39 protein-coding genes are annotated in these 41,584 nt (G+C 33.1%); 18 read left to right on the plus strand and 21 right to left on the minus strand.

The genetic code is table 11. From position 1 onward, the window contains the following. Nucleotides 1–298 precede the first annotated feature (298 nt). On the minus strand, nt 299–976 hold the full coding sequence (locus BUE95_RS13220) for a Crp/Fnr family transcriptional regulator (RefSeq protein WP_073585298.1): 678 nt from the start codon (nt 974–976) through the stop codon (nt 299–301). Between the two features lie 110 nt (nt 977–1,086). Here BUE95_RS13220 and BUE95_RS13225 point away from each other — a divergent pair, with 110 nt between their 5' ends. The 8 genes from BUE95_RS13225 (at nt 1,087) to BUE95_RS13260 (ending at nt 9,837) form a co-directional block, all read left to right on the plus strand. Next, on the plus strand, nt 1,087–3,462 hold the full coding sequence (locus BUE95_RS13225; protein ID WP_073585300.1) for a heavy metal translocating P-type ATPase: 2,376 nt from the start codon (nt 1,087–1,089) through the stop codon (nt 3,460–3,462). A gap of 90 nt (nt 3,463–3,552) precedes the next feature. Next, a complete protein-coding gene (gene ccoS, locus BUE95_RS13230; protein ID WP_073585302.1) occupies nt 3,553–3,750 on the plus strand; it encodes a cbb3-type cytochrome oxidase assembly protein CcoS in 198 nt (65 codons plus the stop codon). A 3-nt stretch (nt 3,751–3,753) separates the two neighbouring features. Then, nucleotides 3,754–5,925, plus strand: coding sequence for a cytochrome-c oxidase, cbb3-type subunit I (ccoN, locus tag BUE95_RS13235; protein ID WP_073585304.1), 2,172 nt, complete (start codon nt 3,754–3,756; stop codon nt 5,923–5,925). Nucleotides 5,926–5,930: 5 nt separating this feature from the next. Beyond that, nucleotides 5,931–6,101, plus strand: a complete 171-nt coding sequence (locus BUE95_RS13240; protein ID WP_073585306.1) for a cytochrome C oxidase subunit IV — start codon at nt 5,931–5,933, stop codon at nt 6,099–6,101. Between the two features lie 105 nt (nt 6,102–6,206). Next, a complete protein-coding gene (locus tag BUE95_RS13245; protein WP_073585308.1) occupies nt 6,207–7,148 on the plus strand; it encodes a cbb3-type cytochrome c oxidase N-terminal domain-containing protein in 942 nt (313 codons plus the stop codon). Between the two features lie 65 nt (nt 7,149–7,213). Then, on the plus strand, nt 7,214–8,632 hold the full coding sequence (gene ccoG / locus BUE95_RS13250; protein ID WP_073585310.1) for a cytochrome c oxidase accessory protein CcoG: 1,419 nt from the start codon (nt 7,214–7,216) through the stop codon (nt 8,630–8,632). A gap of 21 nt (nt 8,633–8,653) precedes the next feature. Further along, on the plus strand, nt 8,654–9,103 hold the full coding sequence (locus BUE95_RS13255; RefSeq protein WP_073585312.1) for a FixH family protein: 450 nt from the start codon (nt 8,654–8,656) through the stop codon (nt 9,101–9,103). A 32-nt stretch (nt 9,104–9,135) separates the two neighbouring features. Further along, on the plus strand, nt 9,136–9,837 hold the full coding sequence (locus BUE95_RS13260) for a sulfite exporter TauE/SafE family protein (RefSeq protein WP_073585314.1): 702 nt from the start codon (nt 9,136–9,138) through the stop codon (nt 9,835–9,837). A gap of 73 nt (nt 9,838–9,910) precedes the next feature. Here BUE95_RS13260 and BUE95_RS13265 read toward each other — a convergent pair whose 3' ends face one another. After that, nucleotides 9,911–10,261: a DUF2200 domain-containing protein gene (locus tag BUE95_RS13265; RefSeq protein ID WP_073585316.1), complete on the minus strand. Its 351-nt coding sequence runs from the start codon at nt 10,259–10,261 to the stop codon at nt 9,911–9,913. Further along, complete coding sequence (locus BUE95_RS13270; RefSeq protein ID WP_073585318.1) at nt 10,262–10,909, minus strand: endonuclease III domain-containing protein; 648 nt, start codon at nt 10,907–10,909, stop codon at nt 10,262–10,264. A gap of 120 nt (nt 10,910–11,029) precedes the next feature. On the opposite strand from BUE95_RS13270, the gene bcp reads away from it, so the two are divergent. Further along, the gene (gene bcp / locus BUE95_RS13275; RefSeq protein ID WP_073585320.1) at nt 11,030–11,482 is read left to right on the plus strand and encodes a thioredoxin-dependent thiol peroxidase; all 453 of its coding nucleotides are present in this window, start codon (nt 11,030–11,032) and stop codon (nt 11,480–11,482) included. Nucleotides 11,483–11,553: 71 nt separating this feature from the next. Here bcp and uraH read toward each other — a convergent pair whose 3' ends face one another. From uraH to BUE95_RS13295, 4 genes are all read right to left on the minus strand, one after another. Next, nucleotides 11,554–11,961 (minus strand): hydroxyisourate hydrolase, encoded by a 408-nt coding sequence (uraH, locus tag BUE95_RS13280; protein ID WP_073585322.1) that lies wholly within the window; start codon nt 11,959–11,961, stop codon nt 11,554–11,556. Nucleotides 11,962–11,978: 17 nt separating this feature from the next. Further along, nucleotides 11,979–12,497: a heme-binding protein gene (locus BUE95_RS13285; RefSeq protein WP_143165316.1), complete on the minus strand. Its 519-nt coding sequence runs from the start codon at nt 12,495–12,497 to the stop codon at nt 11,979–11,981. Between the two features lie 63 nt (nt 12,498–12,560). Next, complete coding sequence (locus BUE95_RS13290; RefSeq protein WP_073585326.1) at nt 12,561–13,130, minus strand: Crp/Fnr family transcriptional regulator; 570 nt, start codon at nt 13,128–13,130, stop codon at nt 12,561–12,563. Nucleotides 13,131–13,135: 5 nt separating this feature from the next. Next, complete coding sequence (locus BUE95_RS13295) at nt 13,136–13,924, minus strand: PhzF family phenazine biosynthesis protein (protein ID WP_073585328.1); 789 nt, start codon at nt 13,922–13,924, stop codon at nt 13,136–13,138. A gap of 97 nt (nt 13,925–14,021) precedes the next feature. Here BUE95_RS13295 and BUE95_RS13300 point away from each other — a divergent pair, with 97 nt between their 5' ends. Next, nucleotides 14,022–14,894, plus strand: coding sequence for a hypothetical protein (locus BUE95_RS13300; RefSeq protein WP_073585330.1), 873 nt, complete (start codon nt 14,022–14,024; stop codon nt 14,892–14,894). Here BUE95_RS13300 and BUE95_RS13305 read toward each other — a convergent pair. Further along, entirely contained in the window at nt 14,877–15,770 is an 894-nt protein-coding gene (locus tag BUE95_RS13305; protein ID WP_073585332.1) for a phosphatase PAP2 family protein, read from the minus strand. The genes BUE95_RS13300 and BUE95_RS13305 overlap by 18 nt on opposite strands. A gap of 10 nt (nt 15,771–15,780) precedes the next feature. Further along, the gene (locus tag BUE95_RS13310) at nt 15,781–19,512 is read right to left on the minus strand and encodes a metallophosphoesterase (protein WP_073585334.1); all 3,732 of its coding nucleotides are present in this window, start codon (nt 19,510–19,512) and stop codon (nt 15,781–15,783) included. A gap of 26 nt (nt 19,513–19,538) precedes the next feature. Here BUE95_RS13310 and BUE95_RS13315 point away from each other — a divergent pair, with 26 nt between their 5' ends. Beyond that, nucleotides 19,539–20,711, plus strand: a complete 1,173-nt coding sequence (locus BUE95_RS13315) for a Pycsar system effector family protein (RefSeq protein ID WP_073585336.1) — start codon at nt 19,539–19,541, stop codon at nt 20,709–20,711. Here BUE95_RS13315 and BUE95_RS13320 read toward each other — a convergent pair. From BUE95_RS13320 to BUE95_RS13345, 6 genes are all read right to left on the minus strand, one after another. Further along, the gene (locus BUE95_RS13320; RefSeq protein WP_073585338.1) at nt 20,708–23,071 is read right to left on the minus strand and encodes a GAF domain-containing protein; all 2,364 of its coding nucleotides are present in this window, start codon (nt 23,069–23,071) and stop codon (nt 20,708–20,710) included. The genes BUE95_RS13315 and BUE95_RS13320 overlap by 4 nt on opposite strands. 69 nt (nt 23,072–23,140) lie before the next feature. Continuing rightward, nucleotides 23,141–23,551, minus strand: coding sequence for a hypothetical protein (locus tag BUE95_RS13325; RefSeq protein WP_073585339.1), 411 nt, complete (start codon nt 23,549–23,551; stop codon nt 23,141–23,143). Nucleotides 23,552–23,648: 97 nt separating this feature from the next. Next, nucleotides 23,649–24,494, minus strand: a complete 846-nt coding sequence (locus BUE95_RS13330; RefSeq protein WP_073585342.1) for a helix-turn-helix domain-containing protein — start codon at nt 24,492–24,494, stop codon at nt 23,649–23,651. Between the two features lie 118 nt (nt 24,495–24,612). Next, nucleotides 24,613–25,041, minus strand: coding sequence for a hypothetical protein (locus tag BUE95_RS13335; RefSeq protein ID WP_073585344.1), 429 nt, complete (start codon nt 25,039–25,041; stop codon nt 24,613–24,615). Nucleotides 25,042–25,382: 341 nt separating this feature from the next. After that, nucleotides 25,383–26,336: a transketolase family protein gene (locus tag BUE95_RS13340; protein WP_073585346.1), complete on the minus strand. Its 954-nt coding sequence runs from the start codon at nt 26,334–26,336 to the stop codon at nt 25,383–25,385. Between the two features lie 58 nt (nt 26,337–26,394). Further along, nucleotides 26,395–27,243: a transketolase gene (locus tag BUE95_RS13345; RefSeq protein WP_200778628.1), complete on the minus strand. Its 849-nt coding sequence runs from the start codon at nt 27,241–27,243 to the stop codon at nt 26,395–26,397. Between the two features lie 511 nt (nt 27,244–27,754). Between BUE95_RS13345 and tgt the strand changes: the two genes are divergently transcribed. The 6 genes from tgt to BUE95_RS13380 all read left to right on the plus strand — a co-directional run bounded on the left by tgt (nt 27,755) and on the right by BUE95_RS13380 (nt 34,994). Further along, nucleotides 27,755–28,885: a tRNA guanosine(34) transglycosylase Tgt gene (gene tgt, locus BUE95_RS13355; RefSeq protein ID WP_073585350.1), complete on the plus strand. Its 1,131-nt coding sequence runs from the start codon at nt 27,755–27,757 to the stop codon at nt 28,883–28,885. Between the two features lie 147 nt (nt 28,886–29,032). Then, nucleotides 29,033–30,121, plus strand: coding sequence for an LptF/LptG family permease (locus BUE95_RS13360; protein ID WP_073585352.1), 1,089 nt, complete (start codon nt 29,033–29,035; stop codon nt 30,119–30,121). Beyond that, nucleotides 30,108–30,995 carry a DMT family transporter gene (locus BUE95_RS13365; RefSeq protein ID WP_073585354.1) on the plus strand — a complete coding sequence of 296 codons (888 nt, stop codon included), beginning with the start codon at nt 30,108–30,110 and terminating at the stop codon, nt 30,993–30,995. Before BUE95_RS13360 ends, BUE95_RS13365 begins: the two co-directional genes overlap by 14 nt. Nucleotides 30,996–31,066: 71 nt before the next feature. Further along, nucleotides 31,067–32,020 (plus strand): acetyl-CoA carboxylase carboxyltransferase subunit alpha, encoded by a 954-nt coding sequence (locus tag BUE95_RS13370; protein ID WP_073585356.1) that lies wholly within the window; start codon nt 31,067–31,069, stop codon nt 32,018–32,020. A gap of 143 nt (nt 32,021–32,163) precedes the next feature. Further along, nucleotides 32,164–33,714, plus strand: coding sequence for a replicative DNA helicase (gene dnaB / locus BUE95_RS13375; protein ID WP_073585358.1), 1,551 nt, complete (start codon nt 32,164–32,166; stop codon nt 33,712–33,714). 11 nt (nt 33,715–33,725) lie between these two features. Continuing rightward, nucleotides 33,726–34,994 carry an asparagine synthetase B gene (locus BUE95_RS13380; protein ID WP_073585360.1) on the plus strand — a complete coding sequence of 423 codons (1,269 nt, stop codon included), beginning with the start codon at nt 33,726–33,728 and terminating at the stop codon, nt 34,992–34,994. A gap of 5 nt (nt 34,995–34,999) precedes the next feature. Here BUE95_RS13380 and BUE95_RS13385 read toward each other — a convergent pair whose 3' ends face one another. Beyond that, entirely contained in the window at nt 35,000–35,458 is a 459-nt protein-coding gene (locus BUE95_RS13385; protein ID WP_073585362.1) for a DUF1569 domain-containing protein, read from the minus strand. A gap of 3 nt (nt 35,459–35,461) precedes the next feature. Then, nucleotides 35,462–36,367, minus strand: a complete 906-nt coding sequence (rlmF, locus tag BUE95_RS13390; protein ID WP_073585364.1) for a 23S rRNA (adenine(1618)-N(6))-methyltransferase RlmF — start codon at nt 36,365–36,367, stop codon at nt 35,462–35,464. Nucleotides 36,368–36,563: 196 nt separating this feature from the next. Between rlmF and BUE95_RS13395 the strand changes: the two genes are divergently transcribed. Continuing rightward, nucleotides 36,564–37,595: a toll/interleukin-1 receptor domain-containing protein gene (locus BUE95_RS13395; protein ID WP_073585366.1), complete on the plus strand. Its 1,032-nt coding sequence runs from the start codon at nt 36,564–36,566 to the stop codon at nt 37,593–37,595. A gap of 121 nt (nt 37,596–37,716) precedes the next feature. Here BUE95_RS13395 and rplT read toward each other — a convergent pair whose 3' ends face one another. From rplT to thrS, 4 genes are all read right to left on the minus strand, one after another. Next, nucleotides 37,717–38,061, minus strand: coding sequence for a 50S ribosomal protein L20 (gene rplT / locus BUE95_RS13400; protein WP_073585368.1), 345 nt, complete (start codon nt 38,059–38,061; stop codon nt 37,717–37,719). A gap of 110 nt (nt 38,062–38,171) precedes the next feature. Next, nucleotides 38,172–38,369, minus strand: a complete 198-nt coding sequence (gene rpmI, locus BUE95_RS13405; RefSeq protein WP_073585370.1) for a 50S ribosomal protein L35 — start codon at nt 38,367–38,369, stop codon at nt 38,172–38,174. Between the two features lie 64 nt (nt 38,370–38,433). Beyond that, nucleotides 38,434–38,985, minus strand: a complete 552-nt coding sequence (gene infC, locus BUE95_RS13410) for a translation initiation factor IF-3 (protein WP_073585372.1) — start codon at nt 38,983–38,985, stop codon at nt 38,434–38,436. 28 nt (nt 38,986–39,013) lie between these two features. Then, complete coding sequence (gene thrS, locus BUE95_RS13415; protein ID WP_073585374.1) at nt 39,014–40,954, minus strand: threonine--tRNA ligase; 1,941 nt, start codon at nt 40,952–40,954, stop codon at nt 39,014–39,016. Between the last annotated feature and the right edge of the window lie 630 nt (nt 40,955–41,584).

The following is a 41,584-nucleotide window of genomic DNA, read 5'->3' on the forward strand; positions in this document are numbered from 1 at the left end:
TTGTCAAACGTTCGAAAGTAAACTTTCTACGATTTTTATCGAAAGACTTGAAGCGAAATTTCTTTTCCCTTTTAAATCCCACAATAAAATATCCCAAAAATTCATTACGTTAAGTAGACGTGGTATAAGTGTTACGCTCCAATTACACTCCAACTTGTTTATATGTATGACTTCGTGATACATATCTCTCTACTTTTGGGTGGATATGTATGATAATCATCATACTTTATTATTTTTGTAAATATAAAAAAATCCTACAATTTCATCCAACAAAAAATCCGCTTTTCAGCGGATTCTCTTATGTTAATCGTTTTAATTTATTCTTGTCTAAAAGTTTGATTTTTTTACCAATTAATTCAATATAAGTAGATTTGTTTAATTCCGATAACAATCGAATACAGCTTTCGGTTGCGGTGCCTATCATTCCCGCTAACTCTTCTCTTGATAATTGAATGCGTAAGGTGCCGTCATCATTTTTACCAAAAGTATCTTCTAAATAAATTAAAGTTTCGGCTAAACGTTGGCGAACGGTTTTCTGCGCCATGTTCACCATATGGTCGTCTGCTCCTTTTAAGTCTTCGCAAATGGTTTTCATCACATTCATCGAAAACTGATTGTTTTGCGTAAAGAATTGCATGACTTCGCTACGAGGAATAAAACACACTTCCATATCTTCTAATGCAACCGCACTTAAATTCGCAGGTTCGTCACTAATCATCGAACGTTGTCCTAATAACTCGCCCGGTTTTACCAATTTTACAATTTGATCTTTTCCGTTATCACTTAGTTTTGACAATTTACAAACGCCATCTTTAATACAGTAAATACCATTGGTTACTTCTCCTTCTTCAAAGATAGGCTCCCCTTTTTTAATAGTGTACGAAGTTTTACATTCGGCCATGCGAAGTAATTCATCTTTATTTAAGGCTTTTAAAGAACTAAATTGCCTCACGATACACTGCTCACATTTGCTCATATTTAAGAATTGTTTGATGTCTTTACAAAATTACAAAAATGTATGACAAATATCATATTTTGATTTATATTTATAAAAGAACTTTGTCACAGGTAAAATGAGCAAATTATATGGACACAGAAAATTGTTTCCATTGTGGTAATGAAATTATAAAAAAAGACGAGATTGTATTTGACGAAAAGAAGTTTTGTTGCAATGGTTGCAAAACCGTGTACGAAATTTTTAGTCAAAACGACCTAACGTGTTATTATGATTTTCAGGCAGCACCCGGCGCCACTCCACAAGACATTCAGGGCAAATATGACTTTTTAGACAATGAAGAAATTGGTACTAAATTATTGGAATTCCAAGAGCGTTCAACACATATTGTTTCACTCTACATTCCTCATATACACTGTAGTTCGTGTATTTGGATTCTGGAAAATCTACAAAAGCTTCAACCAGGAATAAACGCTTCGCAAGTTAATTTTGGAGAAAAGAAAGTCCGTATTACGTTCAATCCCGAACAAACTTCTTTAAAAGATATCGTCTATTTATTGAGTTCGATAGGTTACGAACCTTATATTTCATTAGAAAATTTTGATGAAGGCAAGAAAAAAATCGACCGAACTTTAATCTATAAAATAGGAGTAGCGTTTTTCTGTTTTGGAAACATCATGCTGCTTTCGTTTCCCGAATATTTTGAAGTAGAAGAATATTGGATTGACCAATACCGCGGATTTTTCCGTTGGTTGATTTTCGGATTGTCGCTTCCTACATTTATTTATTCGGCTTCTGGATATTACGTTTCTGCTTGGAAAAGTATGAAATCAGGCTTGTTGAATATTGATATTCCAATTGCTTTAGGAATTGTGGTGATGTTTATAAGAAGTACGGTCGATATTATATTCGATTTCGGGCAAGGTTTCTTCGATAGTATGGCAGGATTAATTTTCTTTATGTTATTAGGAAAGTTATTTCAACAAAAAACCTACGATTTCCTTTCGTTTGAACGTGATTATAAATCGTATTTCCCAATTGCGATTACGAAGGTTTTACCAAACGGAGAAGAAGAATCGGTTCAAGTATATGATATTCAAAAAGGAGACCGATTATTGATTCGAAATCAAGAGTTAATTCCGGTAGATGGGATTTTAATTTCTGAAAAAGCGTCTATTGATTATAGTTTTGTAACGGGTGAAGCGGTTCCGATTGAAAAAAAATCAGGCGATAAAGTCTTTGCGGGTGGAAAACAAATGGGGAAAGTGATTGAAATGGAAGTTTTGTTTTCGGTTTCCCAAAGTTACTTAACCCAATTATGGAGTAACGATGTCTTCCAAAAACGCGTAGCGCAACAACACAAAAACATTACAGATAGAATCAGTCGCTATTTTACGCCAGCTTTATTAATCTTGGCTATAGTATCCTTTATCTATTGGATTTTCATTGATGTGCAAACCGCTTTCAATGTTTTCACTGCGATTTTGATTGTAGCTTGTCCGTGTGCTTTGGCATTAACGGCTCCGTTTACATTAGGAAATGTGTTGCGCATATTAGGTAATCGAAAATTGTATTTGAAGAATGCTTTAGTTATAGAACAATTGGCTAAAGTCGACACCATTGTTTTCGATAAAACAGGAACGATAACAACTAATAAAAAAACAGCCATCACCTACGAAGGAACGGAATTAAACGCTTCCGAATTAAGATTATTGAAAAACGTTTTACGAGGTTCGAATCATCCCTTAAGTAGAAGATTATATGATTTCATTCCGAATCAAGAAAAAGTAGAAACCACAAGTTTTGAGGAAATCATTGGAAAGGGAATTTTCGCTGAAATTGAGGGGAATACCGTAAAATTAGGTTCGTCTCAATTTCTAAAAACCATGACTGAAAACACGCATAAGAAAACCAAAGTGCATGTGGAAATCAATGGAGTTTATAAAGGAAGTTACGTTTTCAATAATCAATACAGAAAAGGATTAGAGCAATTGTTTGATGATTTATCGAAGCATTACAATTTGGTTGTTTTATCAGGTGATAATGATGGCGAACGTAGTATATTAGAAAAAATGTTGCCAGCAAAAACCACTTTAGTTTTCAATCAAAAACCCGAGCAAAAACTACAATACATTGAACAATTGCAAAAAGAAGGCAAAAATGTCATGATGGTTGGCGATGGATTAAACGATGCTGGCGCCTTAGCGCAAAGTAATTTGGGACTATCGATTTCAGAAAATGTAAATGTGTTCTCTCCCGCGTGTGACGGGATTTTAGATGCAACACAATTTGACAAAATAGGTTTTTACATGCGTTACTCTAAGAATGCAATGAAGACGATTTACATGAGTTTTGGACTTTCGTTATTGTATAATGTTGTTGGACTAAGTTATGCTGTTACTGGAAAGCTAGATCCTATTGTGGCGGCTATTATTATGCCACTCAGTACGATAACGATTGTTAGTTTTGTAACAATTCTTACAAATTTGTATGCAAGCAAAAAATAATTTTATTAAATTTAAGAAAATTTTAATACATGATAAAAGTCATGTTTTATAAAAATGAGTAAGAGTAACTTTGTTTACACAATTTAAGGTATGAGTGTCATTTATTTATTAATCACAATTAGCATAGTTGTAGCTATTGTCTTTTTAGTTGCTTTTATTAAAGCAGTTAAAAGCGGACAATACGATGACGATTATACACCATCTGTACGCATGTTATTTGATGATGAGTTAGTGAAAAAAGAAAATCCAAACAAATTAATACAAACAGAAAAACAAAAATCAATCTAATTTATGGAGAAGCAACAATTTTATTACGACAACAAAATTGTAAGGAATTTCATCTACGCTAGTATCGTTTTCGGGGTAGTGGGGATGTTAGTAGGGCTTATTTTAGCTTTCCTATTTTTGTTTCCAAACTTAACGAGCGGCATTTCGTTTTTAAGTTTTGGACGCTTACGACCTTTACACACCAATGCGGTTATTTTTGCCTTCGTTGGAAACGCAATCTTTGCGGGTATTTATTACTCGATGCAGCGTTTATTAAAAGCAAGAATGTATAGCGACCTTTTGAGTAAAATTCATTTTTGGGGTTGGCAGTTAATTATTGTGGCTGCAGCAATCTCTTTACCATTAGGTTATACCACTTCCAAAGAGTATGCTGAATTAGAATGGCCAATCGATATTGCCATTGCTCTTATTTGGGTTGTTTTTGGTATCAACATGATTGGAACTATTATTAAAAGAAGAGAACGTCATATATATGTAGCCATTTGGTTTTACATCGCAACTTTTGTGACGGTTGCCGTACTTCATATTTTCAACAGTTTTGAATTGCCAGTTTCGGCAATGAAATCCTATTCGGTTTATGCTGGGGTTCAAGATGCTTTAGTACAATGGTGGTATGGTCATAATGCAGTAGCGTTTTTCTTGACCACACCTTTCCTAGGAATGATGTATTATTTTGTTCCTAAAGTAGCGAATCGTCCTGTATATTCGTACAGATTATCAATCATTCACTTTTGGTCGTTGATCTTTATTTATATTTGGGCTGGACCTCACCACTTATTATATACCGCACTACCTGATTGGGCTCAAAATTTAGGAGTTGTATTTTCTGTAATGTTACTTGCGCCATCTTGGGGAGGTATGATTAATGGATTGTTAACACTAAGAGGAGTATGGGATAAAGTTCGTACTGATGCCGTATTGAAATTTTTTGTAGTTGCACTTACAGGTTATGGTATGGCTACTTTTGAAGGGCCAATGTTATCATTGAAAAATGTAAATGCTATTGCGCACTATACGGATTGGATTATTGCGCACGTTCACGTTGGAGCTTTGGCATGGAATGGTTTCTTATCCTTTGGTATGATTTATTGGTTAGTTCCAAGAATGACAAAAACAAAATTATTCTCTGAGAAATTAGCGAATTTCCATTTCTGGATCGGAACTTTAGGGATCATTTTATATGCATTACCAATGTATGTTGCTGGTTTTCTACAAGCTTCTATGTGGAAACAATTTAAACCAGATGGTGGCGCTTTACAATATGGAAACTTCCTTGAAACGGTAACGGAGTTAATGCCTATGTATTGGATGCGTGCTATTGGAGGAACTTTATATCTTACAGGAGTTATCGTATTGGTATATAACATCATTAGAACGGTTAGACAAGGTGCTCCAGTAGAAAACGAATTAGCAGAAGCACCAGCTTTAGCAGTGATTTCTCCAAATCGTTTAAAAGGAGAAAAATTACACTCTTGGTTAGAGAGAAAACCAGTACAATTTATGATTTTAACTACAATTGCGATTTTAATTGGAGGTTTAATCCAAATTTTACCAACGATTTTAGTGAAATCAAATATCCCTGTAATTTCTTCTGTGAAACCTTATACACCACTTGAATTAGAAGGTAGGGATTTATACATCCGTGAAGGTTGTGTGGGATGTCACTCTCAAATGATTCGTCCGTTCCGTTCTGAAGTTGAACGCTATGGCGACTATTCTAAAGCAGGAGAATTCGTTTACGATCATCCCTTCTTATGGGGTTCAAAACGTACAGGTCCCGATTTAGCTAGAGAAGGTGTAAAAGGAAAACCTTTCAACGGTGGTAGAGATGATGTATGGCATTTCAATCATATGTATGATCCTCAAGGACTTAATGAGAAATCAATTATGCCTAGATACCAATGGTTAATTAAGGACGAATTGGACAAATCGGCTACGCAAGATAAAATGCGAGTAATGGTAAAATTAGGAGTTCCTTACACGGAAGCAGAAATCAATAATGCACTTAAGCATATGGATGAGCAAGCGAGTAAGATTGAAGCCAATTTATTAGCAAACCCAGATATTAAGAAATCTTTTGGAGGGAATACAACCACTCCTTTAAAAGATAGAGAGATAGTAGCATTGATTGCTTACTTGCAAAGATTAGGTACGGATACTCAAGTTAAAAAATAAGAATTATGCTAAAGTTTATTAAACATAATTTGGAAACTATCGCGGGAGTAGATATTTATCCAATCATATCATTGCTTATTTTCTTTACAGCGTTTGTTTTGTTCACGGTTTGGGCATTTACCTATAGCAAAGAAAAGATCAAAGAAATTAGTGAAATTCCATTGAACGACGAATAGTTATAAAATTAGAATAAAAGAGCGACTAAAACAACCATGATGTTTTGTGATTTTTGGGTAGTTTCATGGTTGTTTAGGTTCTCATAACATAAAAAATTTCAATTCATGAAAAAATTAATTCCATCATACGTAAGAGTTCCATTACTGTTTGCAATAGTATTTGCAGCTTTGGAATATTTTATCGATTCAGGAGATAAGCCGGCCTTTATAAAGTTTCCGATGGTAGCTTTGTTTTTAGGGGTATTCCTGTTTTTGTTAATTGCTATCGAGATTGTAATCGATGCTGTTGATAAAGTAACCTACCATTTATTAACCGATGAACAAAAAGAACAATTAGCAAATGCACAATCGGTTTCTTTTACTGAAAGCAAATGGTACCAAAATTTGGTTAGCAAACTTACACAATCAAAAGAGATTGATAAAGAAGAAGATATCATGTTGCATCATGATTACGATGGTATCAAAGAGTTAGACAATGTATTGCCACCATGGTGGGTGTATTTGTTTTACGGTACAATTGTTTTTGCTTTAGTATATTTGGTTCGTTTTCATGTAATGAACGAATATGATCAAGAGCAAGAATTTAAAAACGAAATTGAATTAGCAGCGGCAGCGAAATCTAAATTACCAAAAAGTGCTGAGGACGAGATTAGTTTTGAGACTGTAACAGCTATAACTGATGCTGCGAGCTTAGCGAAAGGGAAAGAGATCTTTAACAATGCATGTGCCGCTTGTCACAAAGCAGATGGAGGAGGTTTAGTAGGGCCAAACTTAACCGATAAACATTGGATTAATGGTGGTGGTATTAAAAACATTTTCAAAATTATTTCAGAAGGAAGTAAAAATAATCCGTCAATGGTTGCTTGGAAGTCTAACTTATCAGCAAAAGATATTCAAAGTGTTTCAAGTTATATCATGACCTTAGAAGGAACTAATCCACCAGATGCAAAAGCTGCAGAAGGAGAAATATGGACTGAGACCGCAGCAACTGAACCAGCTCAAGAAGCTGCTACGGATTCAAACAAATTGGAAACACCTGCAGAGTAATACAATAGTAAAAAAGGTTTTGGGGTATTTCTCAAAACCTTTTTTAAACTAAAATCAGCATAATTATGTCAAATTTACCAGACGAAAGTTTTAGAGATACCATATCCACTATTAATGCGGAAGGTAAGCGAAATTTTATTTTTCCTAAAAAACCTTCTGGATCTTTTTATGACAAAAGGAAGATTTTAAGTTATCTTCTTTTGGTTTTTTTGATTGCCTCTCCATTTATTAAAGTGAACGGAAATCAGTTCTTGATGTTCAACATAATGGAAAGACGTTTTAGCATATTCGGATTTGCATTTTGGCCTCAAGACTTTCATTTGTTTGTTGTTTCCATGATTGTTGGCGTAGTTGGATTAACCTTGTTTACTGTGGCTTTTGGGCGTATTTTTTGTGGCTGGTTTTGTCCACAAACTATTTTTATGGAAATGGTTTTTAGACGAATCGAATATTGGATTGATGGCGATAGAGGCTCACAAATGCGATTAGAAAGACAAAAATGGGATGCTGAAAAAATAAGAAAAAGAGTCCTGAAATGGACTATCTTCTTTATTTTTTCATTCTTCATTGCTAATGTTTTTTTAGCGTATTTGATTAGCAGTGATGAGCTCATCAAAATGATAACAGAAGGACCAACAAAAAATCTAAGTACGTTAATTGCGCTTTTAATATTTACAGGGGTTTTCTATTTTGTTTTCGCTTGGTTCAGAGAGCAGGTCTGTATTATAGCTTGTCCTTATGGAAGAATGCAAGGCGTTTTATTGGATAATAAATCTATTAATGTGGCCTATGATTATGTAAGAGGCGAGGGGGCTAATGGAAGAAAAAAATGGAGAAACGGGGAAGATAGAACCGCATTAGGTCATGGAGATTGTATTGATTGTAACCAATGTGTAGTAGTTTGTCCTACAGGAATTGATATTCGAAACGGAACGCAATTAGAATGCATAAACTGTACAGCTTGTATTGATGAATGTGATACCGTGATGGAAAAAGTAGGATTGCCAAAAGGTCTAATTCGTTATGCAAGTGAAGATGAAATTGTAAATAAAGAGAAGTTTAGGTTAACTGCTCGAATGAAAGGGTATATAACTGTATTAACGCTATTAGTTGGTGTTCTAATAGGGATGTTGTTTTTGAGAAACGATGTCGAAGCTAATTTTTTACCGATGTCAGGTCAGTTATTCCAACATAATGGAGAAAATATTCGAAATTTCTACACCTATAAAATTGTTAATAAAACCGATCAATCTTTTGATAATGTGACGATTAAAATTGTGAATTATAAAGGAGCAATTAAATTAGTTGGGAGTCCAGTTATCAAGGTTCCAAAGCAAGGCTTAGTAAGTGGAACATTATATATTGATATTCCAGAAACCGCATTGCAGGATGAGAAAGTTCATTTAGAATTAGAATTATACAACGACGATAAATTAATTGAAGAGACTTCAACTAATTTCCAAGGTCCGAGAAATTTTAATTAAAAAAATAAAAAAAATGTTATTATGAAGTTTAATTGGGGAACAGGAATTGTTATTGCTTTTGCACTTTTTATTGCATTCATTTTATCATACGTTTTTAAAGTGCAATCCAATGATAAATATGATCATGAATTAGTTGTAGAAGACTATTATAAGAAAGAAGCATTAGTTCAAGTTGATATAGAAAAGCAACAGAATGCGAATGCATTGACAAATAAGGTAATTATTAAAAATATTGCGGAGGGCGTTAAAATTGAATTTCCAGTTGATTTCGATTATTCAAAAATAAATGGAAAAGTGTCCTTATATAGACCGTCAAGTCAGAAATTAGATTTTGAAATTCCAATTTCACTATCTAGTCCACATTTGCTCATACCTAAAAGTAATTTGACTGGCGGTCTTTGGGACATTTCTATCGATTGGGAATATGATGGTGTGAAATATTTGAATAAAGATTCGTTTAGAATGGAATAATTTCTTTCTTTTGAATTTGAAATTTGTAATTGATGTTGTATTCAGCTTTTATATTTGGTTTAATTAGTAGTTTTCACTGCATAGGAATGTGTGGTCCAATTGCTATGATGTTACCAGTTGATAGAAGCAATGAAGCTAAAAAAGTAGTTCAAATTATAACATATCACATTGGTAAATTAACTGCTTACGGAGCTTTGGGATTGATTTTTGGACTACTAGGAAGAAGTTTCTATTTAGCCGGTATGCAACAACAGTTATCGATAATTGTTGGTGTTTTAATGATTTTGGTTGCAGTAATTCCTGAACGAATATTTGCCAAATACAATTTTTCAAAGCCTGTTTATCGAATTATTATGAAAGTAAAGTCGAGTTTAGGACAACAGTTTAAAAGCAAAAGTTATAAATCGTTATTCACTATTGGGTTATTGAATGGTTTTTTACCATGTGGAATGGTATATGTAGCCCTTTTTGGAGCTGTAGCCATGCAAGATATTGCTTTAGGTGTTTCCTATATGGTGCTATTTGGAATAGGTACAATACCAATGTTGGTAGCTGTGGTTTATGCTTCTGGATTGATTTCATTCTCGTTTAGAGGAGCTATTCAGAAAGCAATACCGTTAGTTGCTGTTATTATTGGGATGTTGTTTATTATAAGAGGTTTAGGTTTGGATATTCCTTATTTGTCTCCAAGTAACATAAGTTTATTTGTGCAACCCGAAGCCAATTGTCATTGATTTTTTTAGTTAATAGGGGAAAGAAGAGTGTTGAGATCATCTTATACACTCTTTTTTTTAGCCGTTTATTTGACTAGGATCTCAATATTTTTTGCATTGTTTTTCCTTTAGCTAACTCCTCTATTAATTTGTCCAAGTAACGTACTTTTTTTAGTAATGGATCTTCGATTTCTTCAATGCGATACCCACAAATAACACCGGTAATTTTAGAAACATTTTCGTTAAGTTGAGGTGCTTGGTCAAAAAAAGTTTCAAAATCTACTTTTGTATTAATTTGCTTTTGAAGGCTTTCCTGTGTGTAACCCGTAAGCCAACAAATAATTTCATCAACTTCGGCTTTCGTTCGATTTTTTTTCTCTGCTTTAGCTACATAATGAGGATAAACACTCGCAAAGATCATATGATTAATGCTTCTTGATGCCATTTACTTTTTTATTTCATTAATTACACTCTTTCTTCCAATCGTCTTCGTAATTATATCTTTTTCTAAATTCCAACCCCGTGCAGGCGAGTATTCCCGTCCATACCAAATGATTTGCAAGTGTAAGTCGTTCCAACATGCTTCAGGGAAAATACGTTTGGCATCTTTTTCGGTTTGTTGTACGTTTTTACCATTTGTTAATCCCCATCGATACATCAATCTATGAATATGCGTATCTACAGGAAATGCAGGAACTCCAAAAGCTTGGCTCATAACTACACTAGCCGTCTTGTGACCCACAGCAGGCAAAGCTTCTAAAGCTTCAAAACTTTGCGGTACTTCGCCGTTGTATTTTTCAATTAAAATCTCGGATAGGCCATGAATTCCTTTCGATTTCATAGGAGATAATCCACAAGGACGAATGATTTCTTTAATTTCTTCCACACTCATTTTTACCATATCATATGGATTATCTGCTTTGGCAAACAAAATCGGTGTAATCTGATTCACGCGAACATCCGTACATTGCGCGGAAAGCAATACTGCGATTAGTAATGTGTATGGATCTTTATGGTCTAATGGAATCGGAATTTCAGGATATAATTGATTTAACGTATTTATAACAAATGTTACCTTCTCGCTTTTGGTCATTTTTAACTAAATTTGATTCGTAAAGTTATAAAGTAAAAGCGCAATATCAAAATTCAATTTCATTGTTGCATCTTGAATCTTTTAAACTGATGAATACCTAACCTTTTAAATTATAAACAAATGACAACATTAAAAGCAGGAGATAAAGCCCCTAATTTTTCAGGTTTAGACCAAAATGGAACAACTCATACATTAGCCGATTACAAAGGAAAAAAACTTGTAGTTTTCTTTTATCCAAAAGCTAGTACGCCCGGATGTACAGCAGAAGCATGTGATTTGAGAGATAATTTTGCTCGTTTTCAAGCGAATAATTATGCGTTGTTAGGGGTAAGTGCGGATAGTGCAAAAGCACAAGCAAAGTTTATCGAAAAATATGAGTTACCCTTTCCTTTGTTAGCTGATGAAGATAAATCCGTAATTCAAGCTTTCGGCGTTTGGGGGCCAAAGAAATTCATGGGAAAAGAATACGATGGTATTCATAGAACTACTTTTGTGATTGATGAAAACGGTGTAATTGAAGCCGTTATTTCAGATGTAAAGACTAAAGCACATGCTGCTCAGATTTTGAAATAATTTTCAGTTGAAATAAAAGGAAAAGAAACGCTATCTATTTGATAGCGTTTCTTTTTTGTTTGATTTTCGAATTAATTTCCGCGATAGGTTGCATATCCATAAGCCGAGAGTGTAATGGGCACATGGTAGTGGCTTTTATCTTTAATTTGGAACACTACTTCAATGAAAGGATAAAAACTTTCTAGATTATCTTTCTTAAAATACGTGTCTGTTAAAAAAGTAAGTTTGTAAATACCCATGTTATCTTGTTCGGAACTTAAAAAATCGGTTATGCGTCCGTTTTTGTCTGTTATTTTTTCATCTATTTTTTCCCATTGGTTAGTAATTTCGTTCTTTTTTTCCAACTTTATGGTTACGCCACTCGCAGGAATTCCTTTAGAGACGTCCAGAATATGACTTGAAAGTTGATAGTTTTTGTTCTGACTAAAAGTAGTAAGACTAATGAATGCAATAGCGATTGTGAAGATTAACTTTTTCATGTTTCAATTTTTTATAATTATTTCAATTTGATTTTTTCTAATGTAGCAGATTTTGCAATAAGGTCATCATTCTCAGGACCTCCAGCGCCTGCAATTCCGATGCTTCCTACAATTTGGTTGTTATGCCATATCGGAACCCCTCCGCCAAGTAATAATAAATCGGGTAATGTATTTAAGTTTTGTGTATCTGCGTTGGAAGCAGCATTTCTAGATAATTGCAATGTAGCAGTTTTAGTGCTTAAGGCTGTAAATGCTTTTTTTCTGGCAGCTTCCATGTTATGAGTTCCAACACTTGAATCTCGTGTGAGTAAAATTAAAGTTCCAGAAGCATCTAAAATGGCAACCGCAACTTTTTTGTTTAAATCGGCTGCGGATTCGTGTGCAATTTCTAAAAGATCAAATGCGGTTTTTTGATTCAGACTCACAACCGTTAGTAGTCTATCACTAGGAAAGCTATTTTTTTTGTTGTTTGCTTTGCTTTCTTGTCCAAAAGCGATTGTGGTACAAAGAAAAGTTGTTAAAATAAGTGTTTTCATTTTCATTTTTTATGCAAAGTTAGTGGCTCTAAAAATGAAAAAGATTGACTTAAGTCAACGAATTCAAAGTTTTGATTTTATTCGGCTTAGTGTTGAGGGAGAAATTCCTAAATAACTAGCAGTCATTTTATTTGAAACTCGAAGTAATAGTTGTGGCTGATTTTGAATAGTCCATTTCACTTTGTAAAGGGCATCATATCCCTGAAAGCCATAAATTCTTTTTTGGGCAACGATGAAACCAAGCTCTAATATTTCAGTATAGATTTTAGCAAATTGAGGAATTGTTGCTACTAAATGATAAAAATCAGTTCTTGAAATTGAGAGTAATTCTGAATTTTCAATCGTTTGTAGGTATTCTTCTGCCGGTTTTTGATCAATAAAACTAGGAAGAGCCGTTCCAAAGCTTCCTTCAAAAGCAAAGAACCTTGAAATTTCATTACCATCTCTTGTTATGGTAAATAATCGAATGCAACCTTTGTTTACAAAATAATACCGATCTGCTACCTGATCAAAATGAAGTAAAATTTCATTTTTTTTGGTTTTAATTTGTTTAAAATGAGAACAAATCTCATTCAAAGTAGTTTCGTCAATACTAGTTTTACTTTTTAAAAACGATTTTAGAATAGCATACATATTTTTTATTCTATATAAAGTAATCCTTTTAAAAATAATTTAGCTTGACCACTAATTTCGACTCTATCCTGTACTACTTTACATTTCAATTCTCCACCTCGGCTAGAAACTTGAGTTGCGGTTAGTGTTGTTTTGTTTAATTTTTTTGACCAATAGGGTGTAAGTGTGGTGTGAGCCGAACCCGTGACTGGGTCTTCAATGATACCAATTTGAGGTGCGAAAAATCGAGAGACAAAATCTACTTTGTTCCCCTTAGCAGAGACAATTACGCCTCTAGCATCTAATTTAGCAATATTTTCAAAATTTGGGTTCATATTTATAATTGCTTCTTCGTTTTCAAAAATCACAAGATAATCTGTTTTTCCTTTAATAACTGTAAGGGGAGATGAAGTAAAGCAATTCGCTATTTCAGAAGTTAATGCTACTTCTTTTATTTCATCGAGAGGGAAATTTAAAGTTAGATAATTGAGCTCTCTAGCAACAGTTAAATGGCCACTTCTGGACGAGAAGAAATTGATATTATTTTCAGTGTGATTTTCATGATGAAATAAAACAAAAGCTGTTGCTAAAGTAGCATGTCCACAAAGATCTACTTCAACTGTTGGAGTAAACCACCTGATTTCATAATGGTTGTCTTTCTTTACATAGAAAGCGGTTTCAGCTAAATTATTTTCCATTGCAATTTTTTGTAATATAGCATCGTCTAGCCAACCATTTAGTGGACAGACTGCTGCTGAATTTCCTGAAAAAACTTTATTAGTGAAAGCGTCAATTTGATATATTTTAATCTCCATTATTTGAATACACATTAGTTTTTACTTAATTCAAATATAAGTATCTTTTCTTTTTTTATTCTTTACATTTCGCTAAATTTGATGTTAATTTTCCATAATGAAAAACTCTTTTATAAAAATATTATTTGTTGTATTGGTCTTGTTTTCTTGCAATCAAAATGTTAATCTAGCACAATCTCTTAAAATCAAATACGAATTTCCATCTCAGTTGCATGAAGTTTCTGGTATTACCTATGTGAATGGTTTACTTTGGACACTTGAAGACAGTGGCAATGAACCTAAAATTACTGCTTTAAATGATAATGGAACTGCAAAACAAGAAATTGTATTTGATTCTATTTCAAATATTGATTGGGAAGAATTAACAAAAGATGAAAATCAGCATCTTTATATTGGGGATTTTGGTAATAATGATAATGACCGAAAAGATTTAAGTATCTACAAAGTTTCAGCTCCTGACTATAATCAAGTAACTGAAAAAATTACTTTTCATTATCCAGAGCAAATTGATTTTCCTGCGAAAAAAAAGGAAAAGTTTTATGATTGTGAAGCATTTTTTTATCATAAGAATTATTTCTATTTGTTTACTAAAAATAGAAGTAAAGAATTTGACGGAACCACTCTTATTTACAAAATACCCGCTAAGGCAGGAAATCATGCTGCAAAATTGATAGGAACTTATACTACCTGTGGCAATTATAATTCTTGTGTAATTACGGGAGCTGCAATTAGTCCAGATGCTAAAAAAGTAGTTTTATTAAGTCATGATCGTTTATGGCTGTTTGAGAACTTTAAAAATGATGCTTTTACCACAGGTACTGCTACAATGTTAAAATTTGATCATTACAGTCAGAAAGAATCCATTTGTTTTAAAGACAATGCCACTTTGTTAATTGCTGATGAACGTTCTAAAAAGATGGGAGGCAATTTATATGAGGTAACTTTGGAAGATTTAAAAAACACCAACTAAACCAATTTGATTGTATCCTAGGTTCAAATTCCAAGAAATTTTATTTTTAGCAATTTCAGGTTGTACGTTATATTTATTGTCTTTTTTTAAATAAGAATCTACCGATTCTACTATGGCTACACTCATTATGGTACTTAAAAGTACATCAGAAGCCCAATGCGCTCCTTGCCATATTCTGGACATTGGTGAAATCATTCCTAAGGTATAAAAACCAGCTTTAACCCAAGGATTATCAAATTGTTTAGATAAGGCATAACAGGTGGTGACAGAAAGTGCTGTATGACCAGAAGGAAATGAACTAAAAGCTGGTGTTCCATCAAAAAGTTTAAAATAATTTGACCCTAATTCTGTACTTGGTCGAGCTCTACCTGCAATGGTTTTTAGGGTTTGTTGTAAAAGTCCGCTAACACTTGCAGATGAAATCATAAGGACGCCAGCATAACGCAATTTTTCGTTATTTGTTAGCAATCCAAATAGGTAGACACTTCCTGTGATACCATAATTGATTTGCGGTTTCCCAAATCTGAAACCAAATTCACTAACCACTCCAGGAATATCTTGATCCTGTTGTCTAAAAAAAGAACTGATCTCTTCATCTGAAAGGTATGTAATTCCTGTCGCAAGAATAGTAGCACCAAAGTAAGTGAAATCTTTTTTATCCCAATGTAAAGGTCTAGCAAAGGTGTGTAAAAAACCATTAGCGCTGTTTCTTGCATCAAACTTTAACTGACTCCATTTCGTCTCTTTTCTTATCGAATCAATTTCAATTTTGTGCGATATGATAATAGTATCTTGTTTTAATGAATCTATTTGTGCTACTATTTTATTATTGGATACGGTGAATACACCTATGATTATAATTATTATTTTTTTCATGCTTTTAAAATTAAAATCCAAAACCTAGTCCGAAGGCTATTCTGTTACCATCTTCACTATTAAAGAATGTTAAGCGTGCTGTTACTAAATCCAATCCACTCAACCATAATCCACCCCCAATAGATTGATGCCATTTGTTAGATCGATCACCTTCCAACCAAACCCGACCATAGTCATAACCTGCTAGAATCCCATAACTCATAGGAACAATACTTTTTATTTTGCCTATATTCCATCTTAAGTCGGTACTTTGAAAAAAAGATTGTTGTCCTAAGAAGCGTTCATTTCTAAATCCTCTTAAGTCATAATCACCCCCCAATGTAGCCCCTTGATAGAATTCAAAATTATCATTAAATAAAATTTTCCCCTTTAACAAGGTTCCTAAAACTAGTTTGTTAGATTTTACAAGTTTATGACTAAATCCTAGTTCACTTTCTAAATAAGTGAAATTTTTCTTACTATTAGATAAGTTCGTTTTCCAAGTGCCTCGTACAGAAAAAATCATTCCTAAAGTAGGGTTAGCTGCTCTATCATAGTTCTTGAAGGTATATTGAAATGATGCACCTGCAAATTGCTGGTATTCAAAAACTTCTGGATTGATTGCGTTGGGTTCGTTAATAAAACGGTTATACGTTTCTTCTACTTCAATATTTTCAAATGATGTTTGAAGCGTTATTTCGCTTCCCATTCTACCAATATATTTTAATGCTGGGGCAATTTTTAAAAGTTGTATTCTAACTCTATTATAGTCCATTCCTTTATTTTGATCAAAATTTTTTGTTTCATTTCCGTAGCCAAAATAATTGATACTAAAATTAGGAGTGGTGTAACGAGAATCTAATTCCAAGTTCCATTTTCCTAAAACTTTAGTGAAACTATTTTTGTAATTCAACTCGACTCCCTCAGTGGCAAAATAATAATTGGCGCTTACGATGTGTTTTGCTTGATAGGGGTTATTGATAAAACCTTGTTTAACATAGCTAAAATTACCGCCTATTTTTACCCCATCATCTGGATTAAAGCCTAGCATAGGCAATAGAAATGAATGATTGTATTTTGGTTTTTTATAATGATATTCGTTTAATTCGTAATCGTCTTTAAAATTAACAATCGCTCCGCTTTGAGCTTGAATGGTATTTTCTTTTGATTTGTAATCATATACTTTTACTTTTTTTCCATTTTCAATATTGTAAATGTCATGATTTTGCCCTCCTACTAGGCGAATTATACTGTGCTTTTTTGTTTTGCCCACAACCTCAAAAACATCATCATCATCCAAGCCATATATCCATATTTCTTTTGTATCTTTTTTATCGTAAGTTTTAGAAAATTGGTATTCTTCACCATCTTTCTTCATTCGAATCCAAGTTATTTTAGTTTTATCATCCGCTAAGCGTTCTATTCTGAATTTATCTTTTTTATCTGTTCCTGTTAGTATAATTCTCTTTTGCAATAGCTTATAATATTTGAATGCAAACGCCTCTAATTCTTTTTTTCTATTGCGAAGTTTGGCTTTAATTTCGGCAGTTGTTTCATCGTCTCTAATTTCAATTGGAAGTTTTGCAAATGCTTCATCAATGGCTTTATCACTTAATTGTGATATTATCCAGTTGGTCTGTTTTTTCCAATCTTCAAAAGTTGCCTTTTTAATAAAAGCAATATCTAAACTATGAGCCGAAAAATTAAACCATTTTTCACTTGGAAATGTAGCTTTAAAATGGGTTATATGTCTCGCTCCTGGGATATTTAACAACAAACTAGTTAAATTACCATCGGGTTTTGCAAAAGCTTGATCTCGGTCTCTAGGAATTGGTTTGTAAATGATATTTCCGTCTTTTTCAAATTCTGACCATCTCCATTGATCTTGATGTCTGTCCCAATCTCCAATCAGCATATCAAACAATCGTGCCTTTATGTAAGAAGCTTCGTCGACTTGATATTTTTCATCTTTTGTAATGTTCTCTAAGACTTCATCTGTTCCAATGATGTCTTGAGGTTTTCCATAACTCTCTAAGTCGATATGTTCTTTTGATTGTCGCTCTTCTACCATGTATAATTTGTCACCAAAAGCATCATTAAATTTACCTAATCGGTGTTGTTTTGGTATGAAATAAAGTTTTGGATTGCTGTGGTAAAGTCCAATTCTGTCGGATAAATCGCCAATGATGAATGGTGTAAATGGGTGACTTGATGTATAGAAATCATAAATGAACTTTTCAGCATACGTATCTTTAAAACTCGCCATTGCATTTTGATCTCTAAAAGCTGATTGTAAAAATCGGGTAGCATTTTTTTTGAGTGCTCGCATTACATATTCTTTGCCATCTTTGTCTATTAATCGTAAAGATTCAGATTGATTGCCTCCACCAGATATGGTAGGCGTTACTCCACCAAAAAGCGTGTCTAGTTGTACCGTATTAGCTTCAACAGGTAAATTATAATAGTGGCGATAATGGTTGCCCCAGATAAACTTATAAAGCTTACTCTTCTTCGTTAAATCGTCTGTATATATCGTTGCTTTTACTCTTGTATCTAGATTATAGGAGCTACTATTTGGATTGAAGTACTCATCAGGTTTTGAAATATAATGCGTATGTAATTTTTTTAGTTGTCCTTCGTTAGTACTATAAAAAGTAATTAAAGCTGATTTATCCTTGAATACTTCAACTTTGCTAAAACCATAACCTCCGAATGAAAAATCGTTTGGGAACATAGCTTTAGCAGCTTCTTTTTTTGAAGCAGCACCGCTAATTAGCTGCTTTATCTGATCACTTTCTATAAATTGTAAGTTGTGTTCGTGTCCAGAGACAACTAAAACATTATCGCGATTTTGGATTAAAGGTTTAATCTTATTAACTAGTTCACGGTACATCTTGTTTTGTGAATCTTGTGGACTAGCCCCTGAAGTTTTTCTTAAAAGATTTATAAATGACCCAACAATAGGCAATGGAATCTTATTATTAATAGGGTATAGGTGTTTTTTTAAAGCATAAACACCGCCATGAGGGCCATGGCTAATTAAGGGATGATGAATAGCCAGAATGGTGAATTTGTTTTGACTTTTATTGATTTCACTTCGTAGTTCTTCAAAGAACTCAAATCGGGTTTTGATGTTACAATCATCATTCATCGTTGGGTGTTTGTCCCAATCTTGTAAAAACCATTCACTGTCAATTATGATGACATTTACTTCATCGTTAACCTTTACCGTTTCGATTGGACAACCTTTTTTGGGTAAAAATGCTTTTTTATCGTTTAAATAATTGGCAATAAACTTTTCTTGTTCGTTTAGTCCTACCAAACCGTTGTACCAATCGTGATTGCCTGGAATAAAAATGGTTTTTCCTTTAAAGTTTTCAGCTACTTTTAATTGTAATATTATTTTCTCTTCGGCCTCTTTTCTGCTAATTGGGTTACTTTCTGTAGGCATTCCTTTTGGATAAATATTATCCCCTAAAAAAAGTAATGTTGTTTCTTTGCTAGTTGTAGTAACTTCTTTTTTTAAGATTTCTAACGTTTGTTGAGTTTCTTTATTTACAGTATTCCCGGCATCTCCAATAAAAAAAAAGGTGTGACTGATAGCTATTGCGCTACTATCTTGCATATATGCAATACCATTTTTTTTAATATTTGAACCGACACGAACGGAATTTGAAGCACAAGAAAATAACAAAATTGAAACAAGGAAAACAATATAGATTCTATTTATTGTTAAAGTAGTAAAAACCCAAAACATTTTCATAATTTAGTAACTTAAATAATTATTACATGAACCTGATTCAACAAGCAGAGCAATTTGTAACGCGATTACTTCAAGAACAATTGCCTTCTACTTTTCTTTATCATAATTTCAATCATACAGTTGGGGTAGTCAAGGCTGTAACCTCCATAGCAAAGTATCAACAAATTTCCGACGAAGATACTGAAAAATTATTACTTGCCGCTTGGTTTCATGATACGGGTTATATAAAAGGAGTACAAAATCACGAGGTAGCTAGTGTAGCAATTTTAGAATCCTTTTTGGAACAACAAGCAGGAAAAGAAGTTCTTTTTAAAGCGGTTTCGGGTCTTATAATGGCAACAGTTTTTAATGCAAAGCCTGCAAATAATTTAGAACAAATTATAAGAGATGCTGATTATTTTCATTTTGCTAATGAGCATTATTTGACGCTTTGTGAATTTCTTCGTGAAGAATGGAAAAACACTTGTGATAAGACTTTTACAGATTTAGAGTGGGCTAAAGAAAATTTAATAATGCTCACCCAAAGGCATGTGTTTTATACACCATTTGCATTGACTTTTTGGCAACCTATTAAAGAAAAAAATATTGCTCGAATTGAAAAAAGGATAAAGAAAATGATCAATACTGTTGATCCTATTGTTTCAGATTCAAAGAAGACAGAAAAGTCGGAGCGTGGAATTGATACTATGTTTCGTGTTACCCTAAATAATCATACTCGATTGAGTGAAATTGCCGATAGTAAAGCCAATATTTTACTTTCGGTAAATGCCATTATAATATCCATTGCACTTTCAACTTTAATACCGAAATTAGACAGTCCAAATAATGCACATTTAGTGATTCCAACTTTGGTGTTGATTGTTTTTAGTGTGGTGTCTATTATTTTTGCTATTCTGTCTACACGACCAAAAGTTACAACTGGTACTTTTTCCCAATTTGATGTTCAGGAGCGAAAAGTTAATCTTCTTTTCTTTGGTAATTTCTATAAAATGCCTTACCAAGAGTATGAAGATGCGGTTAATGAAATGATGAAAGATCGCGAATATTTATACAACGCGATGATTAAAGATTTGTATAACTTAGGTTTGGTTTTGGAACGAAAATATAGGTTGCTCAGAATTACTTATAACATTTTTATGGTTGGGATTATTGTATCCGTACTTATGTTTATCATAGCATTTAAGAATTCTGGAATTTAATTCAATTCATTCAAAAGCTCTTGATAAGTGTAACTTTTATGATTGTTTTCATTTTGCATCACTTGAACTCTTAAAACCTTTAATCCAGAAATACCCTGGAGATCTTCTACTTCAAAACGTTCAATTTTAGGCTGAAGTATTTTTTTGTATTGTAAGAATTTGATATATTTCAAATATTCCGTTTCTTCTTGACTATGTGAATATACAATTGTGATTTTACCCGTTTCGGTAATTCTTTTATTGGTATCTTTTATATTGGCTTTGTCGATACGTTTTTTGACTACCTCATAACGAGCATTGTAGGATCCGTCAACATCAAATCGTTTTTCGTCCATTCTAAATCGAATAGAAATAGGGGTGCTGAAGACTAAAATTAATGATGTTACTTCTAATAGATAAGGCAATTCGTTCTTTATACGTTGGTGTTCTAGTTCCATTTCACAAATGGTCTGCAATTGCCATAATCGTAAATTACTCAGAAATATTTTATCAAATGGAAGGTTGGGAGCGATTGCTTCGCCGATGTATAAATTATGTTCTACACCGTCTGTTTTAAAACGTTCAAAATAGTGAGGATAGATGTTTTGTGCTTCAATTTGTTTGCTGTCTAAAATTGCGGCAAGTTTTTTATTAATTACAGCTAATGTTTCATCAAAATCTTTTCTAGCATGGTAATACATGCCCGATTTAGCATCTAATGAAGCAAAATAATTTTCAATTTTTTCCGATACTTCTTTTTCTGTTTGAAGCGAATTTAAAATAGGATGTATTTCATTTTCAATAAAATGATGAATTTGTTGTTCGGTATCTGTTTTTAATGGAGCTTTTATTTCTTCAATTAATTGTTGAATTTCATATTTTCTTTGTTCAATAATTAAAAGATTTGAGTTGGACTTTATTTGCTCTAAAATATTTAAAATGCGAATTAATTGATTTTTTATATCGGTTTTTAGTGTTTCATTTCTGTGTTCGGATGAACCTTTAATATCTATTTGACCATATAGAGGGAATACTTCTTTAAAAACAATTTCTTTTAAACTGTACTCTTTCGAGATGCTATTGTTTTGAAAATAATTTTTTGCTTCACGTTTGAATTTCCAGTATACACTTGGATGAATTGTAGTGTATTCTTTCTGAATGATGGCTTCAATTTGGTTTTGCATATCTTCAATACTACTAACAATAGTGTCTTCAAGAAATGGCATAATTAATTCTAATTTATTAGCATTAATTGAATTTAAAGCTCTGACTTGAGAAGAGGCTAATTCTAAAACGCCTAATAATTTGTTTTCTTTGATAATAGGAGCTAATAAAAAACTTTTAATGTTTTGACGAATTAGTTTTTCTCCGAAAAGAGTATTTTGTTTTTGTTTTGCAAATGCTTCCGTATCTGGAATTACAAAAATTGCTTTGTTTTCAATTAAGTTTTCATAGGTACACCCACAAAGGGCGTTTTTGCAATCCGATTCTTTTTCATCCAAAAGAATGAAGCTGAACATACTTTCATTATTAAAAATAGGTTTTTCAAATGTATCTTCTTCTTGATTGTACATGGTGAATCCTAATTTTAAATCTGGAATTTTGAATACAGATCTAAAAATGGTGTTTGAATTTTCTTTGTTATTGGTGTTTTTAAACTCTGGATTCAGCAGGTAGGTTTTCAAATTAGAAACCGCATTTTCAACGGTAACATCTACTAATGAAACAATAACAAAGCCTTTGAAAATCCATGAATTTGGTGGGAATTTTTCTTTCCAAAGCGCTGTATTATCATAATTATCAACTAATTCATTAATTTCATCCTCGGTTAGGTGTTTGAAACTATCGGTAGGGTAAATCTCAACGAAATCAGCGTTATAAAGAATTCGATAATGTCTCATTACACCATTTTCATCCGGAATATCATAAAATAATGGTTTTCCAAAATCAATTTTCAAGTTGTAGTAATCATTCAAAATTATAGCACAACTCATGGCGTAGAATTGATGTTCATCAAAATCTCTGATGTTCATATTAATTTCACGCCCAGCATTGTTTATGATTTTCTTAAAACGTTCAGTATAATTAAAAGTTATGTTTTGAAAAGGGATCGTAACAGCTTTTATTTCATTCTGGGTAAGTGCGGTTGGGAATAAATCGGCTAACAAATATTTTATCAATGCTTCGTTTTCCTGAATAAAACCTATATTGTCAATCCCTTCTCTTAATTCGGGTTTTGCATTCACTTCCTTAAGTAATCCCTTGGCATAATTAGATCTAAAATCAATAGATGACAACGCAATTTGTTCTAAACTCTCAATTACTTTATGAAATGAGATTAAGGTTTTGAATGGACTTTCTTTGAATTTAAAATTTTCCATAGGATAATAATTAGTACAAAGGTAGTGAAAGTGTAGTGAATTGATATTTTTTTAATATTAGTTTATGCTTCATTTTAAGGTTTGCTTAATTGAATTGTAAATATTCGATACAGCAACTAAAAAGAAGAAAGCTGGGATATAAGGTTCTTTTATTTTAAGAGGTAATACAGTAGGGGGAACCTTGGGGTGTAGGTGAACGTAGATGGCGATTAACATTATTATTGAAATTGTAACAAATGAAAGTAACGTCAAGTAGTTGTATAATTTGATTGGTATTTTGGATTTGAATAGCAAACAAAATAAAAGGATTGTTCCAACAGTAATTTCTCCTAAAATGCCTAAAATGTATGATGCCTGACCTATCTCACTATTGGTAATCTGAATGGTGTACCAATATTTGAACGGATTTATAAATTTAAGAATTCCAAACAAGAACAATGATGTCGCTAAAAACCAAGTTGTATAAGTTGTGTATTTCATTTTTTCATTTTTAAGTTATTGAAAAACAAAATTGGATGAAATAACTAGAATTTTCTTGGTTGTAAAGTCCAAAAAAAAGGAAAAAAAGTTCAACGCTCTATTTAAAAAGTTTCCGTTTTCTGTAGCAACTAGGTGTTATATTATATTTCATTTTGAACAATTTACTGAAATGAGAAGTATCTGTAAATCCGACTTCATAACATATTTCACTAATTGAAAAATCTGTTGACACCAATAATTGCATAGCTTTTAAAAGTTTTTGTTCTTTAATATAATTAGCGGGTGTGTCCTTAAATACAATTTCAAAGTCTCTTTTAAATGCTGATAAACTTCGGCCAGAAAGTGTAGCTAATTCGGGTATTGTAATTTTTGAAAAAAGATGTGATTGTGTTACTTCTAAAAGATTTGCTTTTCTTGGACTAAAAAGAAACGAAAATAAGCTTATTATATTTTCAGCGTTACTAGTATGAACAAGCAAGAGAATAAGTTCTTTAATTTTAAGTTTCAATAATTCATCGTTAACTAATTTTGGATTTTGAAAATATAACTCTAAACTATTGATAAATTGAATAATAATATCTTCTTTTTCTATTTTTTGCGCATAAGATTTTTCTCTGTGGTATTTGATAAAACTTGGAAATTCTTTGTGATATAATTCTTCTAAAATGTCGCGATGAAGATGGAAGGCTAAAATTTCACAATTTCGATTTTCAAATTTTTGTAACTGCTCGGAAAAGTAACTTCCGCATTTTAATAAAACACTTTCCGAAACGTATAGATGTATACGTTCTGTAGAAGAATTTATGATGCTTTCACCATCTTTGATGAATAAAAAACATGCTTCATCTTGAAAAGTTGATCCAAATTTAAAAGGTGTTTTTATTAGTAGTTTTTCCACTACACATTTGTTATTCAAATTAAGTTGTTCTCTTTTAATGATCATATTTTTTCAATTGAGGTTACACAACTCTTAAGCGTTGTTTGATAAAAAATGGGTATAATTAAAATAAAAATGCACTTTTAATTTGTATTATTTTGTGAGTTTAGCGTTTCTTTAATTTTTATATTTTACTTCTGCTAGCTAAAGAAAGTTCCCAATAGCTGAGAACTAAAATAAGACTTACTTCAAGTAAGAAATAGATTAATTCAATTGGTTTAACTTGACTTGAGTAATAGATTAATGATCCTATTGTTGTTATGCAGTATAGTAAGTTAGCAATGCCAATAAATCGAATATAAGGCCTCCATTGATTTTTTAAAAATAAGAAACAAGCTGTTGCATAGGAACTTAAACAGCTTGCTGTTATAATAAAAAAGATCAAAATTTTTCTTGGCAATCCAAAGTATTCATTAAATAGGAGTAATGTGAATAACAAAAAAACGGCAGACAAAAAAGCTCCTATTGCGTCATATAGAAAAATCATCTTATAGTTGGATAGAGCTGCATATGTCATTCTTTTTTTATTCCAAATATTTTTTAATCTAGTCATTTGTATTTGATTGTCATTACTATAGATAGTATTGTAAAGTTGGTTCGTAAACCATCGAAATTTACGATATTTTTTCGATTCGATTAGCTCTATTTTTATGATAAATTACTTATTGTTTTCAGTTTATCATTCATTTAAATGAGGATGTAATGATGTTCATTATATTGGGTTCCCTTTTGTAAATTAAATTACTATATTCTTTAATTTTACTTTTTAAGAGTAAGATGAAATATTATATTTAAAAATCTAATTTTTAGAGTGTAAAGATAAATATTTGTACAAAAAAAGACCTGATGCAATATTTATCACATCAGGTCTTCTATGATTAAAAGTAAAAACGATTACTTTCTTTTTATAACTTTCTCTGCTTTTTCTATAATGGCTGCACTGTTTAAACCATATTTTTCCATTAGTTGGTCCGGTGTTCCACTTTCTCCAAAACTGTCGTTTACAGCAACAAATTCTTGAGGAACTAAGTGGTTTTGTACTAACGTTCTTGAAACGCTTTCTCCTAAACCACCAATGATGTTATGCTCTTCCGCAGTAACCACACAACCTGTTTTTTTAACTGATTTTAAAATCGCTTCTTCGTCTAACGGTTTAATCGTGTGAATGTTAATTACTTCAGCTGAAATTCCTTTTGCTTCTAAGGCTTCTGCTGCTACTAACGCTTCCCAAACTAAATGTCCAGTTGCGATAATCGTAACATCGGTTCCTTCGTTTAATAGGATAGCTTTTCCAATTACGAAAGGTTCGTCTGCTGGCATAAAGTTAGGTACCACTGGACGACCAAAACGCAAATAAGCTGGTCCGTGATGATCTGCTAGGGCAATAGTTGCAGCTTTCGTTTGGTTGTAATCACAAGTATTAATTACGGTCATTCCTGGTAACATTTTCATCAAACCGATGTCTTCTAAGATTTGGTGTGTTGCTCCGTCTTCTCCTAGCGTTAATCCCGCGTGAGATGCACAAATTTTCACATTCTTATCCGAATACGCTACTGATTGACGTATTTGATCGTATACTCTTCCTGTAGAAAAGTTTGCGAAAGTTCCTGTGAAAGGAATTTTTCCACCAATCGTTAAACCAGCAGCAATTCCAATCATGTTGGCTTCTGCAATTCCGATTTGGAAGAAACGCTCTGGGTGGTTTTTCTTGAAATCATCAAATTTTAATGACCCAATTAAATCCGCACAAAGTGCTACTACATTTTCGTTTTTTTGACCTAATTCTGTCATTCCAGCTCCAAAACCCGAACGGGTATCTTTACTGCCTTGGTTGCTATATTTTTTCATTTGTTTTTAAATTTAATTGCATTCTACTGAACACTTGTAACTTAATACGGAATACTTATTAATAGTCTCCTAAAGTTTCAACATTTTGTTCTAACGCTTTTGCTAATTGCTCATCATTTGGCGCTTTTCCGTGCCAAGCGTGTGTGTGCATCATAAAATCAACACCATTACCCATTTCTGTATGTAATAAAATACAAACTGGTTTTCCGTTACCTGACTTTGATTTTGCATCAGCTAAACCAGCCTTGATAGCGTCGATGTTGTTTCCTTCCTTGATTTCTAATACAATCCAGTCGAATGCTTCAAACTTCGCTTTTACACTTCCCATTGCTAAAACTTCGTCGGTTGTTCCGTCGATTTGTTTTCCGTTAAGGTCAATAGTAGCGATTAAATTATCTACTTTTTTTGCTGAAGCATACATAATTGCTTCCCAGTTTTGTCCTTCTTGTAATTCACCATCACCTAAAAGAGCAAAAACTAAATGATTATCATTATTCAATTTTTTAGCTTGAGCCGCTCCAATTGCAACTGATAAACCTTGTCCTAACGAACCCGATGCCATTCGAATTCCTGGTAAACCTTCATGAGTTGTTGGGTGACCTTGTAATCTTGAATTTAATTTTCTGAATGTTGCTAATTCCGCCACTGAAAAGTAACCGCTTCTAGCTAAAACACTGTAAAAAACAGGAGAAATATGTCCGTTTGATAAGAAGAATAAATCTTCACCAATTCCGTTCATATCAAAACCTTCGTTACGTTTCATAACGTCTTGGTAAAGGGTAACCAAAAATTCAGCACATCCCAAAGAACCTCCTGGGTGACCTGAATTTACGGCATGAACCATACGAAGAATATCTCTTCGAACTTGTGTTGTAAAATCTTGTAGTTGTTGTGTGTTAGACATTATAAAAAAATATATATGTTAATTTGATTGCAAAAGTAATTTTATTTTTTTGGTGCTACAAATCATTTTGTTAGAAGTTATTAAGAATTGTTTTTTTGGATGGGTAATGGGTGATGGGTAATGGGTGATGGGTAATGGGTGATGGGTAATGGGTGATGGGTAATGGGTGGTGGGTAATGGGTGGTGGGTAATGGGTGGTGGGTAATGGGTGGTGGGTAATGGGTGGTGGGTAATGGGTGGTGGGTAATGGGTGGTGGTATTGGTGCTTTTCAACGATGGTGTTCACAGATTGCTTTAAAATTGGTTAAACGGTGTGTTGTTTTTGCTTGTAAAGTCACGAAGACGTAAAGATTTATTAAAATCAAAAATAGTTGCAATCCTCTTTACGTATTGGTAAGTTTGTTTCATCTTTTTGTTAACATTATGTCTTTTCTTAAATAATTCCAAATTCGATACCGAAACCTCGGGACTAAATTCCAAAATAAATTATCTTTGCCGTTCGTAAAAGCACAATATGAAGTTTGATTTAATCACCAAAGACCCAAAAAGTAAGGCTAGAGCCGGAAAAATAACAACCGATCACGGGGTTATTGAAACGCCAATTTTTATGCCAGTAGGAACGGTTGCCTCTGTAAAAGGAGTTCACCAACGCGAGTTAAAACAAGATATTAACCCTGATATCATTTTAGGGAATACGTATCATTTATATTTAAGACCTCAGACGAAAATTTTAGAGGCTGCAGGTGGTTTGCATAAATTCATGAATTGGGACAGAAATATCTTAACCGATTCTGGAGGTTATCAAGTATATTCTTTATCAGGAAGAAGAAAAATTAAGGAAGAAGGCGTAAAATTCAAATCGCATATTGATGGTTCTTATCATTTTTTTTCACCAGAAAATGTAATGGAAATTCAACGTACTATTGGTGCGGATATTATTATGGCATTTGATGAATGTACACCATATCCATGCGATTATCGTTATGCAAAACGTTCGATGCACATGACCCATCGTTGGTTAGATCGATGCATTACTCATTTAGAAAAATTACCATTTAAATATGGTTATGAACAAACGTTTTTTCCAATTGTTCAAGGAAGTACGTATAAAGATTTAAGAGCGCAATCAGCAGAATATATTGCTAATGTTGGCGCACAAGGAAATGCTATTGGTGGATTATCAGTAGGTGAGCCAGCTGAAGAGATGTACGCGATGACAGAAGTAGTTACCGCAATTCTTCCAGAAGACAAGCCAAGATATTTAATGGGAGTAGGTACGCCAATCAATATTTTAGAAAATATTGCGTTAGGAATTGATATGTTTGATTGTGTGATGCCAACACGTAACGCAAGAAACGGAATGTTGTTTACAGCCTATGGCTCGATAAATATTAAAAACAAAAAGTGGGAAGCTGATTTTTCGCCTATTGACGAAATGGGTCACACCTGGGTAGATACTGAATATTCTAAAGCGTATTTAAGACATCTTTTTGCAGCAAATGAATTTTTAGGAAAACAAATTGCTACCATTCATAACTTAGGTTTTTACATGTGGTTGGTTCGAGAAGCAAGAAGACAAATTTTAGCAGGAACCTTCAGAGAATGGAAAGATAAAATGGTGATTCAGATGAGTCAAAGACTTTAAAGTTGATAGGTGAAAGGTATTTGGTGATGGGTGTTTTTGCTAAACTTTGTTTAGCTATTTACCTAAGGTTAGGAGATTCCTAGCAAGCTCGGAATGACAGAGCTAAAAAAACTTGAAACCTGAAACTTGAAACTCGAAAATTGAAATATGAAAATAATAGATAAATACATTTTAAAACGCTATTTGGTCACTTTTTCGGTGATGTTACTTATGTTTATTCCTATTGGAATTACAATAGATGTTTCAGAAAAGGTGAATAAAATGATTGAAAAGAAAATACCACTGAAAGACATTTTAGTGTATTATGGTGATTTTACGGTGTATTTTGCCAATTTGTTATTTCCGATTTTCTTGTTTTTATCTATTATTTGGTTTACCTCGAAATTAGCCAATAATACCGAGATTATTGCGATTTTAAGTTCGGGAATTTCATTTGGTCGATTTTTACGACCTTTCATGTATGGTGCAGTTATTGTATCTATTTTTGCATTAATAATGGGTTTTTTCCTGGTTCCAAAAGCAAGTAAGGGGTTTAATGATTTTCGCTATCAAAATTTAAAGGGAAATTCACAGACAAGAGAGACTTCAGACATCTTTAGGCAAATTAAAAAAGAAGGTAAACTAGAAGAGAATATTTATGTGAGTAATTATAACTACATATCAAGGACAGGGTTTAATTTTACTTTCGAGCGATTTAATGACAATATATTGGTTGAAAAAATAAATGCTAATAGGATTAAATACGAACCTAAAACAAAGAAATATACGCTGTATAATTACAGTAAAAGGACTGTTGGTTCAGTTGATGATAGCATAACGACATTAGATAAAATTGAACTTACATTTGATTTTGAACCAGATGATTTGACTCCAGTTATTTATGTAGCGGAAACTATGACTATTGGTGAGTTAAATAAATTTATCAATAAGGAGCGAGCTAGAGGAAATGGTAATATCAATACGTATTTAGTAGTTTTTTATAAAAAATTTAGTTTACCGATCTCGGCATTTATATTAACGATAATTGCGGTTGCAGTTTCTTCAATGAAACGAAGAGGAGGGATGGGAATTAATTTGGCAATAGGTATTGTGATAGCATTTGTTTTTATCTTTTTTGATAAAGTTTTCGGTACTTTAGCAGAAAAATCGAGTATTCCTCCTTTTTTAGCAGTATGGTTTCCTAATCTAGTTTTTGGAATTTTAGCAGTCTATTTACTCCGCAATGCAAAACGATAATTTAAAAAGCTATTTACATCTTCATGTAATTGTATTTATTTGGGGATTTACAGCAGTTTTGGGAAAATTAATTTCTCTTGAAGCTTTAGATTTGGTATGGTATCGCATGTTATTTGCGTCAGTAATTATGACCTTTGTTGTTATTTTCTACAAGGAGAGCATAAGGGTTCCATTTAATGTTTTAGTAGGGTTTATTCTCTCGGGGATTATTATAGCGCTTCATTGGCTTACTTTTTATCAAGCAATTAAGGTTTCTAATGTTTCAATTACTTTAGCTTGTTTGTCTACAGGCGCTTTTTTTGCGTCTATTTTAGAGCCTATTTTTTACAAGCGAAACATAATTTGGTATGAAGTACTTTTTGGGTTAATTGTAATTTTTGGGTTGGGCATCATTTTTAAAGTAGAAACGCAGTATACTACTGGAATTTATTTAGCAGTAACTTCCGCCTTTTTATCAGCGCTTTTTTCCGTCATAAATGGAAAATATGCTAAAGAATATAGTCCTAATATAATTTCCGTATACGAATTGTCTAGTGGCTTCTTGTTTTTGAGTATTTATTTGTATTTCGCTGATAGTTTTACCCCAGCTTTTTTTGCACTTTCTACAAATGATTTGATCTGGTTGTTTTTATTGTCTTCAATATGTACTGCTTATGCTTTTTCTGCATCGGTAAAAGTAATGAAGTTTCTGAGTCCGTTCACCGTGATGTTAACAATCAATCTTGAACCTATTTACGGCATTATTTTGGTGCTTTTCATTTTTCCAGAGAATGAGAAAATGTCACCTATGTTTTACATAGGAGCTCTTATTATTTTAGCCACTGTTATTGCCAATGGAATAATGAAAAGTCGTAAAAAGTTACCAACAAATTAAACATAAATTTACCAAAGTTAATTGAAAATTTTATCTTTGTAACAACAAACACAAACCCAAATAAACCAATTATGGAATATTTAGATTTTGAATTACCTATAAAAGAGCTTGAAGACCAATTAGATAAATGTCAAATCATAGGTCAAGAATCAGATGTTGATGTGTCTAATACTTGCAAGCAAATTGAGAAGAAGTTAGAAGAAACCAAGAAAAAAATATACAAAAACCTAACGGCTTGGCAACGGGTTCAATTATCACGTCATCCTAGTCGCCCTTATACATTAGAATATATTGCTAATATCACTAATGGGACTTTTTTAGAGCTTTTTGGAGACAGAAACTTCAAGGATGATAAGGCAATGGTTGGAGGACTTGGTCAAATCAATGGGCAATCGTTCATGATCATCGGTCAGCAAAAAGGAATTAATACGAAAATGCGTCAATACCGAAACTTTGGTATGGCCAATCCGGAAGGATATAGAAAGGCACTTCGTTTAATGAAAATGGCCGAAAAGTTCAATATTCCTGTTTTAACCTTAATTGATACTCCGGGAGCTTACCCAGGTTTAGAAGCAGAGGAGCGTGGGCAAGGAGAGGCAATAGCAAGAAATATTTTTGAAATGGCTCGTTTGAAGACTCCAATTATATCTGTGATTATTGGTGAAGGCGCTTCAGGAGGTGCATTAGGAATAGGTGTTGGGGATAAAGTATTTATGTTAGAAAACACATGGTATTCTGTAATTTCACCAGAATCTTGTTCTTCAATCTTGTGGAGAAGTTGGGAATATAAAGAGCAAGCTGCAGAAGCTTTAAAATTAACTTCATTTGACATGAAAAAACAGAAGTTAATTGATGATATTATTCCAGAGCCACTGGGTGGTGCTCACTATGATAAAGATACCACTTTCAAAACAGTCTCAGAATATGTTACGCAAGCTTATGCTGATTTAAAAGATTTATCAACAAAAGAATTAGTGGCACAACGAATGGATAAATATAGTAGAATGGGTGAATTCAAAGAGTAATCACTTATTTTAAAATTATTAAAAAAATCCGAAGCCTTAAGTTTCGGATTTTTTTTGCCTTATCAACAAAATTTTAAAGTTATTAACATAGTGGTATTAAGAACTCCATTTAAAATTTTATAAAAAAAGAGTACCTTAGCAATATGGAAAATGTCAGAAATATGAACCCGATAAAAGTAGATAAAACTACGATTATCAATTTGGAAAAAGGGAAACTACCTCCTCAGGCGTTAGACCTAGAAGAAGCTGTGCTTGGTGCCATGATGATTGATAAAAAAGGGGTTGATGAAGTAATTGATATTTTACAACCAGATGCCTTTTACAAAGATGCTCATAAGTATATTTTTGAGGCGATCGTACAACTATTTAATGAGACCCAGCCAATTGACTTATTAACCGTTTCTGCTCAATTGAAGAAAAATGGGAAATTAGAACTTTCAGGGGGTGATTTTTATTTGATTCAGCTCACCCAAAAGATATCATCTTCTGCCCATATTGAGTTTCACTCCCGTATCATTCTTCAAAAGTTTATTCAACGAAGTCTAATAAAAATTTCAAGTGAAATTATTGAAGAGTCGTATGATGAATCTACGGATGTGTTTGATTTATTAGATAAAGCAGAATCAAAATTATACGAAGTTACCCAAGGTAATATTAAGCGAAGTTCGGAAACCGCACAAAGTTTAGTTATTCAAGCTAAAAAGCGAATTGAAGAGATTGCAGGAAAAGAAGGGTTGAGTGGTATTCCAACAGGATTTCACAACTTAGATAAGTTGACTTCTGGATGGCAACCTTCCGATTTAATTATTGTAGCTGCTCGTCCGGGTATGGGTAAAACAGCCTTTACGTTATCGATGGCGCGTAATATGGCTATCGATTATGGTGCACCAGTTGCATTTTTCTCCTTAGAGATGTCTTCTGTACAGTTAATAACCCGTTTAATTTCATCTGAAACTGGATTGTCTTCTGAGAAATTAAGAACAGGAAAATTAGAAAAACACGAATGGGAGCAATTGTCAATTAAGGTTAAAGACTTAGAGAAAGCGCCATTATATATTGATGATACCCCTTCGTTATCGATTTTTGATTTGCGAGCCAAAGCAAGACGACTTTCCTCACAGTACGGTATCAAAATGATTGTAATTGATTATCTTCAATTGATGACGGCAGGAGGAAATGGAAAAGGAGGAGGAAACCGAGAGCAAGAAATTTCGACCATTTCTCGAAATTTAAAGGCCTTAGCTAAAGAATTGAATGTTCCTGTTATAGCACTTTCACAGTTGTCTCGTGCCGTAGAGACTCGTGGTTCAAGTAAACGTCCATTACTTTCTGATTTAAGGGAATCAGGAGCTATTGAGCAAGATGCAGATATTGTATCGTTTATTTATCGTCCAGAATATTATAAAATTGATGAGTGGGATGATGAAGAGCGTTCTCCAACGCAGGGTCAAGCAGAATTTATCGTAGCTAAGCATCGTAATGGAGGATTAGACAATATTCGATTAAAATTTATTGGAAATTTAGGAAAGTTTGATAATTTGGATGATTTTGGATCTCCTTTTGATTCCCTTCCCTCTAAAATGAATTTGGATGATAGTAATCCTTTCATAACCCCTAATTTGCCGACACCAAATGAAGCTTTTGGTAGTACAATGAATTCATTCGACGATGACGATTCGGATGTTCCATTTTAATATATGAACCCATGCGTAAAGTAATTTATTTTCTGACTTTATTTTTCTTTATCAATAAATGTTTCGCTGCTTTTATATTACTTCCAATGGAGGCTGAGGGGCAACAAAATCATTTAAAAGCTTATGGTATTACCTATTGGGCTTTGGATAAAAGTTATAAAGTAAGTTGGTTATTAAATTACAGAGGCGGTTCGTTTCTTTTGCCTGATGCGCCAGAGGTTAGAAAAGAATGTCAAATTAGAGGTGTTACTTTTGAGGTATTGTCTGATGCAGCTACCAATTTAATTTTAGAAGATATTAGCTCACCATCTCAAAATATGGAAACAGTAGTTTTGGAAAAAGCGCCTAAGATTGCCGTTTATACCCCTAAAGGTAAGCAACCTTGGGACGATGCTGTAACTTTAGTTCTTACTTATGCTGAGATTCCTTATACGGAAATTTATGACGAAGAAGTTTTGTCTGATCAATTGTTACTATACGATTGGTTGCATTTGCATCATGAAGATTTTACAGGACAGTATGGTAAATTTTTTGGAAGTTATAGAAATACCCCTTGGTACATTGAACAAAAAGAAAAATCTGAGGCACTAGCTAAGAAGTTGGGTTATACTAAAGTTTCTGAACAGAAATTAGCGGTTGCATTAAAAATAAGAGATTTTGTTATTGGTGGCGGTTTTATGTTTGCTATGTGTTCGGCCACTGATAGTTTTGATATCGCACTTTCCGCTGAAGGAGTTGATATTTGTGAGCCTATGTTTGATGGAGATGCATCGGCACCAAATTATCAATCTTTAATTAATTATTCCAATACATTTGCCTTCAAGGATTATGCTTTGGTACGTAATCCCATAGTTTATGAATTTTCGGATATTGATACAACAGAAGAGCATGGTAAAGGAGTTTTTACAATGGATAAAGATTATTTTACTTTAATGGAATATTCTGCAAAATGGGATCCCATTCCTACAATGTTGTGTCAAAACCACACCCAATTGGTTAAAGGTTTTATGGGGCAGACTACTGCTTTTGCTGCCGATAAAATAAAATCTAATATTTTAGTCATGGGCGAATGTAAAATCAATGGAGAAGCGAGATACATTCACGGAACTAAAGGAAAAGGAATGTTTACTTTTTACGGCGGTCATGATCCAGAAGATTACCAACATAGAGTAGGAGATGCCCCAACGGTTTTGGATTTACATCCTAATTCGCCTGGTTATCGTTTGATTTTGAATAATGTCTTGTTTCCTGCGGCTAGAAAGAAAAAGTTAAAGACATAATTTAGTTATTTCAAAATATCTTTGATTATCATCCAGTGATGTTTGGTATGTAATACTAAGAATTTTTCTGTTTCCTTCTTGTTAATATCTCCAAAGAAAGGGTGAGGAAAATGAACATTTGTATCCAAACTTTCCCAATTTTTTAAATTCGCTCTCACTTTTTCAAAACTCAAAGCTAAAGTTTCAGGAGAAATGTCACCTTCTGGACGTACAATTTTTGGAGCTTTTGCTTTTCCTCTTGGAAATTTTTTAGCAATACTTAAAAATAAAAAGCGTTTGAAATTAAAATGCCATTGATACTCCGTTGGATTTGAATTTTTACAAGCCATTACAGTTTGGTCAATCGTTTTTAAACTATGTGCAATATGCCAGCCCACACTTCCCGATGAAACTGCTAGATTGACTTTGTGAAAAGATGAAATTTCCGAGTGTAAGTTATTTAATAGGTCGTTTAATTCTTTCATAATTTAATCTTTATAGGTCCAAAACAAAATTCTACTCACTTTATTACCGTGTTTCATTTCTGTAATTTGGTAAGTTGCTTTTACTTTTTTGAGATGTGAAAGTAATGTTTTTAAATTATCTTTTTTAGAAACTAACGACGAAAACCATTTCACTTGTGTTTTAAAATGTACACTTTCATAAATCATATTGCTGATGAAGGTGAGTTCGCCACCCTCGCACCACAACTCGTTATTTACACCACCAAAGTTCAACGTAGGTTTTTTCGAATCTTCAATACCTAAGTTTTTGTTTTTGCGAATCGTGCCTTTGCTTGCTTCTTCTTTCGAACTATGAAAAGGCGGATTACAAATCGTCATATCAAATTGATCTTCAGGAAGAATGATATTTTTAAAGATATTACGTTTTGAAGTTTGCAATCGCAACGTAACGTTTTCTTTTAATTTTTGATTCGAATTGATATTTTCCTGAGCCGCTTCAAAAGCTTGTTTGTCGACTTCGCTACCCACAAAGCGCCAATCGTATTCCGATACACCAATGATTGGATAAATACAATTCGCACCAATTCCGACATCTAAAATGCGAATTTTATGTTTCGTTTGAATTGTTCCATACGTATCTGCTAAAACATCGGCAACTTGATGAATGTATTCCGCGCGTCCAGGAATAGGCGGACAAAGAAATCCTTTTGGAATATCCCAATTTTTGAAACCATAAAAATGCAACAACAAGGCTTTGTTCAACATTTTCACCGCATCAGGATTCGCAAAATCAATCGTTTCGGTGCCAAATTCATTTACAGCAACAAATGGCGCTACATCAGGATTAGCGGCAATTAAAGTTTTGAAATCGTATTTGCCGTGGTGTTTGTTTTTCGGATGAAAGCCGGTTATGGTTTTGGTTGTATTCAAGGTATTGTTTTTAAAGTGTAAAGGTATTGAATCCTGGGGAATAAAGAATGATTGTGTTTTAGGAGGTTTTAATGTTTTGAATTAAATTTCTTATATTTGAATATTACAATTATAGAGTTATATATATATGTGATTATATGAACGAGTTAGAGGTAATTTTTGCCAAACAGACTTAAAAAAGAAAACCCGCAAATAGATGAAAATATTTATATCTCATTCTTCCGCAAATAAAGATTATGGTAATGCACTAGTTGAGTTGCTCAGAGGAATCGGAATAACTGAAGATGAAATCGTTTTTACAAGTAATACTGCTTATGGAATTCCAATAGGACAGAATATATTTAATTGGTTGAAATCTCAAATTACCGAGAAACCGTTTGTAATATATTTACTTTCAAAAGAATATTATTCAAGTATTGCATGTCTGAATGAAATGGGAGCTGCATGGGTAATTGAAAATGAACATGCAATGTTATTTACTCCTAATTTTGATCTTTCAAGTAAGGAGTTTAGAGAAGGTGCTATTGATCCAAGAGAAATTGGTTTTTATATAAATGATGAAGAAAGATTATTTTCATTTATTCAGCACCTAGAAGCATATTTCAATATTTCAAAAAAATCAGTTATTATTAACCAAAAAGTTAAAAAGTATTTATCTGAAATTGAGTCTATAGTTAGTGAATCTTCGAGGACAATTATTCCTCTTAAGTTACCAACAACTGATAATCCAAAAGAAGTTGAAGCCAAAACTCCTGTTATCAATGAAAATAATATTGAGAAAACCATCGGTGAATTACAAAGAGAGATTGAAAAGAATGATGATTTATATTCAAAATTTTTAAATGATATTTTGTCTGGAAAATTAAAAGCGGAGGAATTAATCTTAATTCATTATTTAAATGATACTGGTCGAGGTAAACTTATGGTTGGGTGGCAAGAACATATTGAAGTCAACAATATAAAAGATTGGGAGGATATTAAAGAAATAGATAATATTTTGTCTAACAAATATGAATCTGCGGTTAGAAAAATTGGATTAAGAGGTTTTACAGAAGTTTCCGCAGTAACAAGTGGTGGAAATGCGAAAGAAGTTAAATTAAAAACTGAAATTGAATCAAACATTATTGATTTGCCGAAAGAAATTTTAGATTTGATAACATCATATTTGAAAAATATCCCAGCAAAGCCAAAGAAAGATTTTTGGAAAGATGAAGAATTACCATTTTAAAAAATAAAACCCGATAGCGCGGAATTGTATTCCGTGCCCTCAATCAAAACTACACCAAATAAAAAACCCCGATTTTCATCGGGGTTTAATATATAAGTAAGATAAACTGAGTTAGACGTAATTATTTAATTTTGTTAACGATAGCTGTGAAAGCAGCTGGGTGGTTCATAGCTAAATCTGCAAGAACTTTACGGTTCAATTCGATGTTGTTAGCTTTTACTTTACCCATAAATTGAGAATAACTCATACCATGTAAACGTGCACCAGCATTGATACGCGTAATCCATAAAGCACGGAAATTTCTTTTATTTTGTTTTCTATCACGGTAAGCATAAACCATTGCTTTTTCTACCGCGTTTTTAGCTACAGTCCAAACGTTTTTACGTCTTCCAAAGAAACCTTTGGCTTGTTTTAATACTCTTTTTTTTCTAGCTTTAGTAGCTACTGAATTTGTTGCTCTTGGCATAATTTTAAATGTTTTTTGCAGTAAGGCGGTTTCTCAACACTTATAAACTTGATACTTTGTACTTCGTTCAGCCCACTCCAGGGTTACTAAATTGTTTTAACCAACAACGATTAAATTAAATTTAATTGTTGTTTAATGCTTCTCTCATCTGTTGGGTGAACCAATGTAGCGTGAGTTAAAGCTAATTTACGCTTTTTAGATTTTTTAGTCAAAATGTGACTTTTAAAAGCGTGTTTTCTTTTGATCTTTCCAGAACCAGTAACTTTGAATCGTTTCTTAGCACTAGATTTTGTTTTCATTTTAGGCATTTTCTTCCTGTATTTATAATCTATCTTACTTATTATTTTTCAAAAGAGTTTGCTGGGCAATCTCTTATTTTCCTTTTTTCTTAGGAGCAATGTACATTATCATACGTTTTCCTTCTAAAACTGGCATGGCTTCAACTTTACCATATTCTTCCAATTCTTGAGCCAAGCGTAACAATAAAATTTGTCCTTGCTCTTTGTAGATAATAGAACGTCCTTTAAAAAATACAAATGCTTTTAATTTAGCACCATCTTGTAAAAATTTAAGGGCATTCTTTTTCTTAAACTCATAATCATGCTCATCTGTTTGAGGTCCAAAACGAATCTCTTTAATTACAATCTGAGTAGATTTTGCTTTAAGTTCTTTATCTCTCTTCTTTTGTTGGTACAAAAACTTACCATAATCCATCAATTTACAAACGGGTGGCTCAGCATTTGGAGAAATCTCTACCAAATCAACTTCTTGCTCTTCAGCTAAACGAAGGGCTTCCGCTATTTTGTAAACTCCAGGCTCAATGTTTTCGCCTACTAAACGTACTTCAGGAACACGGATCAAATTGTTGATACGGTGTGCTGCTTTTTTCTCTTCGCGAGGTTGAAAACCTCTGTTGTTTCTAATTGCTATGGCTTTAAGATTTTAGTTAAACTTAAAATTGTTTTAATGTTTTATTGATTTCATCGTTTATTATTGCCGCAAATTGCTCAATAGTAACCGATATATTTCCTTTTCCTTCTTGTCCGCGTTGTCTTACTGAAATGGTTCCGTTTTTTTCTTCTTCCTCGCCAACAATCAACATAAACGGGTATTTGTTCATTTCCGCTTCTCTAATTTTCTTACCGATTGTTTCGTTTCGGTTGTCAATTAGGGCGCGAATTTCGTGATTTTCTAGCAAATCTAAAACTTTTTTCGCATAATTTTCATATTTTTCACTCAAAGACAAGATTATAGCCTGTTCTGGCATCAACCAAATTGGGAAATTTCCAGCAGTGTGTTCTAATAAAATAGCGATAAAACGTTCCATTGAACCAAAAGGCGCTCGGTGAATCATCACTGGTCGATGTAACTTGTCATCTGCACCTTTATAAGACAATTCGAAACGTTCTGGTAAATTATAATCTACTTGGATTGTTCCTAACTGCCAACTTCTGCCTAAAGCATCTTTTACCATGAAATCCAATTTCGGACCATAGAAAGCTGCTTCTCCGGCTTCAATCACATAATTTAATCCTTTATCTTTCGCTGCACTGATAATCGCATTTTCTGCTTTTTCCCAGTTTTCAACGCTACCAATATATTTATCTGGATTATCTAAGTCACGAACTGATACCTGAGCCGTAAAGTTTTCAAAACCTAACGAACCAAAAACGTACAATACCAAGTCGATTACATTTTTAAACTCAGCATCCAATTGATCAGGCGTACAGAAAATATGCGCATCATCTTGTGTAAATCCTCTAACACGAGTCAATCCATGCAATTCGCCCGATTGCTCGTAACGATATACCGTTCCAAATTCTGCATAGCGTTTTGGTAAATCTTTGTATGACCAAGGTCTTGCATTATAAATCTCACAGTGGTGTGGACAGTTCATTGGTTTTAACAAGAACTCTTCGCCTTCTGCTGGCGTATGAATTGGTTGGAAACTATCGGCACCATATTTAGCATAGTGTCCAGAAGTTACATACAAGTCTTTCATTCCAATATGAGGTGTTACTACTTGCTCGTATCCTGCTTTTTTCTGTGCTTTTTTCAAGAATTGCTCTAATCTATCGCGCAAAGCAGCTCCTTTTGGCAACCATAATGGTAAACCTTGACCTACTTTTTGTGAAAAATGGAATAATTCTAATTCTTTTCCTAATTTTCTGTGGTCACGACGTTTTGCTTCTTCTAATAATTCAAGGTAATCTGTTAAGTCTTTTTGTTTTGGGAACGAAATTCCGTAAACACGAGTTAACTGCTTGTTCTTTTCATCACCTCTCCAGTAAGCACCCGCCACTGATAAAATTTTCATCGCTTTGATAATTCCTGTATTCGGAATATGTCCACCACGACATAAATCAAAGAAGTTCGAATGATCGCAGAACGTAATCGTTCCGTCTTCTAAGTTCGAAATCAATTCGGTTTTATACTCATTATTTTTATAAACCTCCAATGCTTCCGCTTTTGAAACCGAACGCATTTTAAATTCATGCTTCTCTCTCGAAATTTCTAACACACGATCTTCAATCTTTTTGAAATCCGCATCCGTAATTTTTTTATCACCAAAATCTACGTCGTAATAAAAACCATTATCAATCGCAGGTCCAAGTGTTAATTTAATTCCAGGGAAAATTTCTTCCAAAGCTTGCGCCATAACATGTGAAGTCGAATGCCAAAAAGCTTTTTTACCTTCTTTGTCATTCCACGTATATAATATAAGTGTACCGTCCGTCGTTAAGGTCGTCGTCGTTTCAATAGTGGTACCATTATAGGAAGCTGAAATCACGTTTCTAGCTAATCCTTCACTAATGCTTTTCGCAACATCCATTGGAGTAACTCCTTGAGCCATCTCCTTAACCGACCCGTCGGGTAAAGTAACTTTTATCATTGTTTAAAATTTATAAGTTGCAAATATATACCAATAATAAAATCCATACAATATATATAAGGTATAATGTTAAAAAAGATTAGGATTTAATATTGGTGTTTAGTCACAAGAAATTTTACTATTATCTATAGTCTAAAAGTTTTATTATTCAAAAACCATTAAGCACTTTGATTAAAGAGTTAGGGTGATGTTTTATTTTGTTTTGTTTTGTTTATTTGGGTTTTTCTGTAAAAACTTTTTCTATACCTATTATATATAGGTGTCAAAATTCATTTCTGCGTATCGGAGATTGTAAATGGAGCTAAAAGCGATTCTGTTTTTAATGCAGTTTGGTTGATTCGATCTTTTTTTATGTGTTTTTTAATACTGTTTTTATAAACAAGAGGTTCTTGTGTTTGTGTGTTATCCTTGTAAATCTACTATGTTGGGATCTTGTGCTTAAAATAGGTTGGGTGAGGATAAAAAAACTTTTTTCATTAAAACCTTGTTATCAATGAGTTATAAAAAAGATTAAAAAAAAGGCAAAAAAAAGAAACTAAAAGCCTTGTGGGAACGAAAAAGATTTCTACTTTTGCACCCGCATTAGAGCAGAAGTTCACACACAAACTGGAGAATTAAACAAGTCAAAAA

Source organism: Flavobacterium cucumis (assembly GCF_900148835.1).
GTDB lineage: Bacteria > Bacteroidota > Bacteroidia > Flavobacteriales > Flavobacteriaceae > Flavobacterium > Flavobacterium cucumis.

Coding starts and splice junctions, on each gene's coding strand:
- thrS (WP_073585374.1), bottom strand. CDS start 40,954: ATGATAAAAGTTACTTTACCCGACGGGTCGGTTAAGGAGATGGCTCAA.
- BUE95_RS13240 (WP_073585306.1), top strand. CDS start 5,931: ATGCTAAAGTTTATTAAACATAATTTGGAAACTATCGCGGGAGTAGAT.
- BUE95_RS13305 (WP_073585332.1), bottom strand. CDS start 15,770: ATGAAAAAAATAATAATTATAATCATAGGTGTATTCACCGTATCCAAT.
- BUE95_RS13285 (WP_143165316.1), bottom strand. CDS start 12,497: ATGAAAACACTTATTTTAACAACTTTTCTTTGTACCACAATCGCTTTT.
- BUE95_RS13245 (WP_073585308.1), top strand. CDS start 6,207: ATGAAAAAATTAATTCCATCATACGTAAGAGTTCCATTACTGTTTGCA.
- uraH (WP_073585322.1), bottom strand. CDS start 11,961: ATGAAAAAGTTAATCTTCACAATCGCTATTGCATTCATTAGTCTTACT.
- dnaB (WP_073585358.1), top strand. CDS start 32,164: ATGGAAAATGTCAGAAATATGAACCCGATAAAAGTAGATAAAACTACG.
- BUE95_RS13360 (WP_073585352.1), top strand. CDS start 29,033: ATGAAAATAATAGATAAATACATTTTAAAACGCTATTTGGTCACTTTT.
- rpmI (WP_073585370.1), bottom strand. CDS start 38,369: ATGCCTAAAATGAAAACAAAATCTAGTGCTAAGAAACGATTCAAAGTT.
- BUE95_RS13260 (WP_073585314.1), top strand. CDS start 9,136: ATGTTGTATTCAGCTTTTATATTTGGTTTAATTAGTAGTTTTCACTGC.
- bcp (WP_073585320.1), top strand. CDS start 11,030: ATGACAACATTAAAAGCAGGAGATAAAGCCCCTAATTTTTCAGGTTTA.
- ccoS (WP_073585302.1), top strand. CDS start 3,553: ATGAGTGTCATTTATTTATTAATCACAATTAGCATAGTTGTAGCTATT.
- ccoN (WP_073585304.1), top strand. CDS start 3,754: ATGGAGAAGCAACAATTTTATTACGACAACAAAATTGTAAGGAATTTC.
- tgt (WP_073585350.1), top strand. CDS start 27,755: ATGAAGTTTGATTTAATCACCAAAGACCCAAAAAGTAAGGCTAGAGCC.
- BUE95_RS13340 (WP_073585346.1), bottom strand. CDS start 26,336: ATGAAAAAATATAGCAACCAAGGCAGTAAAGATACCCGTTCGGGTTTT.
- BUE95_RS13370 (WP_073585356.1), top strand. CDS start 31,067: ATGGAATATTTAGATTTTGAATTACCTATAAAAGAGCTTGAAGACCAA.
- rplT (WP_073585368.1), bottom strand. CDS start 38,061: ATGCCAAGAGCAACAAATTCAGTAGCTACTAAAGCTAGAAAAAAAAGA.
- BUE95_RS13265 (WP_073585316.1), bottom strand. CDS start 10,261: ATGGCATCAAGAAGCATTAATCATATGATCTTTGCGAGTGTTTATCCT.
- BUE95_RS13225 (WP_073585300.1), top strand. CDS start 1,087: ATGGACACAGAAAATTGTTTCCATTGTGGTAATGAAATTATAAAAAAA.
- BUE95_RS13300 (WP_073585330.1), top strand. CDS start 14,022: ATGAAAAACTCTTTTATAAAAATATTATTTGTTGTATTGGTCTTGTTT.
- BUE95_RS13325 (WP_073585339.1), bottom strand. CDS start 23,551: ATGAAATACACAACTTATACAACTTGGTTTTTAGCGACATCATTGTTC.
- BUE95_RS13395 (WP_073585366.1), top strand. CDS start 36,564: ATGAAAATATTTATATCTCATTCTTCCGCAAATAAAGATTATGGTAAT.
- BUE95_RS13365 (WP_073585354.1), top strand. CDS start 30,108: ATGCAAAACGATAATTTAAAAAGCTATTTACATCTTCATGTAATTGTA.
- BUE95_RS13335 (WP_073585344.1), bottom strand. CDS start 25,041: ATGACTAGATTAAAAAATATTTGGAATAAAAAAAGAATGACATATGCA.
- BUE95_RS13295 (WP_073585328.1), bottom strand. CDS start 13,924: ATGGAGATTAAAATATATCAAATTGACGCTTTCACTAATAAAGTTTTT.
- BUE95_RS13320 (WP_073585338.1), bottom strand. CDS start 23,071: ATGGAAAATTTTAAATTCAAAGAAAGTCCATTCAAAACCTTAATCTCA.
- ccoG (WP_073585310.1), top strand. CDS start 7,214: ATGTCAAATTTACCAGACGAAAGTTTTAGAGATACCATATCCACTATT.
- BUE95_RS13290 (WP_073585326.1), bottom strand. CDS start 13,130: ATGTATGCTATTCTAAAATCGTTTTTAAAAAGTAAAACTAGTATTGAC.
- BUE95_RS13310 (WP_073585334.1), bottom strand. CDS start 19,512: ATGAAAATGTTTTGGGTTTTTACTACTTTAACAATAAATAGAATCTAT.
- BUE95_RS13255 (WP_073585312.1), top strand. CDS start 8,654: ATGAAGTTTAATTGGGGAACAGGAATTGTTATTGCTTTTGCACTTTTT.
- BUE95_RS13385 (WP_073585362.1), bottom strand. CDS start 35,458: ATGAAAGAATTAAACGACCTATTAAATAACTTACACTCGGAAATTTCA.
- BUE95_RS13380 (WP_073585360.1), top strand. CDS start 33,726: ATGCGTAAAGTAATTTATTTTCTGACTTTATTTTTCTTTATCAATAAA.
- BUE95_RS13220 (WP_073585298.1), bottom strand. CDS start 976: ATGAGCAAATGTGAGCAGTGTATCGTGAGGCAATTTAGTTCTTTAAAA.
- BUE95_RS13330 (WP_073585342.1), bottom strand. CDS start 24,494: ATGATCATTAAAAGAGAACAACTTAATTTGAATAACAAATGTGTAGTG.
- BUE95_RS13315 (WP_073585336.1), top strand. CDS start 19,539: ATGAACCTGATTCAACAAGCAGAGCAATTTGTAACGCGATTACTTCAA.
- BUE95_RS13270 (WP_073585318.1), bottom strand. CDS start 10,909: ATGACCAAAAGCGAGAAGGTAACATTTGTTATAAATACGTTAAATCAA.